Below are 54,612 nucleotides of genomic sequence, written 5' to 3' on the forward strand. Positions count from 1 at the left end.
ACTTATTAGATGGAATGCGTTTCTAGTACTGTACCCGATTAAATATCGGACTTATGTTCATTGCAAGAAAAACAGCCTCCGTAAACCTCACCACCTTTAATCCATACATTAACTATGTAATCGTAGCCGCCTTTTGTTTGGGGCGACAAACGCCACAAGAGCTTTAGCTTGCTGAAGGCAAGCAGTTCTGAATTGTAAGGTGCAGGTGCGTCTTCATTTAAAAGAACGAAGACAACTTCCTCGTAAGAGAGCTCCCAGCGGCGATGCCCATCTGTATGTCGATATTCGCTAATTTTCATAGGCACTTAACGCCCGGCTCACCGAGCAAATTTTTGATGGCGGCTTTTGTGCGTGTTTTTGCACAAAAGGTGACGGCGGAAATTTGTCCTGTGCAGCCGTTTGTTATGCATTTTTCACCAACCCAACCTCAATTGCGAAGCTCTCTAATTTTTTATCAAGCTGGTCTGGGTCTTTATAAAATTCTGTATCCAAACTATCTAGATCTGGCTCATCGCTGCGTTTTCTGATTGCCGCCCAACGCTCAGCTTGATCCTGTGGAACAGGACCATGGCCTATAAGCTCTTCTTTGGCTTTGCGTAATAACCTTAAAGAGTTGGTTGCTCCCAAACGAACAAGCCCAAGCTCTGCATTACGATAGTGCTCGCCGGAAGAATTATCGAAATATTGAACAAAGCCTCCGTTGTAGACTTCGCCGCCGAGCGTATTAACGGAGTAATACAACTTTTCGTCGTCCGACAGAGCACCAAAGCCACCTTCTTGCTTGTAGACTTTATCGACAAGTTCTCTCCACAACGCACGGAAAGGGCAGGTTTTATCCAGTTCTCGCTCTCTTTTGTAATACTCTTTAGCTTGTTCAATGTTCTTACGGGTACCATTTTTACAGGGCATGCAAAGCCCGCCTGTACGCTCAGCCGTACTTGGCAAAACCATTGCTCCGCATTCTGTACATGGAATCTTGTCGCTCATCTCGAACCTTTGAGTGCATAACGTACGGAGCTAAGCGCCACTCGTGCTTGCACGAGTGTGTGACTTAGCGACTGGTTGTCCAGCAATACACACCGCTCTGCGCAGCAGAGCATGTAAATGCAATGAAAACTCAGGACGGTGGAAAATCGAAAAACTTCGGCGCACCGCTGTATAGAGACTCGGGTCGCTCATAGCTACGCTATGCCCGCCCGAGTCTCTATACAGCGGAATAGCTGCTTTTTCGGCTTTCCGCCACCCTGATTCCTTGCCATTTACAGTTCACCTACTACATTGCGTCATATTGTCTGGGAAACAGTGATTAGATGGAATTCCTTTATAACGGAGTTAGACGGCATTCCGTATAACTCCCAAAACTAATCGTTCTTCCTGTTTACTATTTCTTTGAAATCAATAGATTACGCACTCCGTTGCGTGTTAGGCCGAACGCAATCTAATCCAAGCGTTGATGGCGCGACGCTACTATTTCTTTGCGCCCTCTGTCCACCCACAAAAAAGCCCGACCTGAATCCCTCCAGGCCGGGCTTTTTGTCGCACCTACGCCTTACAGCGTCGGGTAGTCGATATACCCCTCCGGGCTCGACCCGTAGAAGGTCTCGAACTTCGGCTCATTAAGCGGCGCATCCAGCTCCAGCCGCTTCACCAGATCCGGGTTGGCAATAAAGGGCACACCGAAGCCCACCGCATCGCACTTGCCGGCCGCCAGCCAGGCATTGCCCTGGTCCTTGGTGAAGCCTTCGTTGGCAATCAGCGCGCCGCCGAACTGTTGCTTCAGTTGCGGAGCAAGGCTGTCTTCGCCGTCCTTCTCGCGGGTGAAGATGAAGGCAATCTTGCGCTTGCCCAGTTCGCGCGCCACGTAGCCGAAGGTTTGGGCCGGGTTGTCGTCGCCCATGTCGTGGCTGTCGCCGCGCGGGGCGAGGTGGACGCCGACGCGGCCGGCGCCCCACACGCCGATCAGCGCGTCGGTGATTTCCAGCAGCAGGCGGGCACGGTTTTCCACCGGGCCGCCGTAGGCGTCGGTGCGCTGGTTGGTGCGGCTCTGCAGGAACTGGTCGATCAGGTAGCCGTTGGCGGCGTGCAGTTCCACGCCGTCGAAGCCGGCTTCCTTGGCATTTTCTGCACCCTTGCGGAAGGCTTCGATCACGCCGGCGATCTCGGCGGTTTCCAGGGCGCGCGGGGTTTCATAGTCCTTCTTCGGGCGCAGCAGGCTCACGTGGCCGGCCGGCTTGAGGGCGCTGGGGGCGACCGGCAGCTGGCCGTCCAGGTAGATCGGATCGGAAATGCGGCCCACGTGCCACAGCTGCAGGACGATCTTGCCGCCGGCGGCGTGCACGGCGTTGGTGACCTTGCGCCAGCCCTGGATCTGTTCGGCGCTCCAGATGCCGGGGGTGTTCGGGTAGCCGACGCCCATCGGGGTGACGGAGGTGGCTTCGGTCAGGATCAGCCCGGCGCTGGCGCGCTGGCGGTAGTACTCGACCATCATCTCGCTGGGCACGCGGCCGACGTCGGCGCGGCAGCGGGTGAGGGGCGCCATGATGATGCGGTTGTTGAGGGCGAGGTCGCCGAGGGTGACGGGGGTAAAAAGGGTGGGCATGGAAGATCCCTGTATTTCCGGTTGGGAGGATGGCAGGAAGATGGGGGCGGGGTGGGGGTTTGCAAGGGACGGGTGCATGGAGCCGAGGGAACCGGTGGTTCGTCCGGTGGCCAACGCGTTGCGTTGACCAGCCTACGGGGGTGGGTGCATCCAATAAAAAACACCCCGGCGGCGCAGGCCGGCGGGGTGTTCGCGTGGGCTGCGCGGCTGTGCATGGAAGCCGCGCAGGGATCACTCGGTTACTGCTTCTGCGGGTCGAACTGCTTGTCCTTGATGAACAGGGCAGGGATCACCCCACAGATGAAGTAGGCCGCGCCCATCACCAGGAAGCCCAGGCCGATGGAGTACTGCGTGGCCAGGAAGCCGATGGCGGCCGGGGCGATGGCCGCACCGATACGACCGATGTTGTAGGCGCCGCCCACGGCGGTGCCGCGGTACTTGGCCTGGAACGACTCGGTCATGTAGGTGGCGTTCACGCCGTAGGGGATGCCGTACAGGAAGCCGAACACGACCAGCATCCACAGGATGGTGTCGGGGCTGTGGTACAGCACGATGATCGGCAGGAACACGGCGGTACCGATGGCGCCGAAGGCGTACACGGCGCGGCGACCGAACTTGTCCGCGGCCATGCCGGCCAGGATCTTGCCGAGGATCATCGCGGTGTAGGTGCCGACCAGGTAGGCGGTCATGGACTTGAAGTTCATGCCCATTTCGGTCTGCAGGTAGGCCGGCATCCAGTTGTTCACGCCGTAGTAGCCGAACTGCAGGAAGCCCGCGGTCAGGCACCAGAAGATGAACATGCTGCGGGCCTGACGGTCGCCGAAGATCATCTTGTAGGCGCTTTCGCGCTTTTCCGGAGCGGCAGCGGTGTCCTTCACGCCTTCGGCCAGCTTCTTGGCCTGCTCGGCCTTGGCCTTGACCCAGGCGGCCGGCTCGGGAACCAGGCGCTGCATGAAGATGGCCAGCAGCACCGGGATGATGGCGACGTAGAACAGGTAGCGCCAGCCATAGGTCGGCAGCAGCCAGCCGGCGAGCAGGGTGGCCACGATGTAGCCCACGGACCAGCCGGCTTGCAGGGTGCCCAGCACGGTGGTGCGGTACTTGGTGGGCACGTATTCGGCCATCAGGGTGTTACAGGCCACGTACAGTGCGCCCAGGCCCAGGGAGGACACGAAGCGGAAGAATGCGAACTGCCAGTAGCTCTGGGTCAGGCCCAGGGCTGCGGTACCGACCGAGAACAGGGCGATGGTCCAGACCACGGTCTTGACGCGACCGAAGCGGTCGCAGGCCCAGCCGCCATAGATGCCGCCGATGGCCATGCCTGCGAGGGTAAAGCTACCCAGGCTGCCGGCCTCCAGGTTGGTCAGGCCGAATTCTTCCTTGAGGCTGGTGAGGCTGTAGGAGAGGAGCATCAGGTCCGCGCCGTCGATCAGTAGACCGAGGAAGCAGAAGATGAAAACGATGATCCAGATTTTGCTCTGCGGGGCGGACAGGCCCGTCGGTGCGGTGGTTGCGGTGGTCATGAAGGAAACCTATGGAATGCGGATGGAGCGGAGCGGGCGCCATGCGCCCGCGATGTCCATGCCGCGGGGCGGGCATGGACATCCGGCCAGGATCAGCGCTGCGCTTCGCGGATCATGTTGCGAGCGATGATCACCTGCTGGATCTGCGTGGTGCCTTCGTAGAGGCGGAACAGGCGCACGTCGCGGTAGAAGCGCTCGATGGCGTATTCGCTGATGTAGCCGGCGCCGCCATGGATCTGCACGCCACGGTCGGCCACGCGGCCGCACATTTCGGTGGCGAACATCTTGGCGCAGGAGGCCTCGGTGCTGACGTTCTGGCCGGCGTCGCGCTTGCGCGCGGCGTCCAGGACCATGCAACGGGCAGCGTAGATTTCGGCCTTGCTGTCGGCCAGCATGCCCTGGATCAGCTGGAACTCGGCGATGGCCTGGCCGAACTGCTTGCGCTCCAGTGCGTACTGCAGGGAGTCAGCCAGCATGCGCTCGGCGGCGCCCACGGACAGGGCGGCGATGTGCAAGCGGCCCTTGTCGAGCACCTTCATGGCGGTCTTGAAGCCGACGCCTTCCTTGCCACCGATCAGGTTCTCGGCCGGTACGCGGACATTCTCGAAGATCACGTCGGCGGTGTGGGCGACTTTCTGGCCCATCTTGTGGTCGCGCTTGCCCACGGTGACGCCGGGGGTGCCGGCTTCGACGATGAACGAGCTGATGCCGCCCGCGCCCTTGATCTCGGGGTTGGTGCGGGCCATCACGGTGAAGATGCCGGCGTGCGGGGCGTTGGTGATGAAGCGCTTGGTGCCGTTGATCACGTAGAAGTCGCCATCGCGCACGGCGGTGGTCTTCAGGGAAGCGGCGTCGGAACCCGAATCCGGCTCGGTCAGGCAGAAGGAGCTGAGGAACTCGCCGGCGGCCAGCTTGGGCAGGTACTTGGCCTTCTGCTCGTCGGTGCCGTCCAGCAGGATGCCGATGGAGCCGATGCCGTTGTTGGTGCCGATGTAGGAGCGGAACGCCGGGGAGGTGCGACCCAGTTCAAAGGCGATGTTCACCTCTTCTTCCATGGTGACGCCCAGGCCGCCGAAGTCCTCCGGAATGGTCAGGCCGAACAGGCCCAGGTCCTTCATCTGCTGGACGATATCGGCCGGCATCTCGTCGGTTTCGGCCACTTCATTCTCACGGGGAATGAGGGTTTCGTTGACGAACTGGCGGATGGTATCCAGCAGGATTTGCAGGGTTTCCGGATCGCGGATCATGTGTACTCCTCGGGGTCCGATCAGTCGGACGTGTCATATCGACGAGGCATGACCCGCGTCGCTATCAGCGGGTACTGGCCTCGATGTTGCTAACCATGTGGACCAGTCGCGGTCCGATGTCCTCTTCCAGCTTTTCGCGCGAGAGCTGGAAACTCGGGCCGCCACAGTTGAACACCAGCAGCCCGTGCTGCGCGTGCACCATGGGCACGGCCACGGCATTCACATCCCGGTGCCATTCGCCGATCGACAGGCAGTAGCCGTAGTCGGCGTAGTCCCGGAAGGCCTTTTCCAGTCCCTTGCGGATCTTCGGCCAGTCCTCCGCGTGTCGCGTGCGGATGTGGTCCAGCAGAAAGTCGCATTCGCTCTCTGGCAGTCCGGCCAGACAGGCGCGTCCCGCCGCACTCAGATGCAGGGGCAGGTGGGTACCCACCTGGCGGCGCATCGTGAGGTTGCCCTGGCCGTGCACCACGTCCAGGTAAACCATCTGCAGCCGGTCCCGGGCCGCCATGGCCACCGCCGCGTTGGCGTGGTTGGCCAGCTGCTCCATCAACGGATGCGCCACCGCCCGGATCGACAGGTTGGAGAGCATCGCGTAGCCGAACGACATGACGCCGACGTCCAGCTGGTATTTCCCACCCGGCAACTGCTTGAGGTAGCCCAGGCGCGTCAGGGTGTACGTCAGCCGGCTCACGGTCGGCCTCGGCAGATTGGCCTTGCGGGCCAGCTCCTGATTGCTCAGCACGCTCTCGCGCGGGCTGAAGCAGCGCAGCAGCTCCAGGCCACGGGCCAGCGCCGTGACGAACTGGCGGTCCTTTTCCTCCTCTTCGAAGGCGGACATCGGGTCGAGCAGCACCCGTTCGACGTCCGAACCGGTCTCCTGCTCAGGGGACCGATCCCTGATCTTGCGCTGCATGGTAGAGCCTCCATTTTCCTAAAATCAAATTTTCGAAATTGTATTCCGCATAGCGGACATTGAGCAAGAGCCGCGAGCTTGGCGGATTTTCCCCGGTTTGCTGGCCAAATTGCAGCGGTTTCGTTCGACCAAAGTCGTAGGTCCGAGGAGTGACATTTACAGAAAACGAACTTCGAACCTATCATTCTGGCGAAACGTGAAATGCAATTTCGCATAGCGGACATTGCTGCATGGTCAGAACCGGAGCAGAGATGAGCCAATCCACCGATCCAGTCGTGCTGCTGGAGTATCCCGTCGACGGCGTCGCCGTCGTGCGCATCAGCCGTCCCGAAGCCAAGAACGCGCTCAATTCGGCCGTTCGTCATCAGCTGGCCGAACACTTCCGGGCGCTGGCCCGGCGCGATGACATCCGCGCCATCGTGTTGACCGGGGGCGAGCAGTTCTTCGTGGCCGGTGCGGATATTAAAGAGTTCGCAACCGCCTCGCCGATTGAGATGTATGGCCGTCACACCGAGTTGCTGTGGGACCCAATTGCCCGTTGCCCGAAGCCAGTCATCGCGGCGGTCAACGGCTTCGCCCTGGGCGGCGGCTGCGAGCTGGCGATGCACTGCGACATCATCGTCGCCGGTGAATCCGCCCGATTCGCCCAACCGGAAGTCAAGCTCGGCCTGATGCCGGGCGCCGGTGGCACCCAGCGGCTGGTTCGCGCGGTCGGCAAGTTCCAGGCCATGCGCATCGCTCTGACCGGCTGCATGGTCAAGGCTCCCGAAGCGCTGGCCATCGGCATGGTCAGCGAAGTGGTGCCGGATGATCAGACCCTGGCCCGCGCCCTGGCCCTGGCCAGCGAAATTGCCGCACTGCCGCCGCTGGCCGTGCAACAGATCAAGGAAGTGATGCTGGCTGGCGCCGACCTGCCGCTGGACAGCGCACTGACCCTGGAACGCAAGGCGTTCCAGCTGCTGTTCGATTCCGCCGATCAGAAGGAAGGCGCCGCCGCCTTCTTCGAGAAGCGCAAACCTACCTATCGCGGGGAGTAAGCATGGCCCGTTCGATCCAAATCATGGGGCTGGTCGGCACCGGCGTGATGGGCGCCGGTATCGCCCAGATCGCCGCCCAGGCCGGCGTGGAAGTCCGTCTGTTCGACGCCCGCGAAGGCGCGGCCCAGGCCGCCCGCGACAACCTGGCGGGTACCTTCGCCAAGCTGGTGGCCAAGGGCAAGATCACCCAGGCATCCGCCGATGCGGCCCTGGCGCTGCTCAAGCCGGTCACCCGAATCGAAGAGCTGGCCGGTTGCGACATGGTGGTGGAAGCCATCGTCGAGAACCTTGACGTCAAGCGCGGCCTGCTCACCCAGCTGGAAGGCATCGTGGATGCCGAGTGCATCTTGGCGACCAATACCTCGTCGCTGTCGGTGAGCGCCATCGCCACAGCCTGCCAGCACCCCGAGCGCGTGGCCGGTTTCCACTTCTTCAACCCGGTGCCGCTGATGAAGGTCGTCGAAGTCATCGACGGCATCGCCACCGAACCCGCCGTCAGCGACGCGCTGCTGGACCTGGCCAAGCGCATGGGCCACACCGGCGTGCGCGCTCAGGATACCCCTGGCTTCATCGTCAACCACGCCGGCCGTGCCTACGGCACCGAGGCCCTGAAGATCCTCGGCGAGGGTGTGGCGCCCAAGGGTGATGTGGACCGCATCCTGCGCGAAGGCGCCGGGTTCCGCATGGGCCCGCTGGAGCTGTTCGACCTGACCGCGCTGGATGTCTCCCATCCGGTGATGGAATCCATCTACACCCAGTTCTATCACGACCCCCGCTACCGTCCCTCGCCGCTGACCCGCCAGATGCTGGTGGCCGGCCGCGTCGGCCGCAAGGTCGGCCAGGGCTTCTACCGCTACGAGAACGGCCAGATGGTCGACGCGCCGCAGCCGCAGCCGGTGCCGACCGTCGAGCAGCTGCCGCCGGTGTGGGTGATGAGCGAGAACGCCGGGGACCAGCAGAAGCTGGTGGCGCTGGTGAAAGCGCTCGGTGCCCGCGTGGAGGAGGGCGAGCGTCCTTCCGACGAGGCCCTGTGCCTGATCGCGCCCTATGGCGATGACGCCACCACCGCCGCCACCTGCTTCGGCGTGGATGCGGCGCGCACCGTTTGTATCGATCTGCTCACCGACCTGTCCCGTCACCGCACCCTGATGATGACTCCGGCCACTCGTCCCGACATGCGCGACGCCGCCCATGCGCTGTTCGCCCGCGATGGCGTGGGCGTGACCGTGATCCGTGACAGCGTCGGCTTCGTGGCCCAGCGTGTGCTGGCCATGGTGGTCAACCTGGCCTGCGACATCGCCCAGCAGCAGATCGCCAGCCCCGAAGACATCGACCAGGCCGTGCGCCTGGGCCTGGGTTACCCCCAGGGTCCGCTGGCCTGGGGCGATAGTCTCGGTCCGCGTCGCCTGCTGACCATACTGGAGCGCATGGTGGACATGACCGGCGACCCGCGTTACCGCCCGAGCCCCTGGCTGCGCCGCCGTGCCCAACTGGGCCTGTCGCTGCGGCAGGCTGAGCCGTCCGCCGTCTAATCCTTCTTCTATATAGGTTTCAACATGCTCAACGCCTACATCTACGCGGGCCTGCGTACTCCCTTCGGTCGCCACGGCGGTGGCCTGGCGCCGGTGCGCCCGGACGACCTGGTCGCCGACGTGATCCGCGAGCTGATCGCCCGCACCGGTATCGACGGCGCTGCCGTCGACGACCTGATCCTGGGCAACACCAACCAGGCCGGCGAAGACAGCCGCAACATTGCCCGCCACGCCGTGCTGCTGGCCGGCCTGCCGGTCACCGTGCCCGGTCAGACCGTCAACCGCCTGTGCGCCAGCGGCCTGGCCGCGGTGATCGACGCTGCTCGCGCCGTCACCTGCGATGAAGGCGAGCTGTTCGTCGCCGGCGGCGTGGAAAGCATGTCCCGCGCGCCGTTCGTCATGGCCAAGGCCGAGAAGGCCTATAGCCGCGACTTCACCGTGTACGACAGCACCATCGGCGCGCGCTTCCCGAACCCGAAGATCATCGCCCAGTTCGGCAACGACACCATGCCGGAGACCGGTGACAACGTGGCCCGTGACTTCGGCATCAGCCGTGAAGAGGCTGACACCTTCGCCGCCGCCTCCCAGGCCAAGTTCGAAGCGGCCCGCCAGGCCGGTTTCTTCGCCGAGGAAATCCTCCCGGTGAGCGTGCCGACCGGCCGCAAGACTCCGCCGGCAATCATTGCCGAGGACGAGCATCCGCGTCCGCAGTCCGACCTGGCCGCGTTGGCCAAGCTGCGTCCGCTGTTCGAGGGCGGCGTGGTCACCGCCGGCAACGCGTCGGGCGTCAACGATGGTGCCGCCGCGCTGCTGATCGGCAGCCAGGCCGCCGGCGAGAAGCACGGCCTCACGCCGATGGCGCGCATCCTGTCGGCGGCCGCCGCCGGCGTCGAGCCGCGCATCATGGGTGTCGGCCCGGTCGAGGCCATCAACAAGGCCGTCGCCCGCGCCGGCCTGACCCTGGCCGACATGGACATCATCGAGATCAACGAAGCCTTCGCCTCCCAGGTGCTGGGCTGCCTGAAGGGCCTGGGCGTCGCCTTCGACGACCCGCGCGTGAACCCGAACGGCGGCGCCATCGCCGTGGGTCACCCGCTGGGCGCCTCCGGTGCCCGTCTGGCGCTGTCCACCGCGCGCGAACTGCAGCGCAGCGGCAAGCGCTACGCGGTCATCAGCCTGTGTATCGGTGTCGGCCAGGGCCTGGCCATGGTCATCGAGCGCGTCTGAGCACACGGCCCTTTCGGCCATTTAAACCAGGTCGGCGGCCTTGCCCGCCGGCCGCGTTGAAAAGGTAAGAGACATGGGTGCATTGAGTGGGATTCGGGTACTGGACCTGAGTCGTGTGTTGGCAGGCCCCTGGTGCGGCCAGATCCTGGCTGACCTGGGCGCTGAAGTGATCAAGGTCGAGCGTCCGCGCGTGGGTGACGACACCCGTGGCTGGGGCCCGCCGTACATGAAGACCCCGGAAGGCGAGAACAGCGCCGAGGCCTCCTATTACCAGTCCGCCAACCGCAACAAGCTGTCGGTGTCCATCAACATCGCCACGCCGGAAGGCCAGGAGCTGGTGCGTGCACTGGCCGCCACCTCCGACGTGCTGATCGAGAACTACAAGGCCGGCTCGCTGGCCAAGTACGGCCTGGACTACGAAAGCCTGTCGAAGCTCAACCCGCGCCTGGTCTACTGCTCGATCACCGGCTTCGGCCAGACCGGCCCGCGCGCCGAAGAGCCGGGCTACGACTTCATCATCCAGGGCATGGGCGGCCTGATGAGCATCACCGGCGAGAAGGACGGCGTGCCCGGCGCCGGCCCGCAGAAGGTGGGCGTGGCCGTGGCCGACGTGATGACCGGCCTGTACTCCACCATCGCTATCCAGGCCGCGCTGCTGGCCCGCGAGAAGACCGGTCGCGGCCAGCACTGCGACATGGCGCTGCTGGACGTGCAGGTGGCGGCGCTGGGCAACCAGAGCCAGAACTACCTGAGCACCGGCCGTTCGCCGGGCCGCCAGGGCAATGCCCACGTGAACATCGTTCCGTACCAGGTGTTCACCGCCAAGGACATGGACTTCATCATCGCCTGCGGCAACGATACCCAGTTCGTCGCCCTGTGCGACGCCATCGGCCTGCCGGAGCTGCCGCTGGATCTGCGCTTCACCAAGAACGCCGACCGCGTGCGCAATCGTGACGTCATCGTCGGCATCCTGTCCGAGCACTTTCTCACCGACACCGCCGACAACTGGGTCTCGAAGATCCACGCCGTGAAGGTGCCGGTCGGTGTGATCAACGACATCGGCCGCGCCCTGGCCGAACCGCAGGTGCTGGCCCGCGACATGCTGGTCAACATCCCGCACGCCCAGAACCCGGACTTCAGGATGGTCGGCAGCCCCGTGAAGCTGTCCGACACCCCGGTCGAGTACAAGCGGCCGGCGCCGATGCTCGGCGAGCACACGGACGAGGTGCTCAGCACCCGCCTGGGGCTGTCCGCCGAAGCCCTGGAGCTGCTCAAGGACAAGGGAGTCATCGAGCAGCTGAAGTAATCGCTGGCTCACTGCCTGAGCTGGAAGTCCCCGGTCGTGTAGCGACGCGACCGGGTCAGCAACACGCAACCACAAGAGAGACAATATGAAACCGTTGATGAAAATGCTGATGGCGGCAGGTGCTGCCGTGTTCCTTCCGCTGATGGGCACGAGCGCCCAGGCCGCGGACTGGCCCGCCAAGAACGTCACCCTGGTGGTTCCCTACGCCGCCGGTGGCACCACCGATATCCTGTCCCGTCGCGTGGCCGACCTGCTGGGCACCGAGCTGGGCGTCACCGTGATCGTCGAGAACCGTCCCGGTGCCGGCACCACGGTCGCCACCGCGCAACTGGCCCGTGTGTCCAAGCGCGATGCCGATTACCGCGTGCTGATGTCCTCCCCGGGACACACCGTGGGTGCCAGCCTCTATCCGCTGTCGTATGATCCGGTGAAGGATTTCCGCTTCATCCAGAACGTCATCGACATCCCCAACGTGCTGGTCGTGCCGGCCAAGAGCAAATACCAGACCTTCGAAGAGTTCGTTGCGGCTGCCAAGACCGAGGCGACTTCCTACAGCTCGCCCGGCATCGGCAGCTCGATCCACATGTCCGGTGAACTGTTCAAGTCGAAGATCGGCGCGCCGAACATGACCCACGTGCCGTTCCGTGGCAGTGGCGAGGCGCTGCCGGCGCTGCTGGCCGGTGACGTGGATTTCTCGTTCGAGAACCTGCCGACCGTCTACCCGATGATCAAGTCCGGTCAACTGCGCGTGCTGGCGGTCACCACCAACGAGCCCTCGCCGTTCCTGCCGGAAGTGCCGACCGTCAAGGCCGCGGGCGTCGCCCACGGGCTGGGCGACTTCGCGACCTCCGCCTGGTTCGGCCTGATCGGCAGCGCTTCGATGTCCGACGAGGCCTACGGCAAGCTGCAGGTGGCGGTGAACAACGTCATGCAGAGCCAGGCCTTCAACGATTTCCTGCCGCAGCTGGGTGCGATTGCCGGCAAGGAATCGGGCGATGCCTTCAAGGCCATGGTCGAACGCGACATCAACCAGTGGGCCGCTCTGGTCGAGGCGACCGGCCTCGGCGAATAAGCGCCTGGAGCTCCACGGGGCGTCGCGGTACGCGGCGCCCCCTGTCTGACTTGGTAGACGTATGAACAACACCGTTATTCGCCAGAAGATGCGCAGGCTCGCCAGCGGCGAGGCCGTCATCAGCCTGGTTCTGATCGCAACGTCGCTGACGTTTCTCTTTTATCTGATTCCCGAATACATCGTGGAGCCGCGCCGACTGCAGTCTCCGCTGCTGTCGCCGCTGATCCTTCCGCAGATCATGGGCTGGATGATCCTGTTGCTGGGCGTCGGCCTGGTGCTGGGCACGCTGTTCGGCCCGCAGCGCGAGCGGGTGGAAAAGAGCACCCCGCTGCGTGACCTGCCGGTCATTCAATGGCTGCTGCCGTTTCTGGCCTTCGCCGTCTACTACTTCGGCTTCGAGGCGCTGGGCGCGGCGGTGTGCGGTGTGCTGGCCACGCTGCTGCTGTTCGTCGCCATGGGCGTGCGGCACATCGGCATCTATCTGCTGGGTGTCGTGATGCCGGTCGGCATCTGCCTGGCCTTCGACTATGGCCTGAACGTTCCCCTGCCGTACGGCAGCCTCTGGGGATATTGAGTTCCCGCTTGATGAGACGATGAGATGGACCAGATCCTCGAGGTGCTCAGCCTTTTCCTGAGCGTGGAAAACATCCTGATGATCGCGCTTGGCGTGGTCATCGGCGTCGTGATCGGCGCCATTCCCGGCCTGACCGCCACCATGGCGGTGGCCCTGGCCCTGCCGTTTACCTTCGGCATGGAACCGGTCACCGCGATCCTGCTGCTGGTCGGCATCTACAAGGGCGGCATGTACGGCGGCTCGATCACCGCCATCCTGATCCGTACCCCCGGCTCGCCGGCGTCGGCCAGCACCCTGCTGGACGGCTACCCGATGGCGCAGAAGGGCGAGGCGAAGAAGGCGCTGTCCATGGCGCTGTACGCGTCCTGCATCGCCGACTTCATCTCCAACCTGTCGCTGATCTTCCTGGCGGGCTTCCTGGCTCAGCTGGCGCTCAGCTTCGGGCCGCCGGAGTATTTCTGGCTGATCTGCTTCTCGCTGACCATCATCATTTCCGTATCCGGCGACTCGGTGATGAAGGGGCTGGTCGCCGCCGCCCTGGGCGTGATCCTCGCCCTGGTTGGCATGGACCCGGTGTACGGCACCGAGCGCCTGACCTTCGGCAACTTCAACCTGATGGACCGCATCAACTTCATTCCGCTGCTGATCGGCCTGTTCGCCATTCCGGAGATCCTCGAGTTCTACCTGTCCAAGGCCCGCGAGCACATCCAGACCGCCGTGGCGGGTGCCGACATGACCTGGCAGGAACTCAAGCGCTGCATGCGCACCATCATGCGCGGCAGCGTCATCGGTGTGATCATCGGCGCCATCCCCGGCACCGGCGCCACCGCCGCCTCGTTCATCTCCTACTCGGAAGCTCGCCGCAATTCGCCCAACCGCGAGAACTTCGGCAAGGGCGAGATCGAAGGCGTGGCCGCCGCCGAGTCGGGCAACAACGCCGTGGCCGGCGCGACCATGATCCCGCTGCTGTCGCTGGGCATCCCCGGGGACGTGATCACCGCAATCATCCTCGGCGCGTTCATGATCCACGGTCTGACCCCCGGCCCGATCCTGTTCCAGGAGAACATGAACCTGATCTATGCGCTGTTCTGCGGCATCATGCTCAGCTCCGTGGTGCTGTTCGGCACCGGCAAGCTGGCGATCCGCTACTTCTCGCGCATCGCCGACGTGCCCAAGCAGATCCTGTTCCCGATCGTGCTGATGTTCTGCATCTACGGCGCCTACGCCGTGAACAACAGCACCTTCGATATCGCGGTTATGCTGGTGTTCGGTCTGGTTGGCTTCATCTTCAACCGCACCGGGTTTGCCGCCGCGCCGTTCCTGATCGGTTTCATCCTCGGGCCGATGCTGGAGGACAACTTCCGGCGTTCCCTGCTGATCAGCAACCACAGTTTCGATGTGTTCGTGCGCAGCCCCATCGACTGGTTCTTCATCGCCCTGACCCTGCTGTCCCTGGGCTTTGCGCTGCACCGCTACATTCAATCGTTACGCAACAACTGATTGCCGCTAATCGGAGACATTATGAAAGTCCTGGTAACCGTCAAACGCGTGGTCGACTACAACGTCAAGGTTCGCGTCAAGGCGGACAACTCCGGCGTCGACCTCGCCAACGTCAAGATGTCGATGAACCCCTTCTGCGAAATTGCCGTGGAAGAAGCGGTTCGTCTGAAGGAAAAGGGCATCGCCAGCGAAATCGTCGTCGTGTCCGTCGGCCCGAACGCCGCACAGGAGCAGCTGCGCACCGCGCTGGCCCTGGGCGCCGACCGCGCCATCCTGGTCGAGAGCAACGAGGAGCTGAACTCCCTGGCCGTGGCCAAGCTGCTCAAGGCCGTGGTCGACAAGGAACAGCCACAGCTGGTCATCCTCGGCAAGCAGGCCATCGACAGCGACAACAACCAGACCGGCCAGATGCTGGCCGCGCTGACCGGCTACGCCCAGGGCACCTTCGCCTCCAAGGTGGAAGTGGCTGGCGACAAGGTCAACGTCACCCGCGAAATCGACGGCGGTCTGCAGACCGTGGCGCTGAGCCTGCCGGCCATCGTCACCACCGACCTGCGTCTGAACGAGCCGCGCTACGCCTCGCTGCCGAACATCATGAAGGCCAAGAAGAAGCCGCTGGACGTGGTCACCCCGGACGCCCTGGGCGTGTCCACCGCCTCCACCGTCAAGACCCTCAAGGTCGAGGCGCCGGCCGCGCGCAGTGCCGGTGTGAAGGTCAAGTCCGTGGCTGAACTGGTCGAGAAACTGAAGAACGAGGCGAAGGTGATCTGATGGCCATCCTGGTAATCGCTGAACACAACAACGCCGCCCTGGCGGCCGTGACCCTGAACACCGTGGCCGCCGCGGCCAAGATCGGTGGCGACATCCACGTGCTGGTCGCCGGCCAGAACGTCGGCGGCGTGGCCGAAGCCGCCGCCAAGATCGCCGGCGTCAGCAAGGTGCTGGTGGCCGACAACGCCGCCTACGCCAACCTGCTGCCGGAAAACGTCGCCCCGCTGATCGCCGAGCTGGGCAAAGGCTATAGCCACGTGCTGGCCCCGGCCACCACCAACGGCAAGAACTACCTGCCGCGCGTGGCCGCCCTGCTGGACGTCGACCAGATCTCCGAAATCGTTGCCGTGGAAAGCGCCGACACCTTCAAGCGCCCGATCTACGCCGGCAACGCCATCGCCACCGTGCAATCCAGCGCGGCGGTGAAGGTGATCACCGTGCGCGGCACCGGCTTCGACCCGGTGGCTGCCGAAGGCGGTTCCGCCGCCATCGAAGCCGTCTCCGGCGCCGCCGATGCCGGCAAGTCCGCTTTCGTTGGCGAAGAGCTGGCCAAGAGCGACCGTCCGGAACTGACCGCCGCCAAGATCGTGGTCTCCGGCGGTCGTGGCATGCAGAACGGCGACAACTTCAAGCTGCTCTACAGCCTGGCCGACAAGCTCGGCGCGGCGGTGGGTGCCTCGCGCGCCGCCGTCGACGCCGGCTTCGTGCCGAACGACATGCAGGTCGGCCAGACCGGCAAGATCGTCGCCCCGCAGCTGTACATCGCGGTGGGTATCTCCGGTGCCATCCAGCACCTGGCGGGCATGAAGGACTCCAAGGTGATCGTCGCGATCAACAAGGACGAAGAAGCCCCGATCTTCCAGGTGGCCGACTACGGCCTGGTGGGTGACCTGTTCGAGGTCGTGCCGGAACTGGAAAAGCTGGTTTGATCCAGTCCGTTCGGTGACATGAAAACCCGCTCCTCGGAGCGGGTTTTTTGTTTGTGGTATGCGCGAACCGTAGATACGTCTTGCCCCCTACGTTGCAAGCGCGCCAGCGTAGGGCGGACAACGTTGTTTTTTGTCCGCCACCCTAAGCCCTGGCACTGGTGCGCAGCGGTAGGGCGGACAACGTTGTTTTTTGTCCGCCACCCTAAGCCCTGGCACTGGTGCGCAGCGGTAGGGCGGACATCGTTGTTTTATCCGCCTCTCCAGGCCCGGCCCGGCGCGGAGCGGCGGACAGGTAAAGCGTTGTCCGCACTACCTTCTGGAGCGGCGTATCGCCCCGGACGCGGCGGCAGGCGCAAGCCGCTTCGGACCGATAGGGCGGTCGGCGCTTTTCCGGCCGCCGATGCGGCTTCCCCGAAGGTCTGTCCGGCCCAGGCACGACGTTTATCCGGCCGCCAGGCGCTGGCACGGCTCGGGCGCAACCTGCCACCGGCACCATGGTCTACCGGTTTCGGCGTCCCCGCCGCATCGCTACTACCAAGGAGAACACCCACATGACGCGTCATCGTTCGGGAAGTCTGGTTGGAATGCTGTTGGTTGCACTGCTCGGCCTGACCGGCTGCTCCACATCGCCCCCCGACGGCATCACGCCGGTCGCGCCGTTCGAGATCGAGCGTTACCTGGGCAAGTGGTACGAGATCGCCCGCCTGGACCACCGCTTCGAGCGGGGACTTTCCAATGTGACGGCCACCTACAGCCAATGGCCGGACGGTGAAGTGAAGGTAATCAACCGGGGCTACAACGACAACAAAGGCGAATATGAAGAGGCGGAAGGCGAAGCCCAATTCATCGGCTCGGAGAACGTCGGCTCGCTGAAGGTCTCCTTCTTCGGCCCCTTTGCGGGTGGTTATCACCTGGTGGCGCTGGACCAGGTGAACTACAGCTGGGCTCTGGTGGCGGGCGCCGATCGGGATTACCTGTGGATCCTCTCCCGCGACAAGCAGCTCGACCCCAAGATCCAGGAGTACCTGGTGCGCCAGGCGGCGCTGCTGGGCTTCGACGTCTCGGAGCTGATCTGGGTGCGCCAGGACCGCGACGACGCCTGACTCCCGGCCCGCACCGTCACCTCCCGTAGGGTGGTCAACGCCCCGCGTTGGCCACCACCGGCAGTCGTGTCAGCCCATGCAACAAGGGCATCACCACCGCCCACACCCCCGCCAGCACCAGCAGACTCGGCAGCAGGCCCCACGGCAGGCCAACCCCGGCCAACTCGGCGCCGGCCAGGTAGGACAGCGGCCCGCCAACCGCACCCAGCAGGCTGGCCCGCCACCAGGGGCGCGCCGTCCAGGCCAGGCAATGGCGCAGCGTGGTGGCGAACAGCGCCCAGAGCAGCGCCAGCCACAGCGGCGCGACCGGGGCGCCAGCGCCGAAGTCGAACAGCCCCAGGTTGAGCAACGCGCTGTCCAGCAGCCAGCCGGCCAACATGGTCAGTGCAACCAGGCGCCATTCGCCGCGCGTCGGCGCCATCCACAGCAGGTGCACCAGCAGGCAGGCGACGGCGACCAGCAACAGCCAGGGCCGCTGCGCGCCCAGCACACAGGCGAACCAGCCAAGCTGGAACAGCCCGGCATTGGCCAGCACGTGCGCCAGCGGCATCAGAACCCCCGCGCCAGCAGCGGCTCGGGACGCGCGGCGGGCTTGGCCAGCAGCAGTTGCGCGGCGCCGATGCTGCGTTCCAGGAAGCCCCCTTCGCAGTAGCACAGGTAGAACTCCCAGAGCCGGTAGAACTGCTCGTCGTAGCCCAGCTGCTCCAGGCTGTGCCGGGCGCGGCGCAGGTTGTCGTGCCACAGGCGCAGGGTGCGCGCGTAGTGCAGGCCGAAGTCCTCCATGTGGTGCAGGTTCAGGTCGGTGTCGCGGCCGACGTTCTCCAGCAGCACCTGCAGCGAGGGCAGGGCGCCGCCCGGGAAGATGTAGCGCTGGATGAAGTCCACCGAGCCCTTGGCCTGTTCGTAGCGCTGGTCGCGGATGGTGATGCTCTGCAGCAGCATCAGGCCGTCGTCCTTGAGCAGTCGCGCGCACTGGCGGAAGTAGGTCGGCAGGTAGCGGTGGCCGACCGCCTCGATCATCTCGATGGACACCAGCTTGTCGTACTGGCCCTCGAGGTCGCGATAGTCCTTGAGCAGCAGGGTGATGCGATCCTGCAGGCCCTGGGCCTCAATGCGCTGGCGGGTGTACTCGTACTGCTCGCGCGACAGGGTGGTGGTGGTCACCCGGCAGCCATAGTGGCTGGCCGCGTACAGCGCCATGCTGCCCCAGCCGGTGCCGATCTCCAGCAGGTGGTCGTCGGGCTGCAGGTCGAGCTTCTCGCAGATGCGCTGCAGCTTGTAGAGCTGCGCCTGTTCCAGGCTGTCCTCGGCACTGCGGAACATGGCCGCCGAGTACATCATGGTCGAATCGAGCAGTTGCTCGAACAGCGCATTGCCCAGGTCGTAGTGGGCGGCGATGTTCTTGCGCGAGCCCCGGCGGGTGTTGCGGTTCAGCCAGTGCAGGCCGTGCAGCAGCGGGTGGCCGAGACGGGCCAGGCCACCCTCCAGACCGTCCAGCACGTTCAGGTTGACGACGAACAGGCGGATCACCGCGGTGAGGTCCGGGCTGCTCCAGTAGCCCTGCATGTAGGCTTCGCCGGCGCCGATCGAGCCGTTGCCGGCCACCATCGGCCAGAACGCCTCGTCGTGCACCTGGATTTCCGCCCGCAGGTGGGCATGGGCATCGGGTTGGCCGAACAGCTGGCGCTCGCCGGCCTCGACCAGGGTCAGCTGGCCATGGCGCAGGTGCGCGAGCTGGCGTAGCAGTCCGCGTTTCAGCAGGCCGGCCCCCAGGCCGTTGGCCAGGAGGCCGCTGCGCGGGGAAGTCAGGTCAGGGCTTTTCATGGGCGGACTCCTGTCGGGCGGTGCGCTGGTCACCGAGAGCGGGTTGGTGATCGAAGATCGGCGTGCGCTTGAGCAGCAGGCGCAACGCCTGCCAGTAAATGCCCAGCAGCGTCTTGCCGGTCATCCAGGGAAAGGCCAGCAGGTGGCGGTGCAGGCTGGCGCGGTCGAGGGGCTCGCGGCGCAGGCCGAGGCCGGCCTCGAAGAGTTTTTCCTCGCCGCGCCAGTCCTCCATGTGGACGAGCAGGCGCTCGTCCGGGCGCGAGAAGCGCATGCGGTACTCGAGGTCGCGAGGCAGGAACGGCGAGACGTGGAAGCTCTTCGGCACGCGGTGGCGCAGCTCGCCCTCGCCGGCCGGGAGGACGTAGTAGTAGCGCTCGCGCCACGGCGTATTGCTCACCTCGCAGAGGATCGCCGCCAGGCGGCCGTCGGCCTCGTGGCAGAAGAAGACGCTCAGCGGGTTGAACGCCAGGCCCCAGCTGCGCGGCTGGGTGAGCAGGCAGACGCGACCCTGCGGGCGGTGGCCGAGCGCCGCCTCGACCCGCTCGCGCACCGCGTCGATCAGCCGTTCGCCGTGGCGGGTGTGTTCGGGCAGGTGATCGGTTTCGCGGAAGGCGAAGGGCGCGAAGCGTGAGCGCCCGGCCAGCGGCGACAGGCCGAGCACCTGCTCTTGTTCGTCGAGGTCCAGGTAGAGCATGCCGATGCGGTAGCGGAAGGCATGCGCGCGCGGGCTGAAGCGCCGGTGGCTGACCCAGCCATGGTAGAGCGCGCTGTTCACAGCGCCTCCCCGAACGCGGCGGCCACGCGCAGGGCGCTGACCACGCCGTCCTCATGGAAGCCGTTGGCCCAGTAGGCGCCGCAGTAGTAGCTGTGCCGCTCGCCGAGCAGTTCCCGCCAGCGCTCCTGGGCGGCCAGTCCGGCCAGGCTGTACTGGGGGTGGGCGTAGGTGAAGCGGGCGAGGATGCGCGCCGGGTCGATGGCGGCGGTCTGGTTGAGGCTGACGCAGAAGGTGGTGTCGCTGTCGATGCCCTGCAGGATGTTCATGTTGTAGGTGACGGCGGCCGGCTGGTCGGCCGGCCCGCCCAGGCGATAGTTCCAGCTCGCCCAGGCCAGGCGCCGCGCCGGCAGCAGGCGGGTGTCGGTGTGCAGTACCACATCGTTGTCGGCGTAGCGCAGCGCGCCGAGAATCTCGCGCTCGGCCTCGCTGGGGTCGGCAAGCAGCGCCAGGGCCTGGTCGCTGTGGCAGGCGAACACCACCTTGTCGAAGCGCTCGCGCCCGGCGGCGCTGTGCACGGTCACGCCGTCGGCGTCGCGCTCGACGCGTTGCACCGGGCAGTTCAGGCGAATGCCCTCGGCAAAGCCCGCGCTCAGCGGCTCGATGTAGCTGCGCGAGCCGCCTTCGATCACCCGCCATTGCGGCCGGTCGTTGACCGACAGCAGCCCGTGGTTCTTGCAGAAGCGCACGAAGAACTGCAGCGGGAAGTCCAGCATGGCGGCCAGCGACATGGACCAGATCGCCGAGCCCATGGGCACGATGTAGTGGTCGATGAAGCGCGCGCCGTAGCCATTGCGGCGCAGGTAGTCGCCAAGGGTCATGTCGGCGGGGATGCGCTGCTGTTCGAGGTCCTGCAGTGCCTGTTTGTTGAAGCGCAGGATGTCGCGCAACATGCCCCAGAAGCCCGGCGACACCAGGTTGCGCCGCTGGGCGAACAGGCTGTTGAGGTTGTGGCCGTTGTACTCCAGGTCGCTGCGCGGATCGCGCACCGAGAAGCTCATCTCGGTCGGCCGCGAGGCCACGCCGAGCTGGTCGAGCAGGCGGATGAAGTTCGGGTAGGTCCAGTCGTTGTAGACGATGAACCCGGTGTCGATGGCGTAGCGGCGGCCGTCCACCGTGACATCCACGGTGTGGGTGTGGCCGCCGAGCCGGGTGTCGGCCTCGAACAGGGTGACGCTATGGCGGCGGCTGAGCAGGTGGGCGGCGGTCAGGCCGGCGATGCCGCTGCCGATCAGTGCGATATTCATGGGGTGCGATCTTCCGTGGTGGTGCGGGCCATGCGCTTGCCCAGGGCAAGCTGCAGGCGTTGGGGTAACAGGGCGAGCAGGCGCAGCGTGGCGATGAACGGCGTCGGGAAGGCGATCTCCAGTGGCCGGCGGTCCAGGCGCGCGGCGATGTGGCGGGCGGCCTTGTCCACCGGCCAGCGCAGAGGCATGGGGAAATCGTTCTGGCGGGTCAGCGGGGTGTCGACGAACCCGGGGCTGACCAGGGTGACGTCGATGCCCTCGGCGGCCAGGTCGACGCGCAGCGATTCGCACAGGTAGCGCAGCGCCGCCTTGGAGGCGCCGTAGGCCTCGGCGCGCGGTAACGCCAGCCAGGTCACCGAGCTGCCGACCGCCACCAGGTGCGGGCATTCGCCGCGGCGCAGCAAGGGCAGCGCGGCTTCCAGGCAGTAGGCCACCGACAGCACGTTGGCGCGCATCACCCGTTCGATCAGCGCCGCCTCGAAGCGGCGTACTTCCAGGTATTCGCAGGTGCCGGCATTGAGGATCACCTGGTCCAGCGCGCCCCATTCCTCGGCGATGCGTGCGCCGATGGCCGGCACCTGTTCGGCGTCGCCCAGGTCGCCGGGGACCACCAGTACCTGTCCCGGCCAGCGTGCCGCCAGCTGTTCCAGCGGCTCCGTGCGCCGGGCGCTGAGCGCCAGCCGGTGTCCCCGGACCAGCAGTTGTTCGGCCAGCGCGGCCCCGATGCCGCTGCTGGCGCCGGTCAGCCAGATACGTTTCATGACAGCCTCCGTTTCAGCCAGCCGATCAGCGTGCCGAGCACTGGCAAGTGCTCGTAGAGCAACGCCCCGGCGTCGAAGTAGTCGCGATGCAGATACACGCGGCCCTGGGACCAGCGCAGGTAGGAACAGCCGTCCACCTCGATCGGCGCGCCGCCGCGCAGGCGCGGGTGGCGGTAGCGCATGGTCCAGCGCAGGTAGCCGGCGCCGGCGGCGCTCTGCTCGAAGCCGTGGAAGTCGAACTGCAGGTCCTGCACATTGGCGTACAGCGCGGCGAAGTAATCGCGCAGCGCGGCCAGCCCCTCCACCCGGTGCAGCGGGTCCTGGAAGCGGATGTCCTCGGTGTACAGCTGGCCCAGGCGGTCGAGGCTGCCGGCGTCGAGGGCGGCGAAGCGTCTGGCGAAGAGGGGCAGGAAGTCACTCATGGTCGGTCTCCCGTGATGGCAGGTCGCGGAACGCGGCCAGCGCCCGGGCGCGGCTGGCGGAGAGGTCCACCAGCGGACGCGGGTAATTCGGTGCGCCAAACAGGCCGCCGAGGGCGGCGGGTTCGTGGATGGCGCGGTTGTCCAGGTGCGCCAGTTCCGGCAGCCAGTGGCGGATGAAGCGCCCGTACGGATCGAAGCGGCGCGACTGGCTGATCGGGTTGAACAGGCGGAAATAGGGCACCGCGTCGGTGCCGGTGGAGGCGCTCCACTGCCAGCCGCCGTTGTTGGCGGCCAGGTCGCCGTCGATCAGCTGACCCATGAAGAAGCGCTCGCCGGCGCGCCAGTCGATCAGCAGGTTCTTGCTGAGGAACATGGCCACCAGCATGCGCAGGCGGTTGTGCATCCAGCCGGTGGCGGCGAGCTGGCGCATGGCGGCATCGATCAACGGAAAGCCGGTACGCCCGGCCTGCCAGGCTGCCAGCTCCCCTGGAGCATCGCGCCAGGGCAGCGCCTCGGTTTCCGGGCGGAAGGCGCGGTGCCGGGAGACGCGGGGAAAGCCGACCAGCACGTGCTTGTAGAACTCGCGCCACAGCAGCTCGTTGATCCAGGCCACCGCGCCCGGCTGGCCGCTGGCGAACTCGCCCTGGTTGGCGCGCAGCGCGGCGTGCAGGCATTGCCGGGGCGACAGCACGCCGGCGGCCAGGTAGGGCGACAGCTGGCTGGTGCCGGGCAGGGCGGGCAGGTCGCGGCAGCGGTCGTAGTCGGCCAGGTGTTCATCGACGAAGCGCTGCAGGCGGTCGAGGGCGTGGCCTTCGCCGGCCAGCCACAGCTGGCGCAGTGTTTCGTTCGGCCGTGCGAAGCCGGCCACGCTGTCGGGCAGCGAATCGCCCTCGACCGCCAGCGGCGCCTGCGGCTGGGGACGCGGCAGGCAGTCGGGCAGGGCGTCGTGCAGGCGCGCATGGGCGACCTTGCGGAACTGGCTGAACACCTTGAAGTAGCCACCGGAGCGGGTCAGCAGGCTGCCGGGGGCGAACAGCAACTGGTCCAGATGGCGACGGAAACCGACGCCCTGGGCGGCCAGCCGGTCGGCCACCGCCTGGTCGCGCGCTGCTTCGTTCAGTCCGTACTCGTCGTTGACCTGCACGCAGCCGATACCGTGCGTCTGGCACAGCTCGGCCAGTACGGCGGGCGCGGCGTCCCAGCGTTCGGCCTGGCGGATCAGCAGCGGCACGTTGAGGGCGTTCAGCTGCAGGCGCAGTTCCGTCAGGTTGCGCAGCCAGAAGTCGATCTTGCAGGGTGCGTCGTCATGGGCGCACCACTGGCCGGGGGTGATCAGGTAGACCGCCAGGGTCGGCCCGGCCGCCAGGGCGGCGTGCAGGGCGCGGTTGTCATGCACGCGCAGGTCGCTGCGCAGCCAGATCAGCTGGCGCATGGTGCACCTCCACCGAGCAGACCCAGGTGGTGCAGCTGTCCCAGGGCCTCCAGCGGATCGCCCGACACGTGCAGGTTGCCGAGTTCCTGCAGGGCATCCGGATGAATGGCCACCGCCGGACCGCAGAGCAGCCGGGGGCAGGCGATGTCGTTCAGCAGTTGGCGCAGCCGGGGAAGACCGAGCGGCTGGTCGCCGCACAGCAGCACTGCGCGAGGATTCAACTGGTGCACCGCGACCGCCAGCTGCGGCGGCGGCACCGGCCAATCGAGCACCTGCACCGGGCACTCGGCGTCGCTGGCCAGCCAGGCGCACAGCCACAGGTCCGGCTCCATGGGCTGCTCGCCCAGGTTGAGCATCAGCAGCGGCGCGCCGCCGTGCTGGCGGTTGCAGTGATACAGGCGCGCGCCCAGCTTGCTGCGCAGCCAGGACAGGAAGAACACCTGCTCCAGCTGCGCGCCGGGCTGGCGCCAGCGCCGGCGCAGGCCATCGAGCAGCGGCAACAGCAGGTGCCGGCACAGGGTGGTGGCGGGATAGAGCGCCATGGCGCGGTTGAAGCAGTCGTCCAGGGCGCGCTCGGCCAGCTCCTCGATGCAGCTTTGCAACTGGTTGCGCCGTTCCTGCCAGGAGGTGTCTTCCAGAGGCTTGGCCGGACGCTGTGCATCCAGCAGCCCCTTGACCTGGCCCACCGCCACGCCACGCTCCAGCCAGTCGAGCACCTGGCGGATCTGCTCGACCTGCGCGTGGGAGTACAGCCGATGGCCCTTGGGCGTGCGCTGCGGCAGGATCAGCCCGTAGCGGCGTTCCCAGGCGCGCAGGGTGACCGGGTTGACGCCGGTCAGCCGGGCCACGTCGCGGATCGGCAGCAGCTCGGAGGCGCTGCCTGGGAGGTCGAGGGTCTCGTTCATGGTCACAGGGTGTTGCGCAGGCTGAGGTCTTCGGGATGCGGCTGCAGGTAGGCCTGGTCCGCCAGGTAACAGTCCGGGTGGTGACGCAGGTGGTGCTTGAGCAGGGTCAGCGGCACCACGAGCGGGATCTGTCCCTGGCGGTAGCGCTCGATGAGCTCCTGCATCTCCTGGCGGTCATGGGTGCTCAGGCTGCGCTTGAGGTAGCCGCTCAGGTGCTGCAGCACGTTGCTGTGGCTGCCGCGGCTGGCGGGTCGGCGCAGCGCCGTCATCAGGGCGCTGAAGTAGCGCGGGGCGAAGGTCTCCAGCGGCTCGCGGTTTTCCGCCAGCATCCGGCCAAGGTCCCGGTACTGCGCGCGGCTGGTAGCCATCAGCTGGTACTTGTAGCGGGCGTGGAAGTCGTACAGCGCGCGGCGGCTCAGTCCGCCGCGCAGCAGGCGCTGCCAGGCGGCGTAGACGTAGACGCGGGTGATGAAGTTCTCGCGCAACACCGGGTCGTTGAGACGGCCGTCTTCTTCCACCGGCAGGTCCGGACGGGCGTCCATCAGCGCGGCAGCGAACAATCCGCGTCCGGTGGCTGCGGCGGGCTGGCCGTCGTCGCGGTAGACCTTGACCCGCTCCATGCCGCAGGACGGCGACTTCTGCATGAGGATGAAGCCGCACAATTCATCCGCCTCGGCGGCCACCTGGCGGCCGTAGGCGCCCAGGGCATCGCTGACATCCAGGGCGGCGTTGCGCGAACCCACCGCGCGAGGCTGCTCGGGTTCGCCCACCAGGCGAATCGCCTGGCGCGGGGTGCCCAGGCCGATGGCCACTTCCGGGCACACCGGCACGAACTGGAAATGCCGCGCCAGCACCTCGCTGCACAGGCGCGACTCCTTGTGGCCACCGTTGAAGCGCACCGGCTGGCCGAGCAGGCAGGCGCTGATGCCGATCTTGAGAGTGCCGAGGGACGTGGTCATGGGGAACCTCATACATGTACAGCGTGGTGTGACTTGTACAGATTTGATCTCAGAATAAGGTTTTTGTTGTACATGTCAAACTTTCTGTATAACTTTGTTGTACAGTTTTCGCCGCCCCGCTGTTCCAGGAGAACGCCATGCTTCTTCGCTCCGCGCTTGCTGCCTTGCTGCTGCTTCCGCTACTCGGTCTGGTCGGCTGTTCTTATGCGCCGCCCAAAGGCGTTGCCGTGGTCAGCCCGTTCGAGCTGCCGCGTTATCTGGGCACCTGGTACGAAATCGCCCGCCTGGATCATTCCTTCGAGCGTGGCCTGAGCAACGTCAACGCCCGTTATCGCCAGCGCCCGGATGGCAGCGTCGAAGTCATCAACCGGGGCTATGACGAGAAGCGCCGCCGCTGGCAGGAGGCGGTCGGTACGGCGCGCTTCATCGGTGCGGAGAATGTCGGCTCGCTGAAGGTGTCCTTCTTCGGGCCGTTCTATGGCGGCTATCACCTGGTGGCGCTGGATCAGCAGGATTACCGTTGGGCTCTGGTGATGGGGCCAAACCGCGATTACCTGTGGATCCTGGCCCGCGACAAGCAGCTGCCGGCGGGCGTCCGCGAGCGCCTGCTGGCGCACGCGGCCAAGCTGGGCATCGATGTCTCGCAGTTGATCTGGGTCGGGCACGATCGTGACGACGCCTGACGGGCTGGTGGCGCCGACGCCCACACGGGAGCGCTTCGTCGACTCCGTGCCGCTGGGCATGTGTGTGCTCGATGAGCGGGGTTGCATCCTGCAGGTCAGTCCCGGGCTGCTGGGTTCGCTGGGTTTCCGCCCCGAGCAGTTGATCGGTCAGGCCTTCGGCCCGCTGCTGCCTCATGGCATGCGTCTGGCTCTTGTGCGTGGCCATCGGCAGCTGATCGAGCAGGGCGGGGTGCTGCAGGGAGAATGCGTGCTGCTGGACGGACAGGGCCACGCCCGGGCGATGCTGATCGAAGCCTGCCGCCTCGACGCGGACGCTGGCGATCGGCGGGTGCTGGTCGTGCTGGTCGACATCGGTGCGCGCAAGGCGCGCGAGCGCGAACTGCAGGAGCGCAACCGGGTGCTGGCGCGCATGGCCGCGGCCGACAGCCTGACCGGCCTGTACAACCGCCGGCGCACCCTCGAGGTGTTGCAGCGGCTGTTGCGTGCGGCGAACCGCTACCAGCGGCCGCTGGTGGTGGCGATGATCGACCTGGACGACTTCAAGGGGGTCAACGACCGGCACGGCCACGTGGTCGGCGATGAGGTGCTGGTTGCCTTCGCCCGCCTGCTCAAGACCCTGTCCCGCGACAGCGACTGCGCCGGGCGCATCGGCGGCGAGGAGTTCCTGTTGGTCCTGCCGGAAAGCGACTGCGACGGCGCCAGCCGTCTGCTTGACCGCTTGCGCGAGGCGTGCCAGTCACTGCGTTTTTCCGCGCCGGGGCTGCGCGTCAATTTCAGCGCGGGCCTGTATAGCCGCCGGCCCGGCGATGCCATTACCACGCTGCTGCGCCACGCCGACCAGGCGCTTTACGCGGCCAAGCGCCAGGGTCGCGCCCGACAATGCGTCTGGCCGACGGACTGAGCGGCGGCCCGTTTCTCCGTTTTCTCTTTTCTTCCTACCACCCCTTCGGACTCTCATCGCATGAGCGAACAGCCATCCCTCCCTCCCTGCGCCTCCTGCCGGGACGGTCAGGCCCTGGATTTCGATTTCAGCATGGCCTTCCAGCCCATCATCGACCTGCGTGACCGCAGCCTGTATGCCTACGAGGCGCTGGTGCGCGGCACCGACGGCAGCGGGGCGGCCAGCGTACTCGCCCGGGTCAACGACCAGAACCGCTACGCCTTCGACCAGGCCTGCCGGGTCAAGGCCGTCGAGCTGGCCGCCCGGCTGGGTATGCCCTGCCGGCTGAGCATCAATTTCCTGCCCAACGCGGTCTACCGGGCGGCCACCTGCATCCGCGCCACCCTGGCGGCGGCACGGCGCTTCGGCTTTCCCACCGAGCGGATCATCTTTGAGATCACCGAAAGCGAGCAGCTGGTGGACAAGGCCCACCTGAAGGAGATCATCGAGGAGTACCAGCGGCAGAAATTCATGACCGCCATCGACGACTTCGGCGCCGGCTATTCCGGGCTCAACCTGCTGGCCGAGTTCCAGCCCGACATCATCAAGTTGGACATGGCTCTGGTGCGGGGCATCGATACCGACCCGGTGCGCCAGGCCATCGTGCAGGGGATTCTCGGCGTGTGCCGGGTACTGGGGATCGAGGTGATCGCCGAGGGCATCGAAACCCCTGGCGAGCTGCGCCAGTTGCAGGCGCTGGGTATTCATCTGTTCCAGGGCTACCTGTTTGCCCGGCCGGCCTTCGAGGCGCTGCCGCAGGTGAACTGGCCGGCGCCCTGACGCCGGCCGCAGCGGATCAGCGCCGGGTCACTGACGCTGATCGAGGGTCTGGGCGAACTGTCCCACCGCGTCGACGACTTTCTGGGCGCCGTGCTGGATATCGAGGATCACCGTGCCAGCCTGGTTGGCCAGGCCCACGCCCTGTTCGGCTTTCTGGGTGCCGGCTTGCATGCTGCTCACCGCCTGCCGGGCCAGCTCGCGGTTCTTGTTCACCACTTCGCCGATGGCCACCGTCGCCTCGCTGGTGCGCCGCGCCAGGTTGCGCACCTCGTCGGCGACCACGGCGAAGCCGCGACCCTGGGCCCCGGCGCGGGCCGCCTCGATGGCCGCGTTGAGGGCCAGCAGGTTAGTCTGTTCGGCGATGCCGCGAATGGCATCGACAATGCTGCCGATCTCCTCGGACTGCTGACTCAGCGCGGCGATGCTGCGCGCCACCTGCTGCAGTTCATCGGCGATGCTTTGCACCACGCCGACGGTCTGCTGCACCACCGCAGCGCCCTCGCGGGCGTGCTGGTCGGTCTGTCGGGAGGTGTCGAAGGCCAGCCGCGCCGCCTGGGATTCCGCTTGTCGCTGTTCCACCCGGCGGGTCAGGTCACTGGCGAACTTGATCACCCCATACAGTTGGCCGTGTTCGTCGTACAGCGGGTTGTAGGTGGCCTGCAGCCACACGGTGGCTCCCCGGCTGTCGCGCCGGCGGAACAGTCCGGACTGGAACTCGCCGCGCTGCAGCCGGCTCCAGAAGGTGCGGTAGGCCTCGCTCTGCACCTCCTCGGCTTCGCAGAAAAGGCGATGGTGCTGGCCGCGCAGGGCGTCCAGGCGATAGCCCATCAGCTGCAGGAAGTTCTCGTTGGCGTTCACCACCTGGCCGTGCAGGTCGAATTCGATGATGGCCATGGAGCGGCTGGCGGCTTGCAGCACGTTACTGGCCGACTGCGCCTCGCGGGTGCGTGCCGTGACATCGCTGGCCAGCTGCAGGATGCGCTGCACCCGGCCGTCCGCATCGCGCAGCGCCACATGGCAGACGTCCAGCCAGCGGGGCTGGCCGTCGCGGGTCTGATAGGGCAGCAAGGCTTGGCTGTTCCGGCCCTGGCGGACCTCCTGCCACAGTCGGGTGAAGGCCTGCCCCTGTGCATAGACGGGGTGCAGCAGGCTGCGTAGCGGGCGGTCGCGCAGGGTGCCCGGCGCGTAGCCGAGCGTTTCCAGATAACGCGGGTTGGCATCCAGGATCTCGCCGTTTGGACTCAGGGTGACGATTGCCAGAGCCTCGTGGACGGCGGCGCGTTCCGCGGCCAGCTCGGCCTGTTGTGTCTGGCTTGCATGCAGGGCCTGTTGCAGAGTGCGGTTACGCATGAACATCGCATGACTCCTGGGGAGGGCGGGGAAGGTGCGGATGAACGCCGAACCGCACGCGCGGGGCGGAGAGAAACGCTCCACCTGTGAATGCGGCAAAAGTTATACAAAAAGCTGTACATGTACAAGTGAGAAATGGCTATAGGCCATATGGTCAGCAAATATTGGCCTTGGGTTGGGGAAACTTGTACACGAAGGGCAAGCGGCCGGCGCGCAGATGAGCGCCGAGGAGGAGGGGAATCAGGAGCGTTGGCCTAGGTCCCGGTTGCTGTTTCCCTTGCTCGGTCAAAAGCTGTACGAGACGGCGTTGTGTATCACTATCGCGGGTTGGTGGTGCGCGCGGCGACGCAATACCGGCCGATCATTGCCAGCCGATGGTCCACCGCCGACTGTCGCGAAGCTCGCGCCAGTCGAGGCGCTGCGTGCGCCCGCTGTATACCGCCTGCACGTCGATCTGCAGCGGTGTGCCGTCCTCGTCACAGATCAGCTCGGTGACCAGAAAATGCTTTTCGCGGTTCTCCGGCTGGCAGGCGGTCCACTTGGACAGCCTGAGCTTGCGGGGATTGAAACGGTTCATGAGCGCTCCAGAAGCTGCAGCGCCGCGTCCCGGCCGCTCAGCCAGGCGTCTTCGACGCGTCCCGACCGGCACCAGTCGCCGCACGCATACAGACCGACTTCCGGGTCCGCCAGCACGCCCGGGCTCAGCGGCTGGGCAGGCCGGGCATAGAGCCAGCGGTGGGCGAGGCTGAAGTCGGAGGGCGGCAGCGGACAGTCGATGGTGGCGGCGAACGCATCGTAGAGGCGGGCGATGACCTGGGTGGCGGGCAGCTCACGGTGCCGTTCGCTCCAGGCGCTGTCGGCATGCAGCACCCAGCTGTCCATGCCGCTGTCGCGGCCGGGTTTGCTGGACGTGCGGGCGAGCCAGTCCAGCGGCGCGCCGCGCACGAAACAGGCTTCAACGGCGCTGGGCAAGGGCTGGCGGAAACCCAGCGCAACGGCCCAGGTGGGGTGCATCGATACGCTGGCAGCGCGCGCCGCCAGGCTCGGTGCCGCGCCGAGCAGGGCGCTGGCCTGGGGCGCCGGTACGGCGACGATCACCTGGCTGAAGGGTCCGTGGCGGTTACCGTCCGTGTCGAGCAGATGCCAGTGGCCGGCGCTTGCCGCGATCTCGGTTACTCGACAGTTGAAGCGTACCGGCAGATCGCCCAGCAGAGCTCGGGTCAGGGCGCTCATGCGCGGGGTGCCGACCCAGCGCGGCGTGTCGTTGTCGACACGCAGCAGGTGCCCGTCCTGGTGGCGGTATAGCGCAGGTGTCCAGGGGGCGACCCAGCCGGCGGCCTGCCACTGGGCGACGGCCGCCTGAAAGTGCGCGTTGCGGGCAGTGAAATACGGCGCGCCGATATCCAGATCGCCGATGTTGCTGCGCTTGCTGGCCAGCCGGCCGCCGCTGCCACGGCTCTTGTCGAACAGCTGTACGGAACGTCCTGCCTCGGCCAGGGTGCGCGCGGCGGCAAGACCGGCGATGCCGCTGCCGATGATGGCAATCGGATTGTTCTGCATGGGCAACCTCCTGGGTAATGCCAACAGGCTAGCCTGAGCTTAAAAGCTGTACAAGTGCTCGATTGTGTACAAGAATCTGCGGCCGTTGCGGCGGGTGTGTGCGCACGGCGAACGCCGGCCTGTGCTCCCTGCGCTGCTGCGCCTCTTTTCTCTCGGCTACAGGAACATTGCATGACCGATCACGCCCTCATGCTGGTGAACCTCGGTTCACCGGCCTCCACCGATGTGGCCGATGTGCGCCGCTACCTCAACCAGTTTCTGATGGACCCTCATGTGATCGATCTGCCATGGCCGCTGCGGCGTCTGCTGGTGTCGTTGATCCTGCTGCGTCGGCCGGCGCAGTCCGCCGAGGCCTATGCCTCGATCTGGTGGCCGGAGGGTTCGCCTCTGGTGGAAATCAGTCGCCGTTTGCAGCGGGCGATGCATGCGCAATGGCAGGGGCCGGTGGAACTGGCCATGCGTTATGGCGAGCCGTCCATCGAGCGAGTGCTGCGTCGCCTGGCTGACCAGGGCTGTGAGCGGGTAACCCTGGCGCCGCTCTATCCGCAGTTCGCCGACAGTACCGTGACGACGGTCATCGAGGAGGCGCGGCGGGTGATCCGTCGCCACGGCCTGCGGCTGCGGCTGTCGATCCTGCCGCCGTTCTATGATCAGCCGCTGTACTTGCAGGCGCTGACCACCAGCGCCAGGCCCTATCTGGACGAGGGCTTCGACCACCTGCTGTTGAGCTTTCATGGACTGCCCGAGCGCCATCTGCACAAGCGCGACCCCTCGGGCAGCCATTGCCTGAAAAGCGCCGATTGCTGCCAGCGGGCAGAGGGCGAGGTACTTGCCACGTGCTATCGCGCGCAATGCCTGAAAACCGCCGAGGGCTTCGCTCGGCTGGCCGGGCTGGCCCCCGAGCAGTGGTCGGTGGCCTTTCAGTCGCGGCTGGGACGGGCCAAGTGGATCGAGCCCTATACCGAGGCGCGCCTGGACGAGCTGGCGGCGAGTGGGGTGAAGAAGCTGCTGGTGATGTGCCCGGCGTTCGTCGCCGATTGCATCGAGACGCTGGAGGAAATTGGCGACCGCGGCCGCGAACAGTTTCTCGCCGCCGGTGGCGAGGAACTGCGCCTGGTGCCCTGCCTGAATGACCACGAGGCCTGGGTGGCGGCGCTGGCCGAGCTGTGTCGCCAGGCGCCCATGGAACTCTGAGGCCGGCCTACGGCCGGGCGTGCGTGGGCTTGATGATCTTCATCACCCGGCCGGGGCGGGCGTGTCAGGCGTGACGTTCAGCCAGTTGGCGTTTCAGCTCGGCGACTTCGGCTTCCAGCTGGCGGACCCGCTCGGAAGCCTCGACCTCGACGCTGACGTCCTTCTGGATGCCGATGAAGTAGGTGAGCTGGTCGGCCTCGTTGAACACCGGGGTGATCGACAGTTCATTCCAGAACGGCGTGCCATCCTTGCGGTAGTTGCGGATGATCTGCCGGCACGGCTGGTTGGCGCGGATCGCCTCGCGGATCGCCTGCAGGCCCGGCTGGTCGCGGTCGCCGGACTGCAGGAAACGGCAGTCCTGATAGAGGATGTCGTCCACCGCGTAGCCGGTCAGGCGCTCGAAGGCCGGGTTGGCATAGATGAGGATGTTGTCATCGCCTTCCTGTTCGGCAACCACGATGCCGTCGTTGGAGGCTTCGATGACCAGTTGGAGCAGTTTGGCGTTGATCATGGGGGCGGGTTCCGCAGGTTTTCGCGGCATTCTAGAGCAACCAACCGAGGAAGGAACCCTCTGCTTTTTCCGGGTTGTTAGCAACGGTTACCCCGTCGATGCCTTTGATAGAATGCCGCGCATCCGACCAGCCCTGGTTCCGTCATGAACGAACTCTCCAACGCCATCACGCCCGACGCCGAAGCGCAGCTGCTGCCCATCCGCGAGGTGGTGCGCCTCACCGGCGTCAATCCGGTCACCCTGCGCGCCTGGGAGCGCCGCTATGGGCTGATCCAGCCGTTGCGCACCGAGGGTGGTCATCGCCTGTATTCGCCGGCCGATGTCGAGGCGATCCGCAGCATCCTCACCTGGACCGAGCGCGGCGTGGCGGTCAGCAAGGTCGCGCAACTGCTGGAACGCGGCGCGAACAGCCGGGCCCAGGCGGCGGCAGTGGTCGAGCCCCGGGTCGGGGAGTGGGGCGAGTGGCAGGCGCGCGTGCGCGAGGCGCTGGCCGACTTCGACGAGCCGCGCCTGGAGCAGCTGTATGGCCAGGTGTTCTCCACCTATCCGCTGACGGTGGTGTTCGAGGACATCCTGCTGCCACTGTGGCGCGAGCTGGCGCACGGCGAGGCGTTCGGCCAGACCAGTCGCTGGCTATTCCTCGACGCCTTCCTGCGCGCCCGGGTACTGCAACGTCTGCAACTGGCGCACCGGCCGGGCGAGCAGGCACTGCTGATGGCCGCGCTGCCCGGCCAGTGCCGCGAGCTGGAGCTGCTGGTCGCCGGCCTGTTGCTCAATGGCGATGCCGGTACCGTGCGCCTGCTGCCGCTCGGGCAGCCACTGGATGAACTGAGCCTGGTCTGCCAGGCCGTGCACCCGCGCGCGCTGGTGCTGTATGCCACGCTACCCCCGGACGAGGCCTTGCGCCGCCAGTTGAGCAAGCTGGTGCTGGCGCTGGATTGCCCGCTGGCGCTGTGTGGTGAAGGGTCCGAGCTGGGGCGTGACAGCCTGGCCGGCACGCCCATCGCCTGCCTGGGCACGCCGGGTCCGCTGATGCAGCGCCGCCTGGCGCAGTTCCTGGCCGGGCATCTGGATACCTGAGACAGGTTGGGTTGCGGAGCCTGTCACCCTCTTCCCCGTCCCCTCACCCGTCAAGGGAGAGGGGAGACAGGTGGCGCCGCCGCTCAGTGCTTGGGGCTGTTCTCGGGAAGCGCCAGCAACTGCTTTTCCATGTTCCAGTCGAACGGCTCGCCGGCTTCCTCGGCGGCGTAGCGGCGCTCGTCCAGCTCCTGGTACAGGGCGATTTCCTCGTCAGGCATGTAGTGCAGGCAATCTCCGCCGAAGAACCACAGCAGGTCGCGCGGCACCAGGTGCGCCACCTGCGGGTAGCGGTGGAATACCTGGCAGATCAGGTCCTGGCCGAGGGGGCGATCTTCCGGCACGTGCGGCAGGGATTCGAGCAGATCGTCGAAGCGCTCGAGAAACAGCGCATGGCTGTCGTCGGGAATCTGCTCGGCCTCGCCGAGGGCGATCAGGATGCTGCGCAGGTGGGCGAGCAGGGCCAGGTTGTGGTCGAGGTAGGAAGTGGCCATGGGAAACCTGTCTGTCAAAAGGGCGCGGGAGTATACCCCCACCGCGCCATGCCTTGAAAAACACGCCGTTCAGCGCACCTTGCCGTCGCTGGGTTGCAGGGCTTCCGGAGCGAAAGCGTCCACGTCGATCACGCGCCGGCGCGCCGTTTCCGCCTCGCGCAGGGCCTGGGCCTGGGCCTCGTTGAGCACGCCGTCGGCCACTGCGGTCTCAAGCACGTCGCCACCCCGCGCGGGGTGCAACTGGCATTCGCGCACGGCGCGCTGCAGCACCTTGCCGATCGCCTCGCTGGATTGCACATGACGCCACGCATACTCCAGTGCGCCCAGCGCCTGGGATTCATCCTCCGGCAGGTAGACGCCGTCCAGCAGCCGCGCCAGCGCCGGGTCGGCCAGCGGCGCATCGAGCATCGCCGCCAGCTGGGCTTCCAGGGCATCCGACGGTCCCTTGTGGCGCAGGCCGAGGGGGAACACCAGCACCCTTAGCAGCATGGCCAGCGGTCGGTTGGGGAAGTTGTCCAGCAGTTCCGCCAGGGCGGTTTCGGCGCAGCGCAGCGATTCCTCCAGCGCCCAGCGCAGCAGGGGTTCCTGTTCCCTGGGATGGCCGAGATCGTGGAAGCGCTTGAGTGCCGCCGAGCCCAGGTACAGGTAGCTGAGAACGTCGCCCAGGCGCGCCGACAGGCGCTCGCGGCGCTTGAGGCTGCCGCCGAGCAGCAGCATGGAGGTGTCGGCCATCAGCGCGAAGGCGGCGGCCAGGCGGTTGAGGTGGCGGAAATAGCGGCGACTGACGCCGTGTCCCGGCGCGGCGCTGAACAGGCCGCCGGTGAGGCCGAGCAGGAAGGCGCTGGCGGCGTTGCTGACCGCGAAGCCGGTGTGCTCCAGCAGCACCCGGTCGAAGGCTTCCAGGGTGGCGTCGCTGTCCTCGGCGGCGGCCAGTTCCATTTCCTTCAATACGTAGGGGTGGCTGCGGATGGCGCCCTGGCCGAAGATCATCAGGTTGCGCGAGAGGATGTTGGCGCCTTCCACGGTGATGAAGATCGGCGCGCCCTGCCAGGCGCGGGCCAGGTAGTTGTTGGGGCCCATGATGATGCCCTTGCCGCCGTGGATATCCATGGCGTGGGCGATGCATTCGCGGCCGCGTTCGGTGAGGTGGTACTTGAGCACGGCGGAGAGCACCGAGGGCTTCTCGCCCAGGTCCACGGCGCGGGCGGTGAGTACCCGCGCCGCATCCATCAGCCAGGCGTTGCCGGCCAGGCGTCCCAGCGGGGCCTGGATGCCCTCGAAGGCGGAAAGCGGCACGTTGAACTGTTCGCGGATGCGCGCATAACGGCCGCTGGCGTAGGCGCAGGTCTTCGCCGCGCTGGTGCCTACCGCCGGCAGCGAGATGGAGCGGCCCACCGACAGGCAGTTCATCAGCATCATCCAGCCTTTGCCGAGCATGGCCGGCCCGCCGATGATCGCGTCCAGCGGCACGAACACATCCTTGCCGGCATTCGGGCCGTTCATGAAGGCCGCGCCCAGCGGCAGGTGGCGCTTGCCGATGTCGATGCCGGGCAGGTTGGTGGGTATCAGCGCCAGGGTGATGCCCAGCTCGTCCTGTTCGCCCAGCAGATGGTCCGGGTCATAGGCCTTGAAGGCCAGGCCGAGCAGGGTGGCCACCGGGCCGAGGGTGATATAGCGCTTCTCCCAATTCAGGCGCAGGCCGAGCACTTCTTCGCCCTCCCATTGCCCGCGGCAGATGACGCCGCTGTCCGGCATGGCGCCGGCGTCGGAGCCGGCCAGCGGGCCGGTGAGGGCGAAGCAGGGGATTTCCTCGCCACGCGCCAGGCGCGGCAGGTAGCGCTGGCGCTGTTCGTCGGTGCCGTAATGCAGCAGCAGTTCGGCCGGGCCGAGGGAGTTGGGCACCATCACGGTGGAGGCCAGGTCGGCGCTGCGGGTGGCCAGCTTCATGACGATCTGCGAATGGGCGAGGGCGGAGAAGCCCTTGCCGTCGTATTCGCGCGGGATGATCAGGCCGAAGAAGCCCTGTTCCTTGATGAAGGCCCAGGCCTCCGGCGGCAGGTCCATGCGCTGGCCGATGTCCCAGTCGCTGACCATGGCGCACAGCTGCTCGGTGGGGCCGTCGACGAAGGCCTGCTCCTCGGCCGTCAACGCCGGGGCGGGCACGGCCAGCAACTGGTTCCAGTCCGGGCGACCGCTGAACAGCTGGCCGTCCCACCACACGGTGCCGGCCTCGATGGCGTCGCGCTCGGTATCCGACATGGGCGGCAGCACGCCGCGGAACCACCGCAGTGCTGGCGCGGTGATGCGCCGCCGGCGCAGGTCGGGCATCAGCACCGGCAAGGCCACCGCCACCCAGAGCAGGGCGAGGATCAGCATCAGCCCGCCGGGCGCCACCTCGGTGAGCGTCATGGCGACCAGGTACACGGCGACGATGATCAGGCTGGTCAGCGCCGGCAGGCGCAGGTGGGCAAGCAGCAGAATGCCGAACAGCAGCACGAGTAGCCAGACGGCGAGCATGGGTGTCCTCCGGGTCGGTGAGCGTCCGGTTCAGCATAGGCGTTTCAGACGCGCCGAATGTTACCGGTCTTGCATTTGTCGACTGTCGCCCCCATTTGTGCGGGTTCTTCCAGAAACGCGTGCGTGCCTTCCTATGAGTTCCGCCCTGTCCATCCGGCAGCTGACCAAGACCTACGGCAACGGCTTCCAGGCCCTGCATGGCATCGACCTGGACGTCGCCGAAGGCGACTTCTTCGCCTTGCTCGGCCCCAACGGCGCCGGCAAGTCCACCACCATCGGCATTCTCTCCACCCTGGTGACCAAGACCTCGGGTTCGGTGCAGGTGTTCGGCCACGACCTGGACCGTGACCCGGTCGGCCTCAAGCGCTGCCTGGGCGTGGTGCCCCAGGAGTTCAACTTCAACCAGTTCGAGAAGGTGTTCGACATCGTCGTCACCCAGGCCGGTTACTACGGCATCCCCATGCGGGTGGCCAAGGAGCGCGCCGAGCAGTACCTGACCCAGCTGGGCCTGTGGGACAAGCGCAACGTGCCCTCGCGCATGCTCTCCGGCGGCATGAAGCGCCGACTGATGATCGCCCGCGCGCTGATCCACCAGCCGCGCCTGCTGATCCTCGACGAGCCCACCGCCGGCGTGGACATCGAGCTGCGCCGCTCGATGTGGAACTTCATCACCGAGCTGAACCGCCAGGGGGTGACCATCATCCTCACCACCCACTACCTGGAGGAAGCCGAGCAGCTGTGCCGCAACATCGCGATCATCGATCACGGGCGCATCGTCGAGAACACCAGCATGCGCGGCCTGCTGCAGTCGCTGCACGTGGAAACCTTCCTGCTCGACCTCAAGGAAGCGCAGCTGCTGGCGCCGGAGCTGGACGGCTACCCGGCGCGCCTGCTGGACGGGCGTACCCTGGAGGTGCAGGTGGAGAAGGAACAGGGCATCACCAACCTGTTCGGCCAGCTGCAGCGGCAGGGCATCGAGGTACAGAGCCTGCGCAACAAGAGCAATCGCCTGGAGGAGCTGTTCGTGTCCCTGGTGGAGAAGAACCTGAGCAAGGTGGCGAAATGAACGAGCTGCGTCCCAACCTGATCGCGCTGCACACCATCGTCTACCGGGAAGTGCGGCGCTTCCTGCGCATCTGGCCGCAGACCCTGCTGCCGCCGGCCATCACCATGGCGCTGTATTTCGTGATCTTCGGCAACCTGATCGGCGCGCGCATCGGCGAGATGGACGGCCTGCCCTACATGGACTTCATCGTGCCGGGGCTGATCATGATGTCGGTGATCACCAACGCCTACAGCAACGTGGTGTCGAGCTTCTTCGGCAGCAAGTTCCAGCGCAACATCGAGGAGCTGATGGTGGCGCCGGTGTCGCCGCACATCATCCTGGTCGGCTACGTGGCCGGCGGCGTGCTGCGCGGCCTGGGCGTGGCGCTGATCGTCACCGTGCTGTCGCTGTTCTTCACCCAGCTGCAGGTGCACCACCTGGGCGTGACGATTCTGGTCATCCTGCTGGCGGCGACCATCTTCGCCCTGGGCGGCTTCATCAACGCCGCCTATGCACGCAGCTTCGACGACATCTCGATCATCCCCACCTTCGTGCTCACGCCGCTGACGTACCTGGGCGGGGTGTTCTACTCGATCCACCTGCTGTCGCCGTTCTGGCAGAGCGTCTCGCTGGCCAACCCGATCCTGCACATGGTGAATGCCTTCCGCTACGGCATCCTCGGTGTGTCCGACATCCACATCGGCACCGCCATCGGCTTCATGCTGCTGGCCACCGCCGTGCTCTACCTGTTCTGCATCCACCTGCTGAAAAGCGGGCGCGGCCTGCGCCAGTAAGCGGCCGGGCGGTGCCGATCCGCGTGGCCGCGCTTATACTGCGCGGCCCGTTTTTCGTCAGGTAACGCCATGCATCCGGCCGAACATTCGCCGCTGGGCAAGTCCAGCGAGTACGTCGACCACTACAGTCCCGAGCTGCTGTACCCCATCCCGCGCGCGCCGAAGTGGGCGGAGCTGGGGCTGCAGGCCGGCCAGCTGCCCTATCAGGGCGTGGATTACTGGAACTGCTACGAGCTGTCCTGGCTGCTGCCGTCCGGCAAGCCGGTGGTGGCCATCGGCGAGTTCGCCATTCCGGCCGATTCGCCGAACATCATCGAATCCAAGTCCTTCAAGCTCTACCTCAACTCGCTGAACCAGACCCCGTTCGCCGATACGCAGGCGGTGTGCGAAGCGCTGCGGCGCGACCTGTCGGCCGTGGCCGGCGCGCCGGTCGGCGTGCGGGTGCGCAGCCTGGACGAGGTGGGCGAGGAGGGCGTGGCCCGCTTGCCGGGCCGTTGCATCGATGCGCTGGATGTCGAAATCACCGGCTACGACCATCCGCGCCCGGAGCTGCTGCGCTGCGACCCGCAGCGCCAGGTGGAGGAATGCCTGCACAGCCACCTGCTGAAATCCAACTGCCCGGTCACCGGCCAGCCGGACTGGGGCAGTGTGGTGGTCGATTACCAGGGCCCGGCGCTGGATCCGGCCAGCCTGCTGGCCTACCTGATCAGCTTCCGCCAGCATCGCGACTTCCACGAGCAGTGCGTGGAGCGTATCTTCCTGGACCTGCAGCGCCTGCTGCAGCCGCGGCGGCTGACTGTCTACGCGCGCTACGTGCGCCGCGGCGGGCTGGACATCAATCCCTACCGCAGCAGCGAGGCGTCGCAGGTGGACAACCGCCGGCTGGTGCGCCAGTAGGCGTCAGATACCCATGCTGACCAGACTCTGCATGATGTTGCGCAGGGTGCCGGCCAGCGTGGGGTGGCTGACCTCGAAACGCTCCACGGCCAGGTTGATGCCGTCCACCAGCGTCTCGTCGGCAGGCGGCGGGCTCTGCAGTGCCAACTGGGTTTCGATCTGCTCGATCAGCGCCTGAATGGCGCCGCGCTCGTCGGCGTCCAGCGGTGGCGTCTGTTCGAGCTGGTCGCGCAACTGTTCGAGCTGCTTGCGAAGTTCCTGTGCGGGCATGGCGGTACTCCCTTGGTCCATCGCCCGCCGGACGGCAGGCGTTGCCCTAAAGATAAGGCAGTGCCCGGCAGTTCGCCTGTGACACGGGGTATCAGGGTTTTTCACCCTTGGCCCGTCGCTTGGCCAGGTCCGCCAGGCAGCTGGCCAGGTCGCCCAGGTCGTCGATGACCGAATGCGCACCCAACTGGTACAGCTCCAGGGTGGCCACGGTACGTAGCGACTTCTGTTCCAAGGGCGTCAGGCTCTGCCAGTCCGAAAGGCTCAGCCCGCACTGACTGCCGCTGGTCGCCAGGCCGATGGTCCAGAGCCCGGCGCGCAGGCCGGCCTCCAGCAGGCGTGTATCGCTACATACCAGAACGCTGCCTTCCAGGTGCGGAATGTTCAGTTGGCTGAGCGCCTCCCAGCAGGCGTCCGGCGCCGGCCAGGGGCGGGTCTCGGTGCCGGGAAATCCCGCCAGCCAGCCCGGCAGGCGCGAGGCCAGCGCCTGGCAGACGGTATCCGGCAACTCCTCCAGCCAGGCGCAGGGCACGCCCTGGCGGTGCAGGGTTTCCAGGGTGGCCAGCGCATTCGGCGTGGGCTGGGCTCGAGCCAGGGCCTGCTCGCGCAGGTCGGCCTGGGCTTGCCAGTCCTGCACCCGGGCGGCCCGTTCCAGGCGGCTGCTGAGGGCCAGGTTGCCCAGGCTCACGCGTGGCGCCTGGAGCGGCTGCCGGGCTTGACGTACCACGTATGCACCATGGTCGACCAGACATCCGGACAGGCCGAACAGCACGGCGGTAAACAGCTGTGGGCGGGCGCTCATCATGCGGTTCCTCTTTGCTTGAGAGGAGCAGGCTAGAGTTGCCCGGTGACGGTTCGATGACGGAGGGGGCGTCTCAGACAGGCGGTGCTAACAGCGCGCGCAGGCCGGGCGGCACCGGCACCGAACGGTTTGCCGCATGCTCGATCCACACCAGCTTGCAGAAGCCTTCCCCGTACAGGATGCCCGGCTCCGCCTCGGTATACAGGCGGTGTTCCAGGGTCAGGCTGCTGCGACCCAGCGCGCCGGCATACAGCTCGACGACTACCGTGGCCGGATGGACCACGGGACGCAGGTAGGTGTGCTGCACTTGCAGCACCACCGGACCTTCCGGCCCATGGTCGATGTCCATGGAAAGACTGGCGAACCAGGCGATCCGTGCCTCCTCCAGATACTGCACATAGCGGGTGTTGTTGACGTGGCCGTAGCTGTCCATGTCGCCCCAGCGTACCGGGATGCGGCAGGCGTGCAGCAGGCGAGGGGTGTCGGACGCGGACATGGGGGTGCCTCTCTGTGGGGAACTGGCCGTATACTTCGCGGCTTTGCCGGCTCCGGCGCGTCTGGAATCGGGTTTCCGCCGGTTGGCGGGGGCGACACACTACGAATCTCGAGGAGGTACTGCAATGGCTGTTTTCGCCGTCGGCATGTCAGTGACGGTCCGTTGCCTGGCGGTCTGTGCTGTCCTGGCGTTGCCATTACAGGCGGCAGCGCAGGCTCACGAGGACGATCCATGGGAAGGCTTCAACCGCTCGATGTTCGCCTTCAACGAGACCTTGGACACCTATGCGCTGAAGCCGCTGGCCAAGGGGTATCGCACCGTGACGCCGGACTTCCTGGAAACCGGCATCGGCAATGTCTTCAGCAATGTGGGCGAGGTGCGCAACCTGACCAACAACCTGCTGCAAGGCAAGCTGCACGCGGCGGGCGTGGATACCGCGCGCCTGCTGTTCAACTCCACCTTCGGGCTGCTGGGTTTTTTCGACGTGGCCACGCGGATGGGCCTGCAGCGTAATGACGAGGACTTCGGCCAGACCCTCGGCGTCTGGGGGCTGGGCAGCGGGCCGTACCTGGTGCTGCCGTTCCTGGGGCCGAGCACGGTGCGCGACGGCCTGGCCCGCTTCCCCGACAGCTACAACGGTCTCTATACCCATCTGGACCACGTGCGCACCCGCAACCAGTTGCTGGGTCTGGATGTAGTGGATACGCGGGCGAGCTTCCTGGACGCCGAGCGCCTCATCCAGGGCGACAAGTACACCTTCCTGCGCAACGTGTACCTGCAGAACCGCGAGTTCAAGGTCCGCGACGGCATGATCGAGGACGATTTCTGAGCCTGGCCATAGCCCTTTGGGCGTACGCCCGCAAGCTTGAATCGCCTGTCGGATGGGAGTACCGTCTGCGCCGTGTCGAGAACTCCCTATACTTCGCCGTGCTTCCGCCGGCCAATCAGTCCATCGCATCCGGCGCCGTATGCCTGGAAATCCCATGCACAATCCCAGTGCCAAACTGCTGATCATTGATGACGACGAGGCTGTGCGAACCAGCCTCGCGGCTTATCTGGAGGACAGCGGATTCACGGTCGCACAGGCCAGCAACGGGCATCAGGGCCTGGAAATCTTCCAGCAGGAACACCCGGACCTGGTGATCTGCGACCTGCGCATGCCGCAGATCGACGGCCTGGAGCTGATCCGCCGCATCGGCGAGCTGAACGATACCGCTCCGGTGATCGTGGTGTCCGGGGCCGGCGTGATGAACGACGTGGTCGAGGCCCTGCGCCTGGGTGCCGCCGATTACCTGATCAAACCCCTGGAAGACCTGGCGGTGCTGGAGCACTCCATCCGCCGGGCCCTGGATCGCGCGCGCCTGCGCCACGAGAACGCGGTGTACAGCGAGAGGCTGGAGGCCACCAACCGCGAGCTGCAGGCCAGCCTGCACCTGCTGCAGGAAGACCAGGACGCCGGCCGCCAGGTGCAGATCAGCCTGCTGCCGGACACCCCTTGGACGGCGGACGGCTTCAGCTTCTCCCACCAGATCATCCCTTCGCTGTATCTCTCCGGTGACTTCGTCGACTACTTTCGCCTCGACGACCGGCGCATCGCCTTCTACCTGGCCGATGTTTCCGGGCATGGCGCCTCCTCGGCGTTCGTCACCGTGCTGCTCAAGTTCATGACCACGCGGCTGCTCTACGAGTCGCGGCGCGGTGGCAAGCTGCCCGAGTTCAAGCCCTCCGACGTGCTGGGTCACATCAACCGGGGCCTGATCAACCTCAAGCTCGGCAAGCACGTGACCATGCTGGGCGGGATCATCGACCTGCCCACCGATCGGCTGACCTACAGTATCGGTGGCCATCTTCCGCTACCGGTGCTTTACCAGAACGGTCAGGCCGAATATCTGCAGGGTCGCGGCCTGCCGGTGGGGCTGTTCGAGGAAGCCACCTTCGAGGACCGCGAGATCCAGCTGCCCGAGGCGTTCAGCCTGACGCTGCTCTCGGACGGCATTCTCGATCTTTTGCCGGGTGAGACACTCAAAGAAAAGGAGGCTGCGTTGCCCAGGATGATTGGCGCGGCAGGTGGAACCCTGGAGGGTCTGCGACAGACTTTTGGATTGAATGAGCTGGGCGACATGCCGGACGACATCGCCCTCCTGGTACTGAGCAGGAATCTTGAATGAGTAACGGCAAGATCCAGTTTGCCGAGCAGGAAGGTACCTTCGTACTCAAGTTCATCGGCGAGATACGCCTGACCCTCTGCTCCGTGCTGGATTCCACCATCGAACAGATCTTCTCTGCGACGAACTTTTCGAGCATCGTCATCGACCTGATCGACACCCGCAGCATCGACAGCACCACCCTCGGACTGCTGGCCAAGCTGTCGATCCTGTCGCGGCAGAAGGTCGGGCTGCTGCCCACCCTGGTGACCCGCAACCCGGACATCACCCGGCTGCTGCACTCCATGGGGTTCGATCAGGTGTTCAACATCGTCGACCAGCCGCAGATCACCCCGGAAAGCCTGCGCGACCTGCCGTGTCAGGACGTCTCCGAGGAGGAAGTGCGCCACCGGGTGCTGGAAGCCCACCGCATCCTGATGAGCCTCAACGACTCCAACCGCCAGGCGTTCCGCGATCTGGTCGAGGCGCTGGAGCGCAGCTGAGTCGGGCGGGGCATGAAAAAGGCGATGCCGGTTGCATCGCCTTTTGTCGTTTTGCCGGGAGGCGGCGCCTTTCCGGCCGCCGAAGGCGCTCAAGGCCTGGCCTTGAGTGCCCGCTCCTCAAGGGTGGCCAAGGCTGCGCCTTGACCACCCTACGAAACCCCAGGCCTCAGCCGCGCAACAGGGCTTCCAGCTTCTCCTGATCCCGCGCAAACAGGCGAATGCCCTCGGCCAGCTTCTCGGTGGCCATGGCATCTTCGTTCAGCGCCCAGCGGAACGCGCTTTCATCCAGCACCTGACGGGGTTCACCGGCGGCGCCCGGTTGTAGCTGGCGCTGCAGCGGGCTTTCATCCTCGGACAGCTTCTGCAGCAGCTCCGGGCTGATGGTCAGGCGGTCGCAGCCGGCCAGCGCCTCGATCTGCCCCAGGTTGCGGAAGCTGGCGCCCATCACCACCGTCGAGTAGCCGTTGGCCTTGTAGTAGTCGTAGATGCGCGTCACCGAGCGCACGCCCGGATCTTCCGCGCCCACGTAATCGCGGCCCTCGGCCTTCTTGTACCAGTCGTAGATGCGCCCCACGAAGGGGGAGATCAGGTACACGCCCGCATCGGCGCAGGCTGCCGCCTGGGCGAAGGAAAACAGCAGGGTCAGGTTGGTCTGGATGCCGGCCTGTTCCAGGCGTTCGGCGGCGCGGATGCCTTCCCAAGTGGCGGCGACCTTGATCAGCACCCGCTCGCGGCCGATGCCGGCCCGATCGTAGAGATCGATCAGGCGCTCGGCGCGGCGCTGGGTGGCTTCGCTGTCGAAGGACAGGCGGGCATCCACCTCGGTGGAGATGCGCCCGGGTATGACCTTGAGGATCTCCCCGCCTACCGCGACGGCGAAATGGTCGCAGGCCAGGCCGGTGTCGCCGCCAGCGGCCCGCGTGGCGTTCTGCAGCAGATCGGCATAGCGGGGCAGGGCGGCCGCCTTGAGCAGCAGTGACGGATTGGTGGTGGCATCCACCGGCTTGAGGCGAGCGATGGCATCCAGGTCGCCGGTATCGGCAACCACGGTGGTGAAGGCTTTCAACTGGTCCAGCTTGGAAGGCATGGGGCACCTGCGATGACTTGAAGAAACGTCGTCCCTGACGCGGCGGTCGCCGCACGGAAAATCACAGGAGAATAACAGAGGCCCGGGGACGCGCCAGGACGCGGGTCAATGGATAGCAGGCATTTTGCATCGCTGCCCTTGATTCCTGCGCCGCCGCCCGCATTAATCAAGGCTTATTCAATAACGGGGAACAACCCATGGCGCTGGTGGACGACATCCGCAACGAAATTGCCGAACTGATCGAGTCGGCCGAGGAAACCAAGGGTCACGCCGAGAACTATCTCCGTCAGCCGGACGAGGAGGAGCATGCCGAGGAAGACCGCGATCGCGCCGCCGCCGTCATCCAGCGCATGAACGAGCTGCTGGCGGCGCTGAAGGCCGTCGATCTTGGCGAGGCATCGGTGGAAGAGGTTTCCAACCTGATCGACAGCACGGAGCTGGCTCTCGACCAGGCCGACGAGGCGCTGGACGAACTGGGTCTGTAACGTGCGCGTAGGGTGGTTGACGTCGTTATCGGCCACCGAGATGCCAACATCGAATGGCGGCCGGTACAACGCTGACCACCCTACGCACAGCGGCGGGGTTTACCGTCCGGCCAGCACTTCGATGGCCTGATCCAGCAGCCCCAATGGATCGTCGGTCTTTTGCACGTCCACCGACAGCAATTGCCGGAAACGCCGCGCCCCGGGGAAACCCTGGGCCAGACCCAGCGTATGACGGGTCACATGGTGCATCACGCCGCCCTCGGCCAGATGCCGCTCGATGTAGGGGCGCAGGCGCGCCAGCGCCTCGCTGCGACTGATCACCGGCGCCGTGCTGCCGAACAGGCGCTGATCCACCTCGGCCAGCAGGTAGGCGTTGTGATACGCCTCGCGGCCGAGCATCACCCCGTCGAACACCTGCAGGTGCTCCTCGCAGGCCTCCAGCGTCTTGATGCCGCCGTTGAGCACCAGCTCCAGATCGGGGAAGTCCCGCTTCAAGTGCGCGGCCACGTCATAACGCAGCGGCGGCACCTCGCGGTTCTCCTTGGGCGACAGGCCCTCGAGAATGGCGATGCGCGCATGCACGGTGAAGCTGCGGCAACCGGCCTCGCTGACCTGGCCGACGAAATCGCACAGCTCGGCGTAGCTGTCCCGGCCATTGATGCCGATACGGTGCTTGACCGTCACCGGAATCGATACGGCGTCCTGCATGGCCTTCACGCACTCGGCCACCAGCGCCGGATGCGCCATCAGGCAGGCGCCGATCAGGTTGTTCTGCACCCGGTCGCTCGGGCAGCCCACATTCAGGTTCACCTCGTCGTAGCCCGCCGCTTCCGCCATCTTCGCGCACGCCGCCAGCTCCGCCGGGTTGCTGCCGCCCAGCTGCAGGGCCAATGGATGCTCGCACTCGTCATAGCGCAGGAAGCGCTGGGCATCGCCATTCAGCAGGGCGCCGGTGGTCACCATCTCCGTGTAGAGCAGGGTGTGACGCGAGAGCTGGCGGGCCAGGAACCGGAAATGGCGATCAGTCCAGTCCATCATCGGGGCGATGGAGAAACGACGGCTCAAGGGCTGCTGGGAGGCTGGGGTTCTTTCCACGATACGACCGCACTGACACTGAAAAAGGAAAACGACGGGCGCCAAGGCGCCGAAGGGCGCGCAGTATACAGGGGCGAACGCGGTTCGAGTCCGCGTTCAGTTCAATGGCTTCCAGCGCGGGCAGCTGCAAAATGGCGGCGGCGCATTACCTGTAGAAGCGAATTCATTCGCGAGCTTTTAGCGTCGGCCCGCACGAAAAGCTTCGCGCTCCCTCAGACAAACTCCGCCGCCGCCACCGCGCTGGACCACGCCCACTGGAAGTTGAAGCCCCCCAGATGGCCGGTCACGTCGACCACTTCGCCAATGAAGAACAGCCCCGGCAGCGTCTTGCACTCCATCGACTTGGACGACAACACATCGGTATCCACCCCGCCCAGGGCTACCTCGGCGGTGCGATAGCCTTCCGTGCCGGACGGCTTGACCACCCACTCGTGCAGGCCCTGGGCAAAGGCATCCATGTCCGCGCCGTTCAGTTGCGCCAGGGTGTGATTGGCCCATGGCGTCGACGCCAGCCAATGTTCGGCGAATTTCTGCGTCGTCAGCTCCGCCAGCCAGTTGCGCAGCAGCACCTTGGGCCGCTGATGCTGCGCCTGGCGCAGGCTCTGGGCCAGATCCTGGTCGGGCAGCAGGTTGATGGTCAGCGCATCGCCTTCTTCCCAATACGACGAGATCTGCAACATCGCCGGACCGCTCAAGCCGCGATGGGTGAACAGCATGTCGTCGCTAAAGCTCTTGCCCGGCACGCTGACGTCCACCCGCAATGCCGTGCCGCTCAATTCGCTACACAGCGCCTTGTGCTGATCGGTGATGGTGAACGGCACCAGGCCGGCGCGAGTGGGATGCACCGGCAGCCCGAACTGGCGTGCAACCTCATAACCAAAGCCGCTGGCGCCCAGGGTCGGAATGGAGGGCCCGCCCGTAGCAATCACCAGCGATTCACAGCCCAGCTGCTGGCCCGCGGCGCGTAACTCGAAACGGCAGCCTTCCGTGCTACTGGCAGCGATGCGGGTCACCTCGGTGTCCAGGCGAATCTGCACGCCGTACTGCTCGCATTCGCTCAGCAGCATGTTGAGGATGTCGGAGGCCTTGTGGTCGCAGAACAGCTGGCCGTCTTTCTTCTCGTGGTAGGCAATGCCGTAGCGTTCAACCAGGGCGATGAAGTCCCACTGGGTGTAACGCTTCAATGCCGACTTGCAGAAGTGCGGGTTATGGCTGAGGTATTTGTCAGGCGCGACAAAGTAGTTGGTGAAGTTGCACCGCCCACCGCCCGACATGAGGATCTTCTTGCCGGCCTTGTTGGCGTGGTCCAGCACCAGCACCTGGCGCCCACGCGCCGCCGCATTGGCCGCGCACATCAGACCGGCCGCTCCGGCACCGATGACAATAACTTCGAACTTCTGCAGCATCGTTGCCCTACTGAAATGACCTGCCAAACAAGCGGCGCGCATTATGCCACGCGGCACCGGCGCCACGCCGCGTCCTGACCGGTGAGACACAGGCCGCGCGCTCCATGGATAATCCCGGCGATCCGTTGGCCGTCCGGAGCCTGACATGCTGATCCCTGATGCGCTTTCCACCGCCCTGCGCAAGGCCCGCCACCTGGTGGTGTTCACCGGCGCCGGGGTGTCCGCCGAGAGCGGCATTCCCACCTTCCGCGATGCCCTGAGCGGCCTGTGGGAACGCTTCGATCCCGCCGAGCTGGCCACGCCTTCGGCCTTCCGGCGTGATCCGGCGCTGGTCTGGGGCTGGTACGAATGGCGGCGCATGAAGGTGCTGCAGGCCCAGCCCAACCCGGCGCACCGCGCCATCGCCGCGCTGGCCGAGCGAGTGGAGAAGCTCACCCTGATCACCCAGAACGTCGACGACCTGCACGAGCGCGCCGGCAGTCGCGACGTCATCCACCTGCACGGCAGCCTGCATGCGCCGCGCTGCTTTGCCTGCGGCCGCCCGCATGCAATCAGCGAAGTACCTGAGGAGCCCGCCGAGGGCCGCTGTCTGGAGCCGCCGCGCTGCCAGCGCTGCAACGGCAAGGTGCGACCCGGCGTGGTCTGGTTTGGCGAGGCGCTGCCGGAGGCCGCCTTGCGGGCTGCCTTCAAGGCGGCCGGAGAATGCGATGTGCTGCTGTCGATCGGCACCTCCGGCGTGGTGCAGCCGGCGGCGTCGATTCCGCAGCTGGCGCTGCAGTCCGGCGCGACCGTCGCGCACATTAACCCGCAGCCCTCCGGTCAGGGCGGTGCGCGGGAATTCTCCCTGGCCGGCGCGGCGGGTGTGGTGCTGCCCGAGCTGCTGGGCCAGTTGGATGCCCGCTGAATCGCCATTCGCAAGCAGCCGCTAGAACGCAATATCCGGACGCAAATGCGCCACGCCGGGGTGCCGGTCAGGCTTTACTCTGACTGCCATTTTCTCTGGAGGACGCGCGATGAACACCCGAGGCTTACTCGACCAGTTGCTCAAATCCGGTCAGGAACTCCTGCAGAAGCAGGGCGGTAGCCTCACCGGCAAACCGGGAATCGGTGGGCTATCCGGTAGCACGGGCGCAAACAACGGCCTGGGCGGATTGCTTTCCGGCGCCGGCGGCGGCGCGCTGGCTGGCGGGGCTATGGCCCTGCTGCTGGGCAACAAAACAGCACGCAAGCTCGGTGGCAAGGCCCTGACCTATGGCGGTCTCGCTGCTCTCGGTGTGCTGGCCTACAAGGCCTACGGCAACTGGCAGGCCCAGCAGGGCGGTGTGCAGCAGGGCGAGCCGCAGACCCTCGACCGGCTGCCGCCGGCCCAGGTGGAACAGCACAGCCAGGCAATCCTCAAGGCCCTGGTGGCGGCGGCCAAGGCCGACGGGCATGTGGACGCACGCGAGACGGCGCTGATCGAAGGCGAATTCCAGAAGCTCGACAACGACCCCGACCTGCAACGCTGGCTGCACGCCGAGCTGAACAAACCGCTCGACCCGGCCGACGTGGCGCGTGCCGCCGGCACGCCGGAAATGGCCAGCGAAATGTACCTGGCCAGCATCCTGATGGTGGACGAGGAGCATTTCATGGAGCGCGCCTACCTCGACGAGCTGGCCAAGCAACTGCGGCTTGATCCGGCCCTCAAGGCCGAGCTGGAACGGCAGGTTCGCCAGGCCTGATACGAGCGCCTGCGCGCAGTCTGACGAAATGAGATGGAGGCATTCCAGTGATGAGTCGGGGCAGGGGGGCTACCCATGGACTCGCCGGAATGCCTCGCTGGGATGGGTGTCACCGGGCACAGTTCGGGGGGGACGACCCGGCCTGTTGACACCCGCTACGCCGCGGCTCGGAGTTCAGCCGCCGCGAATCAGTTGCCCCGGTAGGTGGAGAAACCGTAGGGGCTCAGCAGCAGCGGAATGTGGTAATGGGGCACGGTGCCGTCCACTTCGAAGATCACCGGGACTTCCGGGAAGAAGGTGGCGGTCTTGTGCTCCTTGAACCACTCGCCGGTCTTGAAGGTAACGCGGTAGGTGCCTTTTTCCAGCGACTTGCCTTCCGGGAACAGGGCGGGAATGCGGCCCTGTTCGTTGGTGTCGCCCTGGTTGAGCAGCTTCCAGTTCTTGCCGTCCTGCTTTTCCAGGGTCACGTTCACGTCAGGCGACGGCAGGCCGTTCTCCAGGTTCAGTACGTGCACGCTCAGCGGGTTGCCGGCGGCCAGCGCGACGCTGGTCAGGCTGCTCAGGACGGCACCGGCACACAGGGTTTTCAGCATATTCATCGGGTAACTCCAGATCAGAGGGTTTGGGTCAGTACTTTCGAGATGGCCTTGTTGGCACAGGCCTCATCCATGTCCGCACCGCCGGCGCCGGCCACACCGATGGCGCCGATCACGTCGTTGCCCACTTTCAGCGGCACACCGCCGCCCAGCAGCAGAAGCTCGTCGAGGGTGTTGAGGTTGGCGGCGTCCGGGTTCTTGCGCGCGCCCTCGGCCAGCATCCGGGTCGGCGTCTTGGTCGACAGCGCGGTGTAGGCCTTGCGCTGCGCGGCGAGGGTGTTGTGCGGGCCGACGTTGTCAGCCCGCTGCACGGCAACCAGGTTGCCGCCGCGGTCGACCACCGCTGCCACGGCATTGCGGCCTTCGGCCTTGCAGACGGCCAGGGTTTCGGTCAGCAGGGCATTGGCCAGCGCCAGGGTGACATCGGGGCGCTGCGCGATGTCCTTGGGGGCGGCCCAGGCGGCGGTCGAGCCCACGGCCAGGGCAATCAGTGACAGGGTGGCACTACGAATCAACATGCGGGTCTCCCGGTTAAGGCTCGGTTGAGCAGATGCCGGCCATGGTGCCCAGGTCCTGCGCACAGACGCATTGCGCGCCAATTACGGATTTGTAATGGGCCTGCGGCGCGGATCTGTTTAGGCTGCGCGCCTGAGCAGGAGGGTGACGATGCGTATTCTGGTGGTGGAAGACGAGGTAAAGACCGCGGATTACCTGCGCAAGGGGCTGAGCGAGTCCGGCTACCACGTGGACGTGGCGCTCAATGGCCTGGACGGCCAGCACCTGGCCCAGGAATTCGAGTTCGACCTGATCATTCTCGATGTCATGCTGCCCGGCCTGGATGGCTGGCAGTTGCTGCAGATCATCCGCCGCAAGCAGCAGACCCCGGTGCTGTTCCTCACCGCGCGCGATGCCGTGGAAGACCGGGTGAAGGGCCTGGAGCTGGGCGCCGATGATTACCTGATCAAGCCGTTCTCCTACACCGAACTGCTGGCGCGGGTGCGTTCCCTGCTGCGTCGCGGACCGCCCCGCGAGCTCGACCAGTTCCAGGCCGCCGACCTGCACATGGATGTCCTGCGCCGCAAGGTCACCCGCAACGGCGAGCGCATCCTGCTCACCAACAAGGAATTCGCGCTGCTGCACCTGTTGCTCAGCCGCGAGGGCGAGGTGCTGTCGCGGGCGCAGATCGCCTCGCATGTCTGGCATATGAACTTCGACAGCGACACCAACGTGGTGGACGTGGCCATCCGCCGCCTGCGCGCCAAGGTCGACGACCCCTATCCGCTCAAGCTGATTCACACGGTGCGGGGCATCGGCTACATGCTGGACGTACCGGTATGACGCTGTGGCCCCGCTCCCTGAGCCTGCGCCTGGCGCTGATGTTCGCCCTGGCCAGCGTGCTGCTGCTGGGCGTGATCGGCTTCTACCTCTACCAGTCCCTGCAGCGCGAAGTGGCCTGGCGCGACGACCAGGCGCTGCTCGGCCGCCTGCAGCGCATGCACGCGCTGATCGACGACAGCGACAGCATCGAGGCGCTGCGCAGCCAGCCGCATCTCTACGAGAACATGCTGGGCAATCGTGACAACCTGCTGTGGATCATCAATGCCCGCGGCGAGCTGCTGATCGGCATCAACCCCACCGGCGTGCCGGTGCCGGCGCTGCCGCCGGCACCGGAGGCGCGCCTGGGCGACGTGCCGGACAGCGAGCTGCGCGTGGCCTGGCTGGATGTGACCCGTGGCGATCGTCGCCTGACCATGATCGCCGGCAAGCGGCTGAGCGAGCGTGAAAACATGCTCGGCGCCTATCGCCTCAAGCTGTGGATCGCCCTGTCCTTTGGCGCCGCGCTGGCCTTCGTGCTGGGCTGGCTGGTCAGCCAGCGCGGCCTGCGCCCGGTGCGCCAGCTGGCCGCGCGCGCCGCCGCCATCGATGTGCAGCATCTGCACCTGCGGCTGGACGAATTCAGGGAACTGAGCGAACTGAGCGCCCTCAGCCAGGCGCTCAACCAGATGCTGTCGCGCCTGGAAGCCGGTTTCGCCCAGCTGTCGCGCTTCTCCGAAGACCTCGCCCATGAAATGCGCACGCCACTCAGCAACCTCATGGGGCAGACCCAGCAGGCGCTGGGCCGCGTGCGCTCGGCGGAGGAATACCAGAACCTGCTGGCATCCAATCAGGAGGAATACGAACGCCTGGCGCGGATGATCGACAGCATGCTGTTCCTCGCGCGCACCGAGCAGTCCAAGGGGGGGCTGCAGCGCGAGGCCATCGACCTGCAGCTGCTGGTCGCGCAACTGTGCGACTACTTCGAAGGCATGGGCGAGGAGCGCGGCATCCAACTGATCAACCAGGCCGCCGGCGAACTGCATGCCGACCCGCAACTGGTGCGCCGCGCCCTGGCCAACCTCATCGCCAACGCCCTGCGCTACGCGGCCGCCGACACGCCGGTGGTCATCAGCAGCAGCCGTGAGAACGGCGCGCTAACCCTGCACGTCGACAACCAGGGCGAGCCGATTGCACCCCAGCACCTGCCGCACCTGTTCGAGCGCTTCTACCGCTGCGACCCCTCGCGCAACCAGCCCGGCGACTCCGGCGGCCTGGGCCTGGCCATCGTGCGCTCCATCATGCAGGCCCATGGCGGGCGGGTAGAGGTGCGCAGTGATACGGACGGGACACGGTTCAGCCTGATCTTTCCGGCGGGTTGAGGGTGGCCGAGCCGGCAACGCCGGTTCGCCAGGCCGGAGCTGCCGGCGGTTGTCTTGACGGGCTGCGCACGACACGAGAGTCTGCGCCCACAACAAGAACAACACCGGAGTCATCATGTCCGCCTTCGAGCGCCGCAGTTTTGCCGTGGCCGTTGCACTGGGGCTGATCTACCTCGTCCTGCTGCCCTTCAAACCCTACCCCCTCAGCTGGCTGCTCAAACCCATCCCCATGCTGATCTTCGCCGTGCTCGCTTGGCGCGCCCATCCCGGCAAGACGGGTTTCTTTCTGGGGGCGGGCTTTGTTGCCGCAGCGGCTGGCGACTTCTTCCTCGACTACGGCGACCGGGACGGACTCTTCATCCAGGCGCTGGGCGCCTTTCTGGTCAACCAACTAGCCTTCGTCGCCGGCTTCGCCCTGCTGGCCAAAGGCAAACCCTGGCTGCGCTGGCGCATGCTGCCCGTCACGCTCTATTGCTTGTTGCTCGCCCTATGGCTGGTGCCCGCCGCCGGGGCTTACCAGCTGCCTGTCGCCATCTACCTGCTGTGCCTCTACGCCATGGCCCTGATGGCCTGCCGGGTGGAAGACAAACCGGGGCTGCTATGGCTGGGTGCGATGCTGTTCGTGATTGCCGATTCGCTGATCGGGGTCAACAAGTTTGCGCAGCCGTTCGCGTATGCAGTTCCGGTGATTGTGAGTTGTTACTTTGCGGGGCAGGTGTTGATTGCGGTGGGAGTGGTGAAAGGGAAGGGGCGACTTGGGGAGTTGCCTGCGGTTAGGGCTGGTTTGTGACTTGGCTAGGCGCGTGCTGGCGGGGGAGGGCGCTGCCCTGACAAGTGGCTTCTAAGGCTGCTTTCGACCCAGAGCGGCCGGTCACGAGAGGCAGCAACCGGCCAAAAGCAGCCATTGCAGGCTGCTTCCTACTGAGTTTGCTCAACTGCAGCTAGTGGAAGAAGCCGAGCAGAAGCGTTGCCATAGAAGCACCGCCGATACAGTGAGAGGGCCTTCCGGCCCGCCCTGGTTCAAGGGTTAGGCACGTAGATGTTGATCCAATAATGTGGTCGCACAAATGTTGATGATGGTAGCTTTACGCTATCTAGTGATGCACCTCGCAGCCTGAGCAACATGGGAACGACCTGCATCAGTCATTTTCACAGGTACAAGGAAGTCATGGTTACTACTCCCCGTCCATCAAACAAAGGTGGGCCAGCGGCTCGGCAAGGGTTCAAATACCAGGATCACGTTGCCGTTAGCTTCATATTGAAAATGCTGGCCGACAGCAGCTACGTGCAGATCGAATGCGAGACAGCCGACGACATCGTCGCGGTGAAGCAGTCAGCAGGTAGCACTATGAATGAATACATCCAAGTCAAAACCACCGAAAAGGATGGGAAGTGGAACCTGAAGGAATGCACCCAACTGGAGAACAGGAAACCCGATAGCTCTCTGATCCAAAAGTCGCTCAAATGCGACGTAAGGCCGGGGCCAGCCTGTTTTCGGATCGTCTCCAAACGTGATGTCGCGAAGGTACTGGAGGACTTCACCGAGGAGCTGCACAAGCGTGTCACCCCGGACGGGGCAACGGCTCAGGGCATCAAGCTGGCCAAGCGTTTTCCCAAGTCGATTTCGGCCATGGGTCGGAACCTGTCGTACTGGGCCGACCACTTCGTTTGGCAGGTATGTGGCAAGGTCAACGCTCTGGAATCTATTAACCTGCGCCTGCTTTCCGAATTGATTGAGTTTTATGGGGAGAACCCCTCCCACCGCCAGTTGAAAGAAATCTACGCGGATTTTCTCGGCTGGGCAGATGACGCAGCAA

The 54,612-nt window shown here is 65.8% G+C and carries 57 protein-coding genes and 1 pseudogene (1 of these 58 only partly in view); 28 read left to right on the plus strand and 30 right to left on the minus strand.

Translation table 11 applies throughout. The annotated features are described in order from the left end of the window. Window positions 1-38 precede the first annotated feature (38 nt). From PT85_RS18060 to PT85_RS12295, 6 genes are all read right to left on the minus strand, one after another. Window positions 39-299, minus strand: coding sequence for a hypothetical protein (locus tag PT85_RS18060; protein WP_156143285.1), 261 nt, complete (start codon window positions 297-299; stop codon window positions 39-41). Window positions 300-402: 103 nt separating this feature from the next. Then, window positions 403-987, minus strand: a complete 585-nt coding sequence (locus PT85_RS17795; RefSeq protein WP_074467557.1) for a DMP19 family protein — start codon at window positions 985-987, stop codon at window positions 403-405. A 562-nt stretch (window positions 988-1,549) separates the two neighbouring features. Further along, entirely contained in the window at window positions 1,550-2,599 is a 1,050-nt protein-coding gene (locus PT85_RS12280; protein ID WP_039606798.1) for an alkene reductase, read from the minus strand. A 239-nt stretch (window positions 2,600-2,838) separates the two neighbouring features. Continuing rightward, entirely contained in the window at window positions 2,839-4,122 is a 1,284-nt protein-coding gene (locus PT85_RS12285) for an MFS transporter (RefSeq protein ID WP_039606799.1), read from the minus strand. Between the two features lie 92 nt (window positions 4,123-4,214). After that, window positions 4,215-5,369, minus strand: a complete 1,155-nt coding sequence (locus PT85_RS12290) for an acyl-CoA dehydrogenase family protein (protein WP_039606800.1) — start codon at window positions 5,367-5,369, stop codon at window positions 4,215-4,217. Between the two features lie 64 nt (window positions 5,370-5,433). Further along, a complete protein-coding gene (locus PT85_RS12295) occupies window positions 5,434-6,282 on the minus strand; it encodes an IclR family transcriptional regulator (protein ID WP_027591722.1) in 849 nt (282 codons plus the stop codon). Between the two features lie 251 nt (window positions 6,283-6,533). On the opposite strand from PT85_RS12295, the gene PT85_RS12300 reads away from it, so the two are divergent. The 10 genes from PT85_RS12300 (at window position 6,534) to PT85_RS12345 (ending at window position 17,333) form a co-directional block, all read left to right on the plus strand. Continuing rightward, the gene (locus tag PT85_RS12300) at window positions 6,534-7,319 is read left to right on the plus strand and encodes an enoyl-CoA hydratase (RefSeq protein WP_027591723.1); all 786 of its coding nucleotides are present in this window, start codon (window positions 6,534-6,536) and stop codon (window positions 7,317-7,319) included. Between the two features lie 2 nt (window positions 7,320-7,321). Beyond that, a complete protein-coding gene (locus PT85_RS12305) occupies window positions 7,322-8,851 on the plus strand; it encodes a 3-hydroxyacyl-CoA dehydrogenase (protein WP_039562661.1) in 1,530 nt (509 codons plus the stop codon). A 24-nt stretch (window positions 8,852-8,875) separates the two neighbouring features. Continuing rightward, window positions 8,876-10,078: a 3-oxoadipyl-CoA thiolase gene (locus PT85_RS12310; RefSeq protein ID WP_039606801.1), complete on the plus strand. Its 1,203-nt coding sequence runs from the start codon at window positions 8,876-8,878 to the stop codon at window positions 10,076-10,078. A gap of 73 nt (window positions 10,079-10,151) precedes the next feature. Then, window positions 10,152-11,384 (plus strand): CaiB/BaiF CoA transferase family protein, encoded by a 1,233-nt coding sequence (locus PT85_RS12315; RefSeq protein WP_039606802.1) that lies wholly within the window; start codon window positions 10,152-10,154, stop codon window positions 11,382-11,384. Window positions 11,385-11,469: 85 nt separating this feature from the next. Continuing rightward, a complete protein-coding gene (locus PT85_RS12320; protein ID WP_039562665.1) occupies window positions 11,470-12,456 on the plus strand; it encodes a Bug family tripartite tricarboxylate transporter substrate binding protein in 987 nt (328 codons plus the stop codon). A 61-nt stretch (window positions 12,457-12,517) separates the two neighbouring features. Then, window positions 12,518-13,030, plus strand: coding sequence for a tripartite tricarboxylate transporter TctB family protein (locus tag PT85_RS12325; protein ID WP_052237670.1), 513 nt, complete (start codon window positions 12,518-12,520; stop codon window positions 13,028-13,030). Window positions 13,031-13,054: 24 nt separating this feature from the next. After that, on the plus strand, window positions 13,055-14,530 hold the full coding sequence (locus PT85_RS12330) for a tripartite tricarboxylate transporter permease (RefSeq protein ID WP_039606803.1): 1,476 nt from the start codon (window positions 13,055-13,057) through the stop codon (window positions 14,528-14,530). 21 nt (window positions 14,531-14,551) lie between these two features. Beyond that, complete coding sequence (locus PT85_RS12335) at window positions 14,552-15,301, plus strand: electron transfer flavoprotein subunit beta/FixA family protein (protein WP_039606804.1); 750 nt, start codon at window positions 14,552-14,554, stop codon at window positions 15,299-15,301. After that, a complete protein-coding gene (locus PT85_RS12340) occupies window positions 15,301-16,230 on the plus strand; it encodes an electron transfer flavoprotein subunit alpha/FixB family protein (RefSeq protein WP_039606805.1) in 930 nt (309 codons plus the stop codon). The genes PT85_RS12335 and PT85_RS12340 overlap by 1 nt, the downstream gene beginning before the upstream one ends. A 551-nt stretch (window positions 16,231-16,781) precedes the next feature. Continuing rightward, window positions 16,782-17,333 (plus strand): lipocalin family protein, encoded by a 552-nt coding sequence (locus PT85_RS12345; RefSeq protein ID WP_039606806.1) that lies wholly within the window; start codon window positions 16,782-16,784, stop codon window positions 17,331-17,333. A gap of 34 nt (window positions 17,334-17,367) precedes the next feature. Here the strand turns inward: PT85_RS12345 and PT85_RS12350 are convergent, their stop codons facing one another. The 9 genes from PT85_RS12350 to PT85_RS12390 are packed head-to-tail and all read right to left on the minus strand — an operon-like array spanning window position 17,368 to window position 25,655. Next, window positions 17,368-17,883, minus strand: a complete 516-nt coding sequence (locus PT85_RS12350) for a DUF2878 domain-containing protein (RefSeq protein ID WP_039606807.1) — start codon at window positions 17,881-17,883, stop codon at window positions 17,368-17,370. After that, entirely contained in the window at window positions 17,883-19,157 is a 1,275-nt protein-coding gene (locus PT85_RS12355) for an SAM-dependent methyltransferase (RefSeq protein ID WP_039606808.1), read from the minus strand. The genes PT85_RS12350 and PT85_RS12355 overlap by 1 nt, the downstream gene beginning before the upstream one ends. Next, on the minus strand, window positions 19,144-19,932 hold the full coding sequence (locus PT85_RS12360; protein ID WP_039606809.1) for a DUF1365 domain-containing protein: 789 nt from the start codon (window positions 19,930-19,932) through the stop codon (window positions 19,144-19,146). The genes PT85_RS12355 and PT85_RS12360 overlap by 14 nt, the downstream gene beginning before the upstream one ends. Beyond that, a complete protein-coding gene (locus tag PT85_RS12365) occupies window positions 19,929-21,176 on the minus strand; it encodes an NAD(P)/FAD-dependent oxidoreductase (RefSeq protein WP_039606810.1) in 1,248 nt (415 codons plus the stop codon). The genes PT85_RS12360 and PT85_RS12365 overlap by 4 nt, the downstream gene beginning before the upstream one ends. Next, on the minus strand, window positions 21,173-21,937 hold the full coding sequence (locus PT85_RS12370; protein WP_039606811.1) for an SDR family NAD(P)-dependent oxidoreductase: 765 nt from the start codon (window positions 21,935-21,937) through the stop codon (window positions 21,173-21,175). Before PT85_RS12370 ends, PT85_RS12365 begins: the two co-directional genes overlap by 4 nt. Further along, window positions 21,934-22,359: a nuclear transport factor 2 family protein gene (locus PT85_RS12375; protein WP_027590254.1), complete on the minus strand. Its 426-nt coding sequence runs from the start codon at window positions 22,357-22,359 to the stop codon at window positions 21,934-21,936. The genes PT85_RS12370 and PT85_RS12375 overlap by 4 nt, the downstream gene beginning before the upstream one ends. Continuing rightward, a complete protein-coding gene (phrB, locus tag PT85_RS12380) occupies window positions 22,352-23,791 on the minus strand; it encodes a deoxyribodipyrimidine photo-lyase (RefSeq protein WP_039606812.1) in 1,440 nt (479 codons plus the stop codon). Before phrB ends, PT85_RS12375 begins: the two co-directional genes overlap by 8 nt. Next, window positions 23,779-24,696 carry a MerR family transcriptional regulator gene (locus PT85_RS12385; protein ID WP_039560352.1) on the minus strand — a complete coding sequence of 306 codons (918 nt, stop codon included), beginning with the start codon at window positions 24,694-24,696 and terminating at the stop codon, window positions 23,779-23,781. The genes phrB and PT85_RS12385 overlap by 13 nt, the downstream gene beginning before the upstream one ends. A 2-nt stretch (window positions 24,697-24,698) precedes the next feature. After that, the gene (locus tag PT85_RS12390) at window positions 24,699-25,655 is read right to left on the minus strand and encodes a YbgA family protein (RefSeq protein WP_039606813.1); all 957 of its coding nucleotides are present in this window, start codon (window positions 25,653-25,655) and stop codon (window positions 24,699-24,701) included. 137 nt (window positions 25,656-25,792) lie between these two features. Here PT85_RS12390 and PT85_RS12395 point away from each other — a divergent pair, with 137 nt between their 5' ends. From PT85_RS12395 to PT85_RS12405, 3 genes are read left to right on the plus strand one after another with little or no spacing between them, the layout of a single operon-like run. Further along, window positions 25,793-26,338 carry a lipocalin family protein gene (locus tag PT85_RS12395; protein WP_039560350.1) on the plus strand — a complete coding sequence of 182 codons (546 nt, stop codon included), beginning with the start codon at window positions 25,793-25,795 and terminating at the stop codon, window positions 26,336-26,338. Next, window positions 26,325-27,239, plus strand: a complete 915-nt coding sequence (locus PT85_RS17510) for a GGDEF domain-containing protein (protein WP_139182028.1) — start codon at window positions 26,325-26,327, stop codon at window positions 27,237-27,239. Before PT85_RS12395 ends, PT85_RS17510 begins: the two co-directional genes overlap by 14 nt. 60 nt (window positions 27,240-27,299) lie before the next feature. Then, window positions 27,300-28,058 (plus strand): EAL domain-containing protein, encoded by a 759-nt coding sequence (locus PT85_RS12405; RefSeq protein ID WP_039606814.1) that lies wholly within the window; start codon window positions 27,300-27,302, stop codon window positions 28,056-28,058. Between the two features lie 27 nt (window positions 28,059-28,085). Here the strand turns inward: PT85_RS12405 and PT85_RS18600 are convergent, their stop codons facing one another. From PT85_RS18600 to PT85_RS12420, 4 genes and pseudogenes are all read right to left on the minus strand, one after another. Further along, a complete protein-coding gene (locus PT85_RS18600; RefSeq protein ID WP_407681099.1) occupies window positions 28,086-28,637 on the minus strand; it encodes a methyl-accepting chemotaxis protein in 552 nt (183 codons plus the stop codon). After that, window positions 28,632-29,414 (minus strand): annotated as a pseudogene (locus PT85_RS18605) (PAS domain-containing protein); the annotation flags it as partial. The pseudogene PT85_RS18605 and the gene PT85_RS18600, both read right to left, overlap by 6 nt. A 355-nt stretch (window positions 29,415-29,769) precedes the next feature. Next, on the minus strand, window positions 29,770-29,985 hold the full coding sequence (locus PT85_RS12415) for a TIGR02450 family Trp-rich protein (protein ID WP_039606815.1): 216 nt from the start codon (window positions 29,983-29,985) through the stop codon (window positions 29,770-29,772). Beyond that, a complete protein-coding gene (locus tag PT85_RS12420; RefSeq protein WP_039606816.1) occupies window positions 29,982-30,968 on the minus strand; it encodes an NAD(P)/FAD-dependent oxidoreductase in 987 nt (328 codons plus the stop codon). Before PT85_RS12420 ends, PT85_RS12415 begins: the two co-directional genes overlap by 4 nt. A 171-nt stretch (window positions 30,969-31,139) precedes the next feature. On the opposite strand from PT85_RS12420, the gene hemH reads away from it, so the two are divergent. Next, window positions 31,140-32,162: a ferrochelatase gene (hemH, locus tag PT85_RS12425; protein WP_039606817.1), complete on the plus strand. Its 1,023-nt coding sequence runs from the start codon at window positions 31,140-31,142 to the stop codon at window positions 32,160-32,162. Between the two features lie 64 nt (window positions 32,163-32,226). Here hemH and PT85_RS12430 read toward each other — a convergent pair whose 3' ends face one another. Beyond that, entirely contained in the window at window positions 32,227-32,673 is a 447-nt protein-coding gene (locus PT85_RS12430; protein WP_039560346.1) for a PAS sensor domain-containing protein, read from the minus strand. A gap of 144 nt (window positions 32,674-32,817) precedes the next feature. Here PT85_RS12430 and PT85_RS12435 point away from each other — a divergent pair, with 144 nt between their 5' ends. After that, window positions 32,818-33,753 (plus strand): MerR family transcriptional regulator, encoded by a 936-nt coding sequence (locus tag PT85_RS12435; protein WP_039606818.1) that lies wholly within the window; start codon window positions 32,818-32,820, stop codon window positions 33,751-33,753. An 83-nt stretch (window positions 33,754-33,836) separates the two neighbouring features. Here PT85_RS12435 and PT85_RS12440 read toward each other — a convergent pair whose 3' ends face one another. Next, window positions 33,837-34,244, minus strand: coding sequence for a PA2817 family protein (locus PT85_RS12440; protein WP_027590266.1), 408 nt, complete (start codon window positions 34,242-34,244; stop codon window positions 33,837-33,839). Between the two features lie 69 nt (window positions 34,245-34,313). Continuing rightward, a complete protein-coding gene (locus PT85_RS12445; protein ID WP_039606819.1) occupies window positions 34,314-36,761 on the minus strand; it encodes an acyl-CoA dehydrogenase in 2,448 nt (815 codons plus the stop codon). A gap of 133 nt (window positions 36,762-36,894) precedes the next feature. Between PT85_RS12445 and PT85_RS12450 the strand changes: the two genes are divergently transcribed. From PT85_RS12450 to queF, 3 genes are all read left to right on the plus strand, one after another. Next, the gene (locus PT85_RS12450; protein WP_027590268.1) at window positions 36,895-37,827 is read left to right on the plus strand and encodes an ABC transporter ATP-binding protein; all 933 of its coding nucleotides are present in this window, start codon (window positions 36,895-36,897) and stop codon (window positions 37,825-37,827) included. Then, window positions 37,824-38,600: an ABC transporter permease gene (locus PT85_RS12455; protein WP_027590269.1), complete on the plus strand. Its 777-nt coding sequence runs from the start codon at window positions 37,824-37,826 to the stop codon at window positions 38,598-38,600. Before PT85_RS12450 ends, PT85_RS12455 begins: the two co-directional genes overlap by 4 nt. A 69-nt stretch (window positions 38,601-38,669) precedes the next feature. Beyond that, the gene (gene queF, locus PT85_RS12460; RefSeq protein ID WP_039606820.1) at window positions 38,670-39,497 is read left to right on the plus strand and encodes an NADPH-dependent 7-cyano-7-deazaguanine reductase QueF; all 828 of its coding nucleotides are present in this window, start codon (window positions 38,670-38,672) and stop codon (window positions 39,495-39,497) included. Window positions 39,498-39,500: 3 nt separating this feature from the next. Here queF and PT85_RS12465 read toward each other — a convergent pair whose 3' ends face one another. The 3 genes from PT85_RS12465 to PT85_RS12475 form a co-directional block, all read right to left on the minus strand. After that, window positions 39,501-39,767 carry a DUF4404 family protein gene (locus tag PT85_RS12465; RefSeq protein ID WP_027590271.1) on the minus strand — a complete coding sequence of 89 codons (267 nt, stop codon included), beginning with the start codon at window positions 39,765-39,767 and terminating at the stop codon, window positions 39,501-39,503. Between the two features lie 91 nt (window positions 39,768-39,858). Continuing rightward, entirely contained in the window at window positions 39,859-40,569 is a 711-nt protein-coding gene (locus PT85_RS12470) for a hypothetical protein (protein ID WP_027590272.1), read from the minus strand. Between the two features lie 70 nt (window positions 40,570-40,639). After that, window positions 40,640-41,062 carry an acyl-CoA thioesterase gene (locus PT85_RS12475; RefSeq protein ID WP_037008754.1) on the minus strand — a complete coding sequence of 141 codons (423 nt, stop codon included), beginning with the start codon at window positions 41,060-41,062 and terminating at the stop codon, window positions 40,640-40,642. Between the two features lie 124 nt (window positions 41,063-41,186). Between PT85_RS12475 and PT85_RS12480 the strand changes: the two genes are divergently transcribed. The 3 genes from PT85_RS12480 to rssC all read left to right on the plus strand — a co-directional run bounded on the left by PT85_RS12480 (window position 41,187) and on the right by rssC (window position 43,709). After that, window positions 41,187-41,891, plus strand: a complete 705-nt coding sequence (locus PT85_RS12480; RefSeq protein WP_051587399.1) for an MlaA family lipoprotein — start codon at window positions 41,187-41,189, stop codon at window positions 41,889-41,891. Window positions 41,892-42,045: 154 nt separating this feature from the next. Continuing rightward, window positions 42,046-43,230, plus strand: a complete 1,185-nt coding sequence (gene rssB, locus PT85_RS12485; protein ID WP_027590275.1) for a two-component system response regulator RssB — start codon at window positions 42,046-42,048, stop codon at window positions 43,228-43,230. After that, window positions 43,227-43,709 carry an anti-sigma factor antagonist RssC gene (gene rssC / locus PT85_RS12490; protein ID WP_027590276.1) on the plus strand — a complete coding sequence of 161 codons (483 nt, stop codon included), beginning with the start codon at window positions 43,227-43,229 and terminating at the stop codon, window positions 43,707-43,709. Before rssB ends, rssC begins: the two co-directional genes overlap by 4 nt. 166 nt (window positions 43,710-43,875) lie before the next feature. Here the strand turns inward: rssC and tal are convergent, their stop codons facing one another. Continuing rightward, window positions 43,876-44,796, minus strand: coding sequence for a transaldolase (gene tal / locus PT85_RS12495; RefSeq protein WP_039606821.1), 921 nt, complete (start codon window positions 44,794-44,796; stop codon window positions 43,876-43,878). A gap of 197 nt (window positions 44,797-44,993) precedes the next feature. Between tal and PT85_RS12500 the strand changes: the two genes are divergently transcribed. Beyond that, window positions 44,994-45,281, plus strand: coding sequence for a hypothetical protein (locus PT85_RS12500; protein WP_027590278.1), 288 nt, complete (start codon window positions 44,994-44,996; stop codon window positions 45,279-45,281). A gap of 99 nt (window positions 45,282-45,380) precedes the next feature. Here the strand turns inward: PT85_RS12500 and dusA are convergent, their stop codons facing one another. After that, entirely contained in the window at window positions 45,381-46,379 is a 999-nt protein-coding gene (gene dusA, locus PT85_RS12505; RefSeq protein WP_267958209.1) for a tRNA dihydrouridine(20/20a) synthase DusA, read from the minus strand. Between the two features lie 209 nt (window positions 46,380-46,588). Next, window positions 46,589-47,779, minus strand: coding sequence for a BaiN/RdsA family NAD(P)/FAD-dependent oxidoreductase (locus PT85_RS12510; protein WP_039607017.1), 1,191 nt, complete (start codon window positions 47,777-47,779; stop codon window positions 46,589-46,591). 151 nt (window positions 47,780-47,930) lie between these two features. Here PT85_RS12510 and PT85_RS12515 point away from each other — a divergent pair, with 151 nt between their 5' ends. After that, window positions 47,931-48,686 carry an SIR2 family NAD-dependent protein deacylase gene (locus PT85_RS12515; RefSeq protein ID WP_039607018.1) on the plus strand — a complete coding sequence of 252 codons (756 nt, stop codon included), beginning with the start codon at window positions 47,931-47,933 and terminating at the stop codon, window positions 48,684-48,686. A gap of 109 nt (window positions 48,687-48,795) precedes the next feature. After that, window positions 48,796-49,503: a tellurite resistance TerB family protein gene (locus tag PT85_RS12520; protein WP_039606823.1), complete on the plus strand. Its 708-nt coding sequence runs from the start codon at window positions 48,796-48,798 to the stop codon at window positions 49,501-49,503. 188 nt (window positions 49,504-49,691) lie between these two features. Here PT85_RS12520 and uraH read toward each other — a convergent pair whose 3' ends face one another. Together uraH and PT85_RS12530 are read right to left on the minus strand one after the other, a co-directional pair. Beyond that, complete coding sequence (gene uraH / locus PT85_RS12525) at window positions 49,692-50,102, minus strand: hydroxyisourate hydrolase (RefSeq protein ID WP_039606824.1); 411 nt, start codon at window positions 50,100-50,102, stop codon at window positions 49,692-49,694. Between the two features lie 14 nt (window positions 50,103-50,116). After that, the gene (locus tag PT85_RS12530) at window positions 50,117-50,617 is read right to left on the minus strand and encodes a GlcG/HbpS family heme-binding protein (RefSeq protein ID WP_039606825.1); all 501 of its coding nucleotides are present in this window, start codon (window positions 50,615-50,617) and stop codon (window positions 50,117-50,119) included. Between the two features lie 148 nt (window positions 50,618-50,765). Here PT85_RS12530 and PT85_RS12535 point away from each other — a divergent pair, with 148 nt between their 5' ends. The 4 genes from PT85_RS12535 to PT85_RS12550 form a co-directional block, all read left to right on the plus strand. Next, window positions 50,766-51,437: a heavy metal response regulator transcription factor gene (locus PT85_RS12535; protein ID WP_039560338.1), complete on the plus strand. Its 672-nt coding sequence runs from the start codon at window positions 50,766-50,768 to the stop codon at window positions 51,435-51,437. After that, on the plus strand, window positions 51,434-52,795 hold the full coding sequence (locus PT85_RS12540; RefSeq protein WP_039606826.1) for a heavy metal sensor histidine kinase: 1,362 nt from the start codon (window positions 51,434-51,436) through the stop codon (window positions 52,793-52,795). Before PT85_RS12535 ends, PT85_RS12540 begins: the two co-directional genes overlap by 4 nt. 115 nt (window positions 52,796-52,910) lie before the next feature. Then, window positions 52,911-53,585 (plus strand): lysoplasmalogenase, encoded by a 675-nt coding sequence (locus PT85_RS12545; RefSeq protein WP_039606827.1) that lies wholly within the window; start codon window positions 52,911-52,913, stop codon window positions 53,583-53,585. Between the two features lie 378 nt (window positions 53,586-53,963). Then, window positions 53,964-54,612: the 5' portion of a HamA C-terminal domain-containing protein gene (locus PT85_RS12550; protein WP_039606828.1), read on the plus strand. The gene runs 971 nt beyond the window's last position; the window shows 649 of its 1,620 coding nt (coding positions 1-649); its start codon is at window positions 53,964-53,966; its stop codon lies beyond the right edge, outside the window.

The organism is Pseudomonas flexibilis (assembly GCF_000806415.1).
Taxonomy (GTDB): domain Bacteria; phylum Pseudomonadota; class Gammaproteobacteria; order Pseudomonadales; family Pseudomonadaceae; genus Serpens; species Serpens flexibilis.

What these genes read in the sequence shown, in the direction of transcription:
- PT85_RS18060 (WP_156143285.1), bottom strand. Translation starts at nt 299, where the DNA reads ATGAAAATTAGCGAATATCGACATACAGATGGGCATCGCCGCTGGGAG.
- PT85_RS17795 (WP_074467557.1), bottom strand. Translation starts at nt 987, where the DNA reads ATGAGCGACAAGATTCCATGTACAGAATGCGGAGCAATGGTTTTGCCA.
- PT85_RS12280 (WP_039606798.1), bottom strand. Translation starts at nt 2,599, where the DNA reads ATGCCCACCCTTTTTACCCCCGTCACCCTCGGCGACCTCGCCCTCAAC.
- PT85_RS12285 (WP_039606799.1), bottom strand. Translation starts at nt 4,122, where the DNA reads ATGACCACCGCAACCACCGCACCGACGGGCCTGTCCGCCCCGCAGAGC.
- PT85_RS12290 (WP_039606800.1), bottom strand. Translation starts at nt 5,369, where the DNA reads ATGATCCGCGATCCGGAAACCCTGCAAATCCTGCTGGATACCATCCGC.
- PT85_RS12295 (WP_027591722.1), bottom strand. Translation starts at nt 6,282, where the DNA reads ATGCAGCGCAAGATCAGGGATCGGTCCCCTGAGCAGGAGACCGGTTCG.
- PT85_RS12300 (WP_027591723.1), top strand. Translation starts at nt 6,534, where the DNA reads ATGAGCCAATCCACCGATCCAGTCGTGCTGCTGGAGTATCCCGTCGAC.
- PT85_RS12305 (WP_039562661.1), top strand. Translation starts at nt 7,322, where the DNA reads ATGGCCCGTTCGATCCAAATCATGGGGCTGGTCGGCACCGGCGTGATG.
- PT85_RS12310 (WP_039606801.1), top strand. Translation starts at nt 8,876, where the DNA reads ATGCTCAACGCCTACATCTACGCGGGCCTGCGTACTCCCTTCGGTCGC.
- PT85_RS12315 (WP_039606802.1), top strand. Translation starts at nt 10,152, where the DNA reads ATGGGTGCATTGAGTGGGATTCGGGTACTGGACCTGAGTCGTGTGTTG.
- PT85_RS12320 (WP_039562665.1), top strand. Translation starts at nt 11,470, where the DNA reads ATGAAACCGTTGATGAAAATGCTGATGGCGGCAGGTGCTGCCGTGTTC.
- PT85_RS12325 (WP_052237670.1), top strand. Translation starts at nt 12,518, where the DNA reads ATGAACAACACCGTTATTCGCCAGAAGATGCGCAGGCTCGCCAGCGGC.
- PT85_RS12330 (WP_039606803.1), top strand. Translation starts at nt 13,055, where the DNA reads ATGGACCAGATCCTCGAGGTGCTCAGCCTTTTCCTGAGCGTGGAAAAC.
- PT85_RS12335 (WP_039606804.1), top strand. Translation starts at nt 14,552, where the DNA reads ATGAAAGTCCTGGTAACCGTCAAACGCGTGGTCGACTACAACGTCAAG.
- PT85_RS12340 (WP_039606805.1), top strand. Translation starts at nt 15,301, where the DNA reads ATGGCCATCCTGGTAATCGCTGAACACAACAACGCCGCCCTGGCGGCC.
- PT85_RS12345 (WP_039606806.1), top strand. Translation starts at nt 16,782, where the DNA reads ATGACGCGTCATCGTTCGGGAAGTCTGGTTGGAATGCTGTTGGTTGCA.
- PT85_RS12350 (WP_039606807.1), bottom strand. Translation starts at nt 17,883, where the DNA reads ATGCCGCTGGCGCACGTGCTGGCCAATGCCGGGCTGTTCCAGCTTGGC.
- PT85_RS12355 (WP_039606808.1), bottom strand. Translation starts at nt 19,157, where the DNA reads ATGAAAAGCCCTGACCTGACTTCCCCGCGCAGCGGCCTCCTGGCCAAC.
- PT85_RS12365 (WP_039606810.1), bottom strand. Translation starts at nt 21,176, where the DNA reads ATGAATATCGCACTGATCGGCAGCGGCATCGCCGGCCTGACCGCCGCC.
- PT85_RS12370 (WP_039606811.1), bottom strand. Translation starts at nt 21,937, where the DNA reads ATGAAACGTATCTGGCTGACCGGCGCCAGCAGCGGCATCGGGGCCGCG.
- PT85_RS12375 (WP_027590254.1), bottom strand. Translation starts at nt 22,359, where the DNA reads ATGAGTGACTTCCTGCCCCTCTTCGCCAGACGCTTCGCCGCCCTCGAC.
- phrB (WP_039606812.1), bottom strand. Translation starts at nt 23,791, where the DNA reads ATGCGCCAGCTGATCTGGCTGCGCAGCGACCTGCGCGTGCATGACAAC.
- PT85_RS12385 (WP_039560352.1), bottom strand. Translation starts at nt 24,696, where the DNA reads ATGAACGAGACCCTCGACCTCCCAGGCAGCGCCTCCGAGCTGCTGCCG.
- PT85_RS12390 (WP_039606813.1), bottom strand. Translation starts at nt 25,655, where the DNA reads ATGACCACGTCCCTCGGCACTCTCAAGATCGGCATCAGCGCCTGCCTG.
- PT85_RS12395 (WP_039560350.1), top strand. Translation starts at nt 25,793, where the DNA reads ATGCTTCTTCGCTCCGCGCTTGCTGCCTTGCTGCTGCTTCCGCTACTC.
- PT85_RS12405 (WP_039606814.1), top strand. Translation starts at nt 27,300, where the DNA reads ATGAGCGAACAGCCATCCCTCCCTCCCTGCGCCTCCTGCCGGGACGGT.
- PT85_RS12415 (WP_039606815.1), bottom strand. Translation starts at nt 29,985, where the DNA reads ATGAACCGTTTCAATCCCCGCAAGCTCAGGCTGTCCAAGTGGACCGCC.
- PT85_RS12420 (WP_039606816.1), bottom strand. Translation starts at nt 30,968, where the DNA reads ATGCAGAACAATCCGATTGCCATCATCGGCAGCGGCATCGCCGGTCTT.
- hemH (WP_039606817.1), top strand. Translation starts at nt 31,140, where the DNA reads ATGACCGATCACGCCCTCATGCTGGTGAACCTCGGTTCACCGGCCTCC.
- PT85_RS12430 (WP_039560346.1), bottom strand. Translation starts at nt 32,673, where the DNA reads ATGATCAACGCCAAACTGCTCCAACTGGTCATCGAAGCCTCCAACGAC.
- PT85_RS12435 (WP_039606818.1), top strand. Translation starts at nt 32,818, where the DNA reads ATGAACGAACTCTCCAACGCCATCACGCCCGACGCCGAAGCGCAGCTG.
- PT85_RS12440 (WP_027590266.1), bottom strand. Translation starts at nt 34,244, where the DNA reads ATGGCCACTTCCTACCTCGACCACAACCTGGCCCTGCTCGCCCACCTG.
- PT85_RS12445 (WP_039606819.1), bottom strand. Translation starts at nt 36,761, where the DNA reads ATGCTCGCCGTCTGGCTACTCGTGCTGCTGTTCGGCATTCTGCTGCTT.
- PT85_RS12450 (WP_027590268.1), top strand. Translation starts at nt 36,895, where the DNA reads ATGAGTTCCGCCCTGTCCATCCGGCAGCTGACCAAGACCTACGGCAAC.
- PT85_RS12455 (WP_027590269.1), top strand. Translation starts at nt 37,824, where the DNA reads ATGAACGAGCTGCGTCCCAACCTGATCGCGCTGCACACCATCGTCTAC.
- queF (WP_039606820.1), top strand. Translation starts at nt 38,670, where the DNA reads ATGCATCCGGCCGAACATTCGCCGCTGGGCAAGTCCAGCGAGTACGTC.
- PT85_RS12465 (WP_027590271.1), bottom strand. Translation starts at nt 39,767, where the DNA reads ATGCCCGCACAGGAACTTCGCAAGCAGCTCGAACAGTTGCGCGACCAG.
- PT85_RS12470 (WP_027590272.1), bottom strand. Translation starts at nt 40,569, where the DNA reads ATGATGAGCGCCCGCCCACAGCTGTTTACCGCCGTGCTGTTCGGCCTG.
- PT85_RS12475 (WP_037008754.1), bottom strand. Translation starts at nt 41,062, where the DNA reads ATGTCCGCGTCCGACACCCCTCGCCTGCTGCACGCCTGCCGCATCCCG.
- PT85_RS12480 (WP_051587399.1), top strand. Translation starts at nt 41,187, where the DNA reads ATGGCTGTTTTCGCCGTCGGCATGTCAGTGACGGTCCGTTGCCTGGCG.
- rssB (WP_027590275.1), top strand. Translation starts at nt 42,046, where the DNA reads ATGCACAATCCCAGTGCCAAACTGCTGATCATTGATGACGACGAGGCT.
- rssC (WP_027590276.1), top strand. Translation starts at nt 43,227, where the DNA reads ATGAGTAACGGCAAGATCCAGTTTGCCGAGCAGGAAGGTACCTTCGTA.
- tal (WP_039606821.1), bottom strand. Translation starts at nt 44,796, where the DNA reads ATGCCTTCCAAGCTGGACCAGTTGAAAGCCTTCACCACCGTGGTTGCC.
- PT85_RS12500 (WP_027590278.1), top strand. Translation starts at nt 44,994, where the DNA reads ATGGCGCTGGTGGACGACATCCGCAACGAAATTGCCGAACTGATCGAG.
- PT85_RS12520 (WP_039606823.1), top strand. Translation starts at nt 48,796, where the DNA reads ATGAACACCCGAGGCTTACTCGACCAGTTGCTCAAATCCGGTCAGGAA.
- uraH (WP_039606824.1), bottom strand. Translation starts at nt 50,102, where the DNA reads ATGAATATGCTGAAAACCCTGTGTGCCGGTGCCGTCCTGAGCAGCCTG.
- PT85_RS12530 (WP_039606825.1), bottom strand. Translation starts at nt 50,617, where the DNA reads ATGTTGATTCGTAGTGCCACCCTGTCACTGATTGCCCTGGCCGTGGGC.
- PT85_RS12535 (WP_039560338.1), top strand. Translation starts at nt 50,766, where the DNA reads ATGCGTATTCTGGTGGTGGAAGACGAGGTAAAGACCGCGGATTACCTG.
- PT85_RS12540 (WP_039606826.1), top strand. Translation starts at nt 51,434, where the DNA reads ATGACGCTGTGGCCCCGCTCCCTGAGCCTGCGCCTGGCGCTGATGTTC.
- PT85_RS12545 (WP_039606827.1), top strand. Translation starts at nt 52,911, where the DNA reads ATGTCCGCCTTCGAGCGCCGCAGTTTTGCCGTGGCCGTTGCACTGGGG.